The 57,671-nt window shown below is 41.0% G+C and carries 56 protein-coding genes and 1 other annotated feature (1 of these 57 running past the window's edge); of the genes, 16 read left to right on the plus strand and 40 right to left on the minus strand.

The window, feature by feature from the left end; all coding sequences use genetic code 11:
• Positions 1-242, plus strand: a 242-nt coding sequence (locus NCCP2331_RS12910; protein WP_251671189.1) for a hypothetical protein, incomplete at its 5' end; no start/stop codon positions are given.
• A 2-nt stretch (positions 243-244) separates the two neighbouring features.
• Here the strand turns inward: NCCP2331_RS12910 and NCCP2331_RS12915 are convergent.
• Both NCCP2331_RS12915 and NCCP2331_RS12920 read right to left on the minus strand, forming a co-directional pair.
• On the minus strand, positions 245-1,831 hold the full coding sequence (locus NCCP2331_RS12915; protein WP_251671191.1) for a 2-isopropylmalate synthase: 1,587 nt from the start codon (positions 1,829-1,831) through the stop codon (positions 245-247).
• 68 nt (positions 1,832-1,899) lie between these two features.
• Positions 1,900-2,136, minus strand: a binding site (T-box leader).
• Positions 2,137-2,221: 85 nt separating this feature from the next.
• Positions 2,222-3,121, minus strand: coding sequence for a stalk domain-containing protein (locus NCCP2331_RS12920; RefSeq protein ID WP_251671193.1), 900 nt, complete (start codon positions 3,119-3,121; stop codon positions 2,222-2,224).
• A 174-nt stretch (positions 3,122-3,295) separates the two neighbouring features.
• Between NCCP2331_RS12920 and NCCP2331_RS12925 the strand changes: the two genes are divergently transcribed.
• Positions 3,296-3,580, plus strand: a complete 285-nt coding sequence (locus NCCP2331_RS12925) for a YqhV family protein (RefSeq protein WP_228551142.1) — start codon at positions 3,296-3,298, stop codon at positions 3,578-3,580.
• Positions 3,581-3,885: 305 nt separating this feature from the next.
• Here the strand turns inward: NCCP2331_RS12925 and phnX are convergent, their stop codons facing one another.
• From phnX to NCCP2331_RS12955, 6 genes are all read right to left on the minus strand, one after another.
• On the minus strand, positions 3,886-4,701 hold the full coding sequence (gene phnX, locus NCCP2331_RS12930) for a phosphonoacetaldehyde hydrolase (protein WP_251671195.1): 816 nt from the start codon (positions 4,699-4,701) through the stop codon (positions 3,886-3,888).
• Positions 4,698-5,792 (minus strand): 2-aminoethylphosphonate--pyruvate transaminase, encoded by a 1,095-nt coding sequence (gene phnW / locus NCCP2331_RS12935; protein WP_251671197.1) that lies wholly within the window; start codon positions 5,790-5,792, stop codon positions 4,698-4,700. The genes phnX and phnW overlap by 4 nt, the downstream gene beginning before the upstream one ends.
• Before the next feature lie 17 nt (positions 5,793-5,809).
• Entirely contained in the window at positions 5,810-6,802 is a 993-nt protein-coding gene (locus NCCP2331_RS12940) for an extracellular solute-binding protein (protein ID WP_251671199.1), read from the minus strand.
• A gap of 16 nt (positions 6,803-6,818) precedes the next feature.
• The gene (locus NCCP2331_RS12945) at positions 6,819-8,438 is read right to left on the minus strand and encodes an ABC transporter permease subunit (protein WP_251671201.1); all 1,620 of its coding nucleotides are present in this window, start codon (positions 8,436-8,438) and stop codon (positions 6,819-6,821) included.
• A complete protein-coding gene (locus NCCP2331_RS12950; protein WP_251671203.1) occupies positions 8,431-9,183 on the minus strand; it encodes an ABC transporter ATP-binding protein in 753 nt (250 codons plus the stop codon). Before NCCP2331_RS12950 ends, NCCP2331_RS12945 begins: the two co-directional genes overlap by 8 nt.
• Before the next feature lie 1,022 nt (positions 9,184-10,205).
• Positions 10,206-11,636, minus strand: coding sequence for a DHA2 family efflux MFS transporter permease subunit (locus NCCP2331_RS12955; RefSeq protein ID WP_251671205.1), 1,431 nt, complete (start codon positions 11,634-11,636; stop codon positions 10,206-10,208).
• Between the two features lie 181 nt (positions 11,637-11,817).
• On the opposite strand from NCCP2331_RS12955, the gene tnpB reads away from it, so the two are divergent.
• Positions 11,818-12,951 carry an IS200/IS605 family element RNA-guided endonuclease TnpB gene (gene tnpB, locus NCCP2331_RS12960; protein WP_251671207.1) on the plus strand — a complete coding sequence of 378 codons (1,134 nt, stop codon included), beginning with the start codon at positions 11,818-11,820 and terminating at the stop codon, positions 12,949-12,951.
• Between the two features lie 155 nt (positions 12,952-13,106).
• Here tnpB and NCCP2331_RS12965 read toward each other — a convergent pair whose 3' ends face one another.
• From NCCP2331_RS12965 to NCCP2331_RS13000, 8 genes are all read right to left on the minus strand, one after another.
• On the minus strand, positions 13,107-13,676 hold the full coding sequence (locus NCCP2331_RS12965) for a TetR/AcrR family transcriptional regulator (RefSeq protein ID WP_251671209.1): 570 nt from the start codon (positions 13,674-13,676) through the stop codon (positions 13,107-13,109).
• Between the two features lie 334 nt (positions 13,677-14,010).
• A complete protein-coding gene (gene paiA / locus NCCP2331_RS12970) occupies positions 14,011-14,535 on the minus strand; it encodes a spermidine/spermine N(1)-acetyltransferase (RefSeq protein WP_251671211.1) in 525 nt (174 codons plus the stop codon).
• Positions 14,536-14,697: 162 nt separating this feature from the next.
• Positions 14,698-17,109, minus strand: coding sequence for a heavy metal translocating P-type ATPase (locus NCCP2331_RS12975; RefSeq protein WP_251671213.1), 2,412 nt, complete (start codon positions 17,107-17,109; stop codon positions 14,698-14,700).
• Positions 17,110-17,241: 132 nt separating this feature from the next.
• Positions 17,242-17,442, minus strand: coding sequence for a copper chaperone CopZ (copZ, locus tag NCCP2331_RS12980; protein WP_251671214.1), 201 nt, complete (start codon positions 17,440-17,442; stop codon positions 17,242-17,244).
• 76 nt (positions 17,443-17,518) lie between these two features.
• The gene (locus NCCP2331_RS12985; RefSeq protein ID WP_153723326.1) at positions 17,519-17,806 is read right to left on the minus strand and encodes a metal-sensitive transcriptional regulator; all 288 of its coding nucleotides are present in this window, start codon (positions 17,804-17,806) and stop codon (positions 17,519-17,521) included.
• A 785-nt stretch (positions 17,807-18,591) separates the two neighbouring features.
• On the minus strand, positions 18,592-20,133 hold the full coding sequence (locus NCCP2331_RS12990; protein WP_251671216.1) for a BCCT family transporter: 1,542 nt from the start codon (positions 20,131-20,133) through the stop codon (positions 18,592-18,594).
• A 535-nt stretch (positions 20,134-20,668) separates the two neighbouring features.
• The gene (locus NCCP2331_RS12995; RefSeq protein ID WP_251671217.1) at positions 20,669-21,043 is read right to left on the minus strand and encodes a hypothetical protein; all 375 of its coding nucleotides are present in this window, start codon (positions 21,041-21,043) and stop codon (positions 20,669-20,671) included.
• Positions 21,044-21,092: 49 nt separating this feature from the next.
• Positions 21,093-21,488, minus strand: a complete 396-nt coding sequence (locus NCCP2331_RS13000; RefSeq protein WP_251671219.1) for a hypothetical protein — start codon at positions 21,486-21,488, stop codon at positions 21,093-21,095.
• A 130-nt stretch (positions 21,489-21,618) separates the two neighbouring features.
• On the opposite strand from NCCP2331_RS13000, the gene NCCP2331_RS13005 reads away from it, so the two are divergent.
• Together NCCP2331_RS13005 and NCCP2331_RS13010 are read left to right on the plus strand one after the other, a co-directional pair.
• Positions 21,619-22,329 (plus strand): lantibiotic protection ABC transporter ATP-binding subunit, encoded by a 711-nt coding sequence (locus NCCP2331_RS13005; RefSeq protein ID WP_251671221.1) that lies wholly within the window; start codon positions 21,619-21,621, stop codon positions 22,327-22,329.
• Positions 22,322-23,050 (plus strand): lantibiotic immunity ABC transporter MutE/EpiE family permease subunit, encoded by a 729-nt coding sequence (locus NCCP2331_RS13010; RefSeq protein WP_251671223.1) that lies wholly within the window; start codon positions 22,322-22,324, stop codon positions 23,048-23,050. Before NCCP2331_RS13005 ends, NCCP2331_RS13010 begins: the two co-directional genes overlap by 8 nt.
• A 457-nt stretch (positions 23,051-23,507) precedes the next feature.
• Here the strand turns inward: NCCP2331_RS13010 and NCCP2331_RS13015 are convergent, their stop codons facing one another.
• The 5 genes from NCCP2331_RS13015 to NCCP2331_RS13035 all read right to left on the minus strand — a co-directional run bounded on the left by NCCP2331_RS13015 (position 23,508) and on the right by NCCP2331_RS13035 (position 30,448).
• Positions 23,508-24,698 (minus strand): spr1629 family repressor/antitoxin, encoded by a 1,191-nt coding sequence (locus NCCP2331_RS13015; RefSeq protein ID WP_251671225.1) that lies wholly within the window; start codon positions 24,696-24,698, stop codon positions 23,508-23,510.
• 25 nt (positions 24,699-24,723) lie between these two features.
• The gene (locus tag NCCP2331_RS13020) at positions 24,724-25,473 is read right to left on the minus strand and encodes a spr1630 family ClpXP-sensitive toxin (RefSeq protein WP_251671227.1); all 750 of its coding nucleotides are present in this window, start codon (positions 25,471-25,473) and stop codon (positions 24,724-24,726) included.
• Positions 25,474-25,847: 374 nt separating this feature from the next.
• Complete coding sequence (gene uvrA / locus NCCP2331_RS13025; RefSeq protein ID WP_251671229.1) at positions 25,848-28,337, minus strand: excinuclease ABC subunit UvrA; 2,490 nt, start codon at positions 28,335-28,337, stop codon at positions 25,848-25,850.
• 59 nt (positions 28,338-28,396) lie between these two features.
• On the minus strand, positions 28,397-28,834 hold the full coding sequence (locus NCCP2331_RS13030) for a flavodoxin domain-containing protein (protein ID WP_251671231.1): 438 nt from the start codon (positions 28,832-28,834) through the stop codon (positions 28,397-28,399).
• A 93-nt stretch (positions 28,835-28,927) separates the two neighbouring features.
• Complete coding sequence (locus NCCP2331_RS13035; RefSeq protein WP_251671233.1) at positions 28,928-30,448, minus strand: MDR family MFS transporter; 1,521 nt, start codon at positions 30,446-30,448, stop codon at positions 28,928-28,930.
• A gap of 134 nt (positions 30,449-30,582) precedes the next feature.
• On the opposite strand from NCCP2331_RS13035, the gene NCCP2331_RS13040 reads away from it, so the two are divergent.
• The 4 genes from NCCP2331_RS13040 to NCCP2331_RS13055 all read left to right on the plus strand — a co-directional run bounded on the left by NCCP2331_RS13040 (position 30,583) and on the right by NCCP2331_RS13055 (position 32,796).
• Positions 30,583-31,065, plus strand: coding sequence for a MarR family winged helix-turn-helix transcriptional regulator (locus NCCP2331_RS13040; RefSeq protein WP_251671235.1), 483 nt, complete (start codon positions 30,583-30,585; stop codon positions 31,063-31,065).
• A 480-nt stretch (positions 31,066-31,545) separates the two neighbouring features.
• Positions 31,546-32,094 (plus strand): TetR/AcrR family transcriptional regulator, encoded by a 549-nt coding sequence (locus NCCP2331_RS13045; protein ID WP_251671236.1) that lies wholly within the window; start codon positions 31,546-31,548, stop codon positions 32,092-32,094.
• A 1-nt stretch (position 32,095) separates the two neighbouring features.
• Positions 32,096-32,416, plus strand: a complete 321-nt coding sequence (locus tag NCCP2331_RS13050) for a DMT family transporter (protein ID WP_153723312.1) — start codon at positions 32,096-32,098, stop codon at positions 32,414-32,416.
• 32 nt (positions 32,417-32,448) lie between these two features.
• The gene (locus NCCP2331_RS13055; protein WP_153723311.1) at positions 32,449-32,796 is read left to right on the plus strand and encodes a DMT family transporter; all 348 of its coding nucleotides are present in this window, start codon (positions 32,449-32,451) and stop codon (positions 32,794-32,796) included.
• A 93-nt stretch (positions 32,797-32,889) separates the two neighbouring features.
• Here the strand turns inward: NCCP2331_RS13055 and NCCP2331_RS13060 are convergent, their stop codons facing one another.
• The 3 genes from NCCP2331_RS13060 to NCCP2331_RS13070 all read right to left on the minus strand — a co-directional run bounded on the left by NCCP2331_RS13060 (position 32,890) and on the right by NCCP2331_RS13070 (position 35,047).
• Positions 32,890-33,477, minus strand: a complete 588-nt coding sequence (locus NCCP2331_RS13060) for a lysophospholipid acyltransferase family protein (protein ID WP_251671237.1) — start codon at positions 33,475-33,477, stop codon at positions 32,890-32,892.
• Positions 33,478-33,566: 89 nt separating this feature from the next.
• Positions 33,567-34,013: a 3-hydroxyacyl-ACP dehydratase FabZ gene (fabZ, locus tag NCCP2331_RS13065; RefSeq protein ID WP_376776823.1), complete on the minus strand. Its 447-nt coding sequence runs from the start codon at positions 34,011-34,013 to the stop codon at positions 33,567-33,569.
• 26 nt (positions 34,014-34,039) lie between these two features.
• Positions 34,040-35,047, minus strand: coding sequence for a ketoacyl-ACP synthase III (locus NCCP2331_RS13070; protein ID WP_251671239.1), 1,008 nt, complete (start codon positions 35,045-35,047; stop codon positions 34,040-34,042).
• Between the two features lie 281 nt (positions 35,048-35,328).
• Here NCCP2331_RS13070 and NCCP2331_RS13075 point away from each other — a divergent pair, with 281 nt between their 5' ends.
• Together NCCP2331_RS13075 and NCCP2331_RS13080 are read left to right on the plus strand one after the other, a co-directional pair.
• On the plus strand, positions 35,329-35,649 hold the full coding sequence (locus NCCP2331_RS13075; protein ID WP_251671240.1) for a DUF1700 domain-containing protein: 321 nt from the start codon (positions 35,329-35,331) through the stop codon (positions 35,647-35,649).
• 253 nt (positions 35,650-35,902) lie between these two features.
• The gene (locus NCCP2331_RS13080; RefSeq protein ID WP_251671242.1) at positions 35,903-36,430 is read left to right on the plus strand and encodes a hypothetical protein; all 528 of its coding nucleotides are present in this window, start codon (positions 35,903-35,905) and stop codon (positions 36,428-36,430) included.
• 197 nt (positions 36,431-36,627) lie between these two features.
• Here the strand turns inward: NCCP2331_RS13080 and NCCP2331_RS13085 are convergent, their stop codons facing one another.
• The 6 genes from NCCP2331_RS13085 to NCCP2331_RS13110 form a co-directional block, all read right to left on the minus strand.
• A complete protein-coding gene (locus tag NCCP2331_RS13085) occupies positions 36,628-36,981 on the minus strand; it encodes a DUF4260 family protein (RefSeq protein ID WP_251671244.1) in 354 nt (117 codons plus the stop codon).
• Positions 36,968-37,408: a MerR family transcriptional regulator gene (locus tag NCCP2331_RS13090; protein ID WP_251671246.1), complete on the minus strand. Its 441-nt coding sequence runs from the start codon at positions 37,406-37,408 to the stop codon at positions 36,968-36,970. The genes NCCP2331_RS13085 and NCCP2331_RS13090 overlap by 14 nt, the downstream gene beginning before the upstream one ends.
• Before the next feature lie 206 nt (positions 37,409-37,614).
• Positions 37,615-38,235, minus strand: a complete 621-nt coding sequence (nadD, locus tag NCCP2331_RS13095; RefSeq protein ID WP_376776825.1) for a nicotinate (nicotinamide) nucleotide adenylyltransferase — start codon at positions 38,233-38,235, stop codon at positions 37,615-37,617.
• Positions 38,236-38,347: 112 nt separating this feature from the next.
• Complete coding sequence (locus NCCP2331_RS13100; protein ID WP_153723306.1) at positions 38,348-39,814, minus strand: nicotinate phosphoribosyltransferase; 1,467 nt, start codon at positions 39,812-39,814, stop codon at positions 38,348-38,350.
• 40 nt (positions 39,815-39,854) lie between these two features.
• Positions 39,855-40,763 carry a cysteine hydrolase family protein gene (locus tag NCCP2331_RS13105; protein ID WP_228551139.1) on the minus strand — a complete coding sequence of 303 codons (909 nt, stop codon included), beginning with the start codon at positions 40,761-40,763 and terminating at the stop codon, positions 39,855-39,857.
• Between the two features lie 123 nt (positions 40,764-40,886).
• Positions 40,887-41,693 (minus strand): NUDIX domain-containing protein, encoded by an 807-nt coding sequence (locus tag NCCP2331_RS13110; RefSeq protein WP_153723305.1) that lies wholly within the window; start codon positions 41,691-41,693, stop codon positions 40,887-40,889.
• A gap of 381 nt (positions 41,694-42,074) precedes the next feature.
• Here NCCP2331_RS13110 and NCCP2331_RS13115 point away from each other — a divergent pair, with 381 nt between their 5' ends.
• Positions 42,075-42,761: a FadR/GntR family transcriptional regulator gene (locus NCCP2331_RS13115; protein ID WP_251671248.1), complete on the plus strand. Its 687-nt coding sequence runs from the start codon at positions 42,075-42,077 to the stop codon at positions 42,759-42,761.
• A 68-nt stretch (positions 42,762-42,829) separates the two neighbouring features.
• Complete coding sequence (locus NCCP2331_RS13120) at positions 42,830-43,633, plus strand: ABC transporter ATP-binding protein (RefSeq protein ID WP_251671250.1); 804 nt, start codon at positions 42,830-42,832, stop codon at positions 43,631-43,633.
• A 119-nt stretch (positions 43,634-43,752) separates the two neighbouring features.
• Here NCCP2331_RS13120 and NCCP2331_RS13125 read toward each other — a convergent pair whose 3' ends face one another.
• The 7 genes from NCCP2331_RS13125 to NCCP2331_RS13155 all read right to left on the minus strand — a co-directional run bounded on the left by NCCP2331_RS13125 (position 43,753) and on the right by NCCP2331_RS13155 (position 48,459).
• Positions 43,753-44,157: a disulfide oxidoreductase gene (locus NCCP2331_RS13125; RefSeq protein ID WP_153723341.1), complete on the minus strand. Its 405-nt coding sequence runs from the start codon at positions 44,155-44,157 to the stop codon at positions 43,753-43,755.
• The gene (locus NCCP2331_RS13130; protein ID WP_153723302.1) at positions 44,150-44,794 is read right to left on the minus strand and encodes a DsbA family protein; all 645 of its coding nucleotides are present in this window, start codon (positions 44,792-44,794) and stop codon (positions 44,150-44,152) included. Before NCCP2331_RS13130 ends, NCCP2331_RS13125 begins: the two co-directional genes overlap by 8 nt.
• A gap of 53 nt (positions 44,795-44,847) precedes the next feature.
• Positions 44,848-45,687, minus strand: coding sequence for a M56 family metallopeptidase (locus tag NCCP2331_RS13135; protein WP_153723301.1), 840 nt, complete (start codon positions 45,685-45,687; stop codon positions 44,848-44,850).
• A gap of 3 nt (positions 45,688-45,690) precedes the next feature.
• Positions 45,691-46,104 carry a BlaI/MecI/CopY family transcriptional regulator gene (locus tag NCCP2331_RS13140; protein ID WP_153723300.1) on the minus strand — a complete coding sequence of 138 codons (414 nt, stop codon included), beginning with the start codon at positions 46,102-46,104 and terminating at the stop codon, positions 45,691-45,693.
• A gap of 167 nt (positions 46,105-46,271) precedes the next feature.
• The gene (locus tag NCCP2331_RS13145; RefSeq protein WP_251671252.1) at positions 46,272-46,838 is read right to left on the minus strand and encodes an NADPH-dependent FMN reductase; all 567 of its coding nucleotides are present in this window, start codon (positions 46,836-46,838) and stop codon (positions 46,272-46,274) included.
• Between the two features lie 58 nt (positions 46,839-46,896).
• The gene (locus NCCP2331_RS13150) at positions 46,897-47,964 is read right to left on the minus strand and encodes an LLM class flavin-dependent oxidoreductase (protein ID WP_251671254.1); all 1,068 of its coding nucleotides are present in this window, start codon (positions 47,962-47,964) and stop codon (positions 46,897-46,899) included.
• 51 nt (positions 47,965-48,015) lie between these two features.
• A complete protein-coding gene (locus NCCP2331_RS13155) occupies positions 48,016-48,459 on the minus strand; it encodes a MarR family winged helix-turn-helix transcriptional regulator (RefSeq protein WP_251671256.1) in 444 nt (147 codons plus the stop codon).
• 447 nt (positions 48,460-48,906) lie between these two features.
• On the opposite strand from NCCP2331_RS13155, the gene NCCP2331_RS13160 reads away from it, so the two are divergent.
• Entirely contained in the window at positions 48,907-50,187 is a 1,281-nt protein-coding gene (locus tag NCCP2331_RS13160; RefSeq protein WP_251671258.1) for a DUF5068 domain-containing protein, read from the plus strand.
• Between the two features lie 123 nt (positions 50,188-50,310).
• Here the strand turns inward: NCCP2331_RS13160 and NCCP2331_RS13165 are convergent, their stop codons facing one another.
• From NCCP2331_RS13165 to NCCP2331_RS13175, 3 genes are all read right to left on the minus strand, one after another.
• On the minus strand, positions 50,311-51,411 hold the full coding sequence (locus NCCP2331_RS13165) for a DUF4145 domain-containing protein (RefSeq protein WP_251671260.1): 1,101 nt from the start codon (positions 51,409-51,411) through the stop codon (positions 50,311-50,313).
• Positions 51,412-51,504: 93 nt separating this feature from the next.
• Positions 51,505-51,669 carry a transposase gene (locus NCCP2331_RS13170; protein WP_376776824.1) on the minus strand — a complete coding sequence of 55 codons (165 nt, stop codon included), beginning with the start codon at positions 51,667-51,669 and terminating at the stop codon, positions 51,505-51,507.
• A 27-nt stretch (positions 51,670-51,696) separates the two neighbouring features.
• The gene (locus NCCP2331_RS13175) at positions 51,697-54,789 is read right to left on the minus strand and encodes a hybrid sensor histidine kinase/response regulator (protein ID WP_251671262.1); all 3,093 of its coding nucleotides are present in this window, start codon (positions 54,787-54,789) and stop codon (positions 51,697-51,699) included.
• 332 nt (positions 54,790-55,121) lie between these two features.
• Between NCCP2331_RS13175 and NCCP2331_RS13180 the strand changes: the two genes are divergently transcribed.
• Both NCCP2331_RS13180 and NCCP2331_RS13185 read left to right on the plus strand, forming a co-directional pair.
• Positions 55,122-57,260: a type IA DNA topoisomerase gene (locus NCCP2331_RS13180; protein ID WP_251671264.1), complete on the plus strand. Its 2,139-nt coding sequence runs from the start codon at positions 55,122-55,124 to the stop codon at positions 57,258-57,260.
• A 193-nt stretch (positions 57,261-57,453) separates the two neighbouring features.
• Positions 57,454-57,671 carry the 5' portion of a response regulator gene (locus NCCP2331_RS13185; RefSeq protein WP_251671266.1) on the plus strand. 910 nt of this gene lie beyond the right edge of the window, so 218 of the gene's 1,128 nt are visible here — the first part of the coding sequence; it begins with the start codon at positions 57,454-57,456; its stop codon lies beyond the right edge, outside the window.

Raw genomic sequence — 57,671 nt, forward strand, 5'->3', positions numbered from 1 at the left:
TTTGCAGTGCGGGGGGCGCGCCAAAAAAGCTTCGTGCCGCACCAAACCACCGGGGAAGCGAACCAAAAATCTTAAATACCGAACATTTACCGGTCGGCAACGCGCCAAACCGCTATTTCAACGCTCCAAACCAGCTGATTGCCGCACCATTACCCCAGCAACTCCGGCAAAACAACCGCTGCCACATAAAAAAACAAGCTCTCCCCGTCATCTACATCCCCGGGAGAGCTTGTTTCCAATGAAATTAACTATTCGCAGCAACCGGCTGCACGGAACTTTCCTTCAAACCCGCCACAATCACACTATTGACCGCATTCATGTAGGCCAGTGCACTTGCTTTCAAAATATCGGTGTCCGCAGCTTTTGCAATATACTTTTCGCCTTCATGTGAAATGGTAATCTTTACTTTCCCCAGCGCATCTTTCCCGCGCGACACGCTGCTGATGTCATACTCCACCAGCTTGACGTTGATTTTCGTAATGTCGGCGATTGCGGAATACAAAGCGTCAATCGGACCTGAACCTACGGCGCTCGCCTTAAAGACTTCTCCGCCTTTACGGATCTTCACGCTGGCTGAAGGGAAACTAGAATTGCTGACGACTTGCAGATCATCGAATTCAAAGAAATGGTCGCTGTAATTTGTTGCATTCGCCATGTCGTTCTTCTCATAATAATTCTCCACGATGACATACAGATCATGATCATATACTTCCTTCTTCGCGTCCGCAAGCACCAGAAACCCTTCGAAAATCCCTTCAAAATCTTCCTTAGAAAGCTGGCTGAAGCCCAATTTCTCCAGCGCATTTTTCACTGCATGACGGCCGGAACGCGCGGTCAGAATTAATTCCATATCGTCCAGTCCCACGTCTTCCGGATGCACAATTTCATACGCATCCCGCGACTTCAGCAAGCCGTCTTGGTGAATACCGGATGAATGTGCAAAAGCATTATCTCCCGTAATCGCCTTGTTCACCTGCACATCCAGCCCCATGAAACTGGAAACGAGACGGGAAGTATTCATAATTTCTTTCGTATTGATTTGTGTAGTGACGTTATAAATCGAACTTCTCGTTTTCAGTGCCATGACGACTTCTTCGAGCGCTGCATTGCCCGCGCGCTCGCCGATGCCGTTAATCGTACATTCCACTTTATCCGCCCCGTTTTTGACCGCTGCCAATGTATTTGCCGTCGCCATGCCCAGATCATTATGGCAATGAACGCTCAATAACACGTCGGGATTCAAGTTTTTCATCCGGTCATTCAGCTTGTAGATCATGGCGCCGAATTCTTCCGGTTCCGCAAAGCCGACCGTGTCCGGCACATTGATCATCGTCGCGCCTGCTTTCATGACCGACTCGATCGTGTGCCATAAATATTCAAATTCCGAACGTGAAGCGTCTTCCGTGGAATACTGGACTTCAGGCAATAAAGTCTTGGCATATTTCACCGCGTCCACGCCGATTTGCAGAATTTGATCCTTCGATTTATTGAACTTTTTCTCCACGTGGATATCTGACGTGCCGAGCACCATATGAATCATCGGATTTTCTGCCTGCTTCACTGCGTGGTAAACGGAATCGATGTCTGCTTTCACCGCACGCGCAAGCGCCGTGATCATAATATCACTTGTGTTTCCTACTTTTTGAGCCACTGCCTGCACTGCATCAAAATCACCTTGAGAAGATGCAGGGAATCCTGCTTCGATGATATCGACACCCAGTTTCTTGAGCTGCTGCGCAATTTCCACCTTTTCATAGAGATTCAGTTTCGCACCCGGTACCTGTTCGCCATCACGCAACGTTGTATCAAACACCCAAATTTTTCTGCTCATTCCTCTGCACTCCTTTGTGATATGTGATATAAAAATGAAAAACAAAAAAATCCCGCCTCTATATTGAAAATAGAGACGAGATTATACTCGCGGTACCACTCTAATTGACCTGTCAACATCAACAGATCCACTTGAATCGACAGCAATCACTGTCTGTCCCGTTAACGGAGGAAACCGACATCCCTTACTTTTTTTCAGGGAGTGACTCGTGGATGAGTTCGAAATGCGCGCCTGCCGGTTTTCACCAACCACCGGCTCTCTATAAAGGCACTGCGATTTCTACTGGTTCCAGTCTTCGTCTGAACTGATATATTGTATGCAATATTACAATACATCACCCGAAGTGTCAACAGTTTTCTGAAAAATAAATCGGTTGGTTGTTTTCGCCGCTTATTCCATCAAATCATCGACGATTGAAGCCGGCACATAGGTTTTATTCGTTTCCAGAAGTGCAGGTGCTGCTTCGAACTGACGCAATGATTTATTATAGCCGTATTTCTTTTCATCGCGGGTAATCGTCAGCGACTTAGCGTCTTTTACTAAGATTGCACCTGTACCTGTCGATTTCACCTGGTAGCCAAGCTCTTCCGCCACTAAACGAAGAGGGACCATTTTCACACCGTCCACCATCTTGTGATCTGCTGCGATCAAGTCTTCAAGCGCAGAGTTCGTGTCTTCATCAGAATCTGCTGCAGTTCCATCCAGGACCACTACTTTTTCCGGTGTTGTCTGCGCAGGGATACTTCTAGTCGTTGCTGTATAGAAAACGAGCAGATCCTGATCTTTCAGGTCTTCCGCTTTCACTTCTTTACCTGACACACTGGAAATGTCCGTGTCTTCGCTTATATTCAGCTTCAATTTCAGACTTGCATCCAACAATTCCTCATCAAATGTGCCGACTGCCGTAAATCCAATCTGATCTGTCTCCACAATGACAGCGTCGGGGCTGTACTGCGGCGGATAAATCATGAGCATCGGCTTGTCTGCATCTGTGTACGCAGTGACCTGATCACCCTTCTTTAATTCAGCTTCTTTGCCTTTGTTATCAAAAACCAACGTATCTTTCATGACTGCCAGCACGTTAGTTTCTTCACCGTTCTTCAACGTATACAGCGTCACATCGCTGTTTTTCTCCACGCTGTCAATTGTGCCTTCCACTTTAATGAATGACATTTGCTCCTGCACCTCTTCCGCTTGCGCGTCGTCATTTGCAAATACTGCCGCTGGGACTGCCGCTCCGCTGATCAGCAATGCGGACATCGCAAACGGTACAAATTTGTTCTTTTTCATGAAAAACCATCTCCTTTTTAGTATTCATTAGAGTAGTCGTACGGCAAAGAAAAAGGTTACAACACTATTAACCCATTATTCTACTTCTACCCTTCCTGCCGCCCGAAAAACCAATTTCAAAGAAGATGACGATAATGAAAGCGAACATACTTACATAGAATGGATGGTAGCAAAATGAAAGGGGCATACTCATTCATGGAATCCGCTCTTCTACTGATCATTTTATTACGGATTTTTTCAGGCAGTATAGATATTTCAGCTGCGCTGCTAATGTACAAGTTCAATGATCTCGAAAAGGCGTTCTATATTAACACTATGCTGGCACTCGTTGGCCCTTGCGTATTGATCATCACGACAGGTATCGCATTATTTGGACTGGCCGAAAAGATTTCCATAACACGTATGGTGTGCTTGTTTGCCGGAATTACGCTAATTTTGATTAGCTTGAGGTCTGAATAATAACGAGGAAAATCCTGATTTTTCTATGTAAAGAAGAAAAATCAGGATTTTATATCTCAGCAGAGAATTCAATTTTGGCACACTGAAACCTTATATAAATTTCTATATAAGTTGAATTAATAAATAAGCATTCTATAAGTTACCTAGTACCGTTGATTTCCGTTCCAGGCGGACGCGTGTCTTGCGGGCCCGCGGTGAGTCAACTTGCACTCCAATCAACTGAGTAGATAGAACATAGCTTCCTTATGATGTAATAAGTTTAATTCAACTTATATAGCACTCACTAAGGTTATTCTATGACTTTTTCACAGACATCCTGGTCGCTTACCATCTGAAATCAAATGATTGATTTTCTCAATTAAAGCAGGCAATTCACCCATTGATTTAATAGTATAATCCGCTCCATTGCGCAAAAACGTTTCTTCAGTTTTAGAAATGATCTTTGTACGTTCTTCTTCGGTTAGTGCATGAAATTCAGCAGAACTCAGACCCATTTCCGAGCTTCCAATAATGACTCCTGCCGACCAAACACCGGCATGTATCGCTTCTTGGATATCTGATACAGTGTCTCCAACCTTTAATACTTTCCATGCCGCTGATAATTGCAAAGCCTCCATATTTTTATATATCATATACGGATACGGTCTCCCAAAGGAGTTTGTTCCATCCGGGGTAATATAAAAGTCCGGTCCATATCCTTTTTTTAAGGCATTTGGGACAACTACCTTCATCATCATTTCGTTATATCCTGTGGTCGAACCGATTTTCAGCCCTTGCCCCCTCAACACCTCTACAGTCTCTTTTACTTCCGGGATTAAATCCGTATATTCGACTAAGGACGACATAAGTGCAGATTCAAACTCACCATACAACTTCTCAACGTCTTGTTCATTAAATGGACTTTTATACTGTTCTTTCCACAATTCAGAAATTCGCGGCATAGACAGCATGGCGCGGATATGGTCAATTTTCAGCATACCCATTGGCGCTCTTGCTTCTTCCATCGTTACTCTAATTCCTGCATTTTTAAAAATATCAATAAATACATGTACCGGTGCAAAACATCCAAAGTCTACTGTTGTTCCAGCCCAGTCGAAAATAACACCTTCTACTCTGTTCATTTTGACACCACCCCTATATATTCTTCGATAATCGCGCATAATGCGATGATATCTGCTTCATAAATTTCGCCAATATTGCCGATTCGGAATGTATCCACATCTGTCAGCTTACCTGGATAGATGACAAAACCTTTTTCTTTCATATACGAATAAAAGTCTATAAAACTGAATTGTTCATCCGGGAATAAGAACGTAGTAATAATGGGTGATTGCTTTTCCGCATCAATATAAGCGCGTATACCTAATTGATCCATCCCAACTCTTAGAAGGTGATTATTATACTCATAGCGCCGCTGTCTAGCGCTAATTCCACCCTCTTCGATCAATTCATCAATCGCTTTAGAAAAGGCTGCGACAACATGCGTCGGTGATGTATAACGCCACTTCCCGTCCTTCTGCATTTCCTTCCATTGATCAAATAAATCCAAAGATAAACTATGTGAGTTCCCTTCACATGCCATTAATTTATCAAGTTTCGCAATGACAAATCCGAATCCTGGAACCCCTTGAATACATTTATTGGCACTGCTTATTAAATAGTCAATTCCGAGGGATGGCACATCGATTTCTATGCCGCCGAAACTGCTCATTGCATCGATGATTAAAGTTTTGTCAAACTCCTTTGATAGTTGCGAAACCATCTCAATCGGATTCAAAATTCCTGAGGTAGTTTCACAATGCACCATAACCACATGCGTAATACTTTGATCATTTTCCAAAACAGCACGAATTTCTTCTTCATTTGGACATTCATTAAACGGAAATTGATACTCCATAAAATCCAAACCTATATATTCGGCTATTTTAACAATTCGTTCTCCATAAGCGCCATTTGTGATGATTAAAGCTTTATCATCTTCTGACATCGATGTGTTCATGACCGATTCAACAGCGAATGTACCACTGCCCTGCATGAGAACCACGGTATATTCAGCCTCATCCGCAGATGCTAATTCAAGAAGCTGTGATCTGATTTTTTGTGTAATCGCTTTATACCCATCATCCCAAGTGCAGCGATCAAAGAGCATCTCCTCTTTTACTGCTCTTGATGTCGTTAACGGACCGGGTGTTAAAAGTTTATAATGTTGCATGTTAATTACCCCTATTCTTATTTCGCAGAATTGAAATAGTCTTGATGTTTCTTCAACAGCTCAACTGTTAGCGTTTCTTTAAATTTATTTGTATAAGAAGGCTGATGATCCTGACTAATCACTTCACCATCATAAAGAGCTACTGGATAGTCTTGAATCAACCCTTTTCTTGCGTCTTTAGTTATGACTTCTGCCATTTTCATTGAACGTTCCATTGTTCCATCCTCTTTATCCACTACTGCAACCGCTTCGGTAAGTGAGAAATTCCCTTCAGTCGGATCGACATAATCTATCGGCATGCCTTGCCCTTTCGCAATGACTGCTTGATGACGCAGTCCAAATCCAGCGGCAGTTTCCCCAGCTTGTACTTTCTTAATAGGACCTGATCCGGAACTCTCCAGATGGGGGCCAACGTTAGCGATCAGTTTTTGGAGAACCGTTTTTCCTTCTTCTTCTCCGTATTGAGAAACTATAGCTTGCACTAACAACCAGCCTGTAGAAGAATCCATTATATTCGGAATGGACACGAGTCCTTTAAATTCCGGCTCCGTCAAATCGGCAATAGAAGACGGCATGGATAGACCCTTTTTCTTCAGTACTTCGGTATTAACGAAAATAGAGCCGGTATTTGCCAAAACAGGCATATAATACGGTGGATATTTTTCTAAAGCATCCGTTGTAAATGTTAAGTCTGTAAACATATTATGATTTTCTTGAGCACTTTCAATGAAGTAAGAACTCATCGTCACGATATTCGCTTCAATTTGCTTGCCTTCAGCCATTAACTTTCCGCCCAGTTCTGACGTGCCCAGCGATTGAAATACATACTGCCCTTCGTATCCCGCACCTTTTAAAGCAGTTTCCATGGATGCTACTGCTTCTTCGTCACCATTCGTCAAAATGACTACTTTTTCCTTTTCATCCGTCGACGCGCCTTTAGCAGTACATCCTGCTATCAACCAGACCGTACTAAGTGTTAATAAAAATATGTAAAATCCCTTCTTAACCATATGTTTTCCTCCTCAATCAGCCTTTTTTTAGTTGCCTTCTTTGAAAATAATCGAAAAGTAACTTAACAAATAAGTTTGTAAAAAAGATGAGTATGGACAAAACAAACACTTCATTAAATTTAGCAAAATGCTGCAGCTCTTTAATTTTGCTTGCAACGACCGAAGTATTAACGGTCACCAAGAAAATGATTCCGCTAATCGTAACCATGGCATTAATGAAATAGTAACTGAACATTTCGAACAACGTCGATAACGAGTTCGGTATGATGACACGGCGGATCGTCTTAAACCAGCTGTCTCCCAATAATTCTCCAGTCATTTCCCACGATAGATTCATCTTGCTCAACGAATTTTTAGCCATTAGATAAGGGGTCGTAAAGTAGTGAACGATCGTACTCAAGACGATAATGGTTAATGTCCCTTTTAAACTGCTGTTATTGAAAAGCAATAAATAGGCTATCCCTAAAACCATGCCCGGCACTGTATTTGTAATCATTGAAATAATATCCAGTGCAACCTTTCCTTTAATGGATGTACGCACATTTAAGAGCGCTGCTCCAAAAGCAATGAGTGTGCCGAATAATGCAGTCAATAGCGCTACGGTAATTGAGTTTTTATACACATTCACCAAATCGCTTGATTGAAATACATCCGAAAAATGCTCGAAAGTAAAAGTTAGATCATAAGGATAACTAGTAACAAATGGTGCAACGAACATGACGGCAAAGATGGCAGCCATACTTAGTAAGACAGTCGTCGAAAGAAGCCCCAACACGATGTCCCTGCTCTTATTCCGAAGCAATTCAATTTCACTGAACTTATCGTAATTAAAATTAAATTTTTCGAGATACCGCAACAACAATACGGCAAACACTGCCGGAACTAACATGAAGACGGCAATTGCAGCACCGTGATTGAAATCCGGAATAGAGCCGAGCATCACTTGGTATAGACCTGTTGCAACCACAGAGTACGTTCCCCCAATAGAAGCTGGTATACCGAAATCTGTAAAACTCAATATGAAGGAAAGGACAAACGCGCCTCCTAATGTTCCCCATAACGGACGTATGATCGTATTCAATAAACTTCGCAGGGCCCCATCGCCCATCAACTTTGATACAATAATAAATTTTTTATCAATATACTTAAAAGAATTGTTAATTAGCAGAAATGCTGGCGGCAGAGTATACAAGCAATAGCCTATTAACAATCCATTAAATCCATAAATCTCAAAAAAGCTTTTCCCAAATAATTTGGTGAGCAATCCTTGATTTCCAAAGGAATACATAATAGCAAACCCATATGTAATCGTAGGCAGCAACATCGGTATTAATATTCCAATCTTTATCGCGCCTTTTAACGGTCGGAATATTCTCGTACAATTGACGGTATAAGCTAAGACAAAAGCTAAAATCGTTGTAATAACCGCTGTCACACTTGATATTTTTATACTGTTCCAGATAGACTCCATCAGTTCTTCATTCGCTAAAATAAAATGATAATTTGAAGTGCTTAATCCTCCACTTGTTTCCAAGGAACGAATAAGTAAAATGATCAAGGGCAAGACAAGAAAAACGGCGAATATGCATATGATGATTGTGTAAATAACACGTATTTCGGGCTTTACTTTAAGCATACTTTTCACTGAACAAGTTATATATATTCTGTCTTTTAATCTGTAATTGTTTCAAAATAAATTCCTCCACAAAATCATTACTCGGGTGATTAATAATTTCATGCGGCGTGCCAAACTGCGAAACATTGCCATTATTAATAATGAGAATTTTATCTGATAAGGTTAATGCTTCTTCGGGATCATGAGTGACAATAATCGTTGTCAAATCGAACTCTTTCGCAATGGATTGGATTCGTTCTTTTATGGATTCCTTAATCACCCCGTCTAACGCGCTCAATGGTTCATCCAGCAACAAAATTTTCGGCTTTGTTACTAACGTCCGAGCAAGTGCAACCCTTTGCTTCTGACCACCAGATAACTCACTGATTTTCTTATATAAGTGAGGTTTTAGTCCTAAGAAGTCAATATATTCCTGAAGTTCATTCTCGGTGACCGATTCTCTTTTATTCCTTAAACCATAGATAATATTATCACGCGCATTCAAATGCGGAAAAAGAGCATAGTCCTGAAATACAATATTAAAACCTCGCTTTTTCATCGGAACATTGCTCATATCCATCCCATTAAAAATAATTTTTCCTTGATCCATCTTGGTCAATCCTAAAATAATGTTCAATAATGTTGTTTTTCCACTGCCGCTTGGGCCAAGCAAAGAAACAATCTCACCGGCTTTAATCTCAAGATTGATATTTTCTAAAATAACTTTTTGATCGAATTGCTTACTTACATATTGCAATTCCAGCAAACTGATCACCTCCTGAAGTAATTTTATTGTAGCAATTGATTGTTAATGTTCATGCCGACTTTTGTAAAGACTCAGTAAAATCAAATCAGAATGTATAAATTTCATTGTAATAACGAAAAAAATCAAATTAAAACCGCATGAGACCAAGGATTATACACTTGGTTTCATGCGGCTTTTTCTCTTTTTTGAGTTTTGTCTACGAGTATTATGAAGGGTCAGCACCAAAATCTATTCTGTATAACTTGTCATGTATGTATTGCGAAAATCATGCTGCAGTTTAAATCCGCTTCGGCGCTGGGGAATGTGTGACATACTGCATTTTTACAGAGTGTGAGTTTAGTTAGTGTTGTTCTCGGTTTCTCGACCTTGCAAGAAGTTTGAATGGGGTATGTGTTTGCAGTTTAAAGACGCTGCGGCGCTGGGGGATTGCCTTACGCTATGAGCCATCTGGCGAAGAACACGCCAGTTGTCTCATAGCAACGGCCTACCCCGCAGTTGCGCCTTCGCTGATGTGGGGAAAGTATATCATGTTGCTTTTTTTGCAGAGTGTGGATTTAGTTGGTGGTGTACCCGTTTCTCGACTTTGCAAATGCATTCAAAACAAGAATCTAAGCCTTTGCAGAATGCTAAGTATTGCATGAAACGCCACACCGTACGTAATATACTCAAATAGCATGCTCATGACTGCCATTCATATAAAAATTCCTGAAAAACCAACCAGTGTACCGGAGTGAAAGCCGTCACGAAGAACGGCTTTTGCGAGTAAAAGCGCAGCGTTAGGAGCACTGTTTGCCTTAATTTCTGCAAAGAACACAGAAATACGGCAAAGCGGACCCTTCGCTGTCCGCTTGGCTCACCGCGGGCCCGCAAGACACGCGTCCGCCTGGAACGCAGGGAAACGTTATCCACCCATTTACCATCATATTCTGCGCAATCCCATCTCAAACTGCTCATTAAATTGATTATCAAGCACATGTTTTGGTGAAGAGCCATTATGAAATCAATTCTTTATATGATTACACTTATCTAACAGTCGATGATTTAATAAAGAATGACATAATCAGACCTATGACAGCAATCACCAGACCGAATATAAAGGCGTCTTGAACCCCTGCAGTTAATGACGCACCGATTACCGATGGGTCTAATGGGTCTTTTACGCTCTCCATATACGTACTCTGAGAAGCTGACATAATCGTAATAGCAACAGCAGTTCCAATGGCTCCGGATACTTGCTGCAGGGTGTTCATTAAAGCAGTTCCATCTGGATAAAGGTTTTTGGGCAGCTGATTCAACCCATTCGTCTGCGCTGGCATCATTACCATAGACACACCAACCATAAGTATGGTGTGCATCGTGATCACCATAATAATAGACGTTTCCGTTGTGACGTTTGATAAATTCCATAACATAATAATCATAAGAATAAACCCAGGAAGAACCAGCCCTCTTGGTCCGTATTTGTCAAATATTCTTCCCGTTATTGGAGACATAATTCCATTCAGTACACCGCCCGGTAAAAGTACCAGCCCTGCTGAGAATGCAGTTAATGCCAGACCTGTCTGTAAGTATAACGGTAAAAGAATCATAGAAGACAAAATAATCATAAATGTGATAAACACGGACAATAACCCTAAAGTAAACATGGGATATTTAAATACGCGCAGATCCAGCATCGGTGTACTCATTTTAAATTGCCGGATAGAGAATAGAACAAGCGCGGCAACACCTATGGCAATAGTAGAAATAACAATCATACTGCCCCACCCATTTTCGCCTGCACTACTGAAGCCATAGACTATTCCGCCAAAACCGATAGTCGATAAAATAATGGAAAGAACATCAATTTTAGGCTTAGTGATGGTAGAGACATTTTGCATATATTTCATACCAAACAGCAATGCAATGACAAAAAACGGTAAGGTGATCCAGAAAATCCAATGCCAGCTGAGATATTCAATAATTAAACCAGACATCGTGGGTCCAATCGCGGGTGCGAACATGATAACCAAGCCCATTAATCCCATAGTTGCTCCCCTTTTATGGACTGGGTAAATCACCAAGATGGTATTAAACATAAGAGGCAGCAATAAGCTGGTGCCGATTGCCTGAACCACACGTGCCAGCAGTAATATGCCAAAACTTGGCGCCAGTGCTGCAATTAGTGTTCCGACAATGGAGAACAGTAACGAGGCAATGAATAATTGACGAGTAGTAAACCACTGGATTAAGAGACCTGAAATAGGAACTAGTATCCCCAAAGTCAATAAATAACCCGTTGTCAGCCATTGCACTGTAGAAGAGCCAACTTGAAATACTTCTATTAAATCTTTAAGCGCCATATTTAAGGCTGTCTCACTAAATAATCCTATGAACCCTGCTATTAAAAATGAAATCAAAATCAGGTTCGTTTTGATTATTTGTTTTTCTGGTTGTGCTCCAACTGTTGTCATGAAAAGTCCTCCGATTACTAACTTAAATTTATCATTTCCCGGCAGAAGACTCCCTCTTCAGTCGTGTGAAGGGCAAAGCCCAACGATAAGAGAGAGATGAATGCCGGTTGGCGATAGCCAAAGTGATTCTAACTGTGATATAATGGGAACATATATTCCTGTATGAAGTGAGGTGAAAACAATGCTCGTCAACAAAGCCTATAAGTTTCGTATCTATCCAACCAAAGAACAGGCAATCCTCATCGCTAAAACCATTGGATGTAGTCGTTTCATATTCAATCACTTTTTAGGGCATTGGAACGATATCTACCAGAAGACAGGCAAAGGCTTCACCTATCATTCTTGTTCTGCTGAATTAACAAAATTGAAAAAGGAATTACTATGGCTAAAAGAGGTTGACAGTATTGCCCTCCAATCCTCACTAAAAAATCTTGCGGATTCCTATACACGATTCTTCAAGAAACAAAACAAAGCACCACGCTTCAAGTCTAAAAAGAACCCTGTTCAATCTTATACGACCAAGCAGACCAATGGAAATATTGCCATCGTAGGCGGCAAAGTGAAGTTACCTAAATTAGGGCTTGTTCGTTTTGCCAACAGTCGGGAAGTACAGGGTCGTATCCTGAATGCGACCGTCAGACGAAATCCAAGTGGCAAATACTTTGTATCTATTCTAGTAGAAACAGAAGTACAGCAGTTGGAGAAAACAGCATCATCTATCGGTATAGACCTCGGCATCGTTGATTTCGCCATTCTTTCTGATGGCCGTAAGATTGACAACAATAAGTTCACATCTAAAATGGAGAAGAAACTAAAAAGGGAACAACGGAAACTTTCAAAACGTGCCTTGTTAGCCAAAAATAAAGGTATCCATCTATTGGAAGCAAGAAACTACCAAAAACAAAAAGGTAAGGTTGCTAGATTACATGAAAAAGTAATGAACCAGCGTGATGACTTCCTTAATAAGATAACTACAGAAATTATCAAAAACCACGATATGATCTGTATCGAAGACTTGAATGTCAAAGGAATGTTACGCAATCATAAACTAGCTAAAAGTATCTCTGATGTGTCCTGGTCCAGCTTTGTGACGAAATTAAAATATAAAGCAGATTGGTATGGAAAATTACTAGTTGAAATAGACACATGGTTTCCATCTAGTCAGCTATGCTCTACTTGCAGTCACAATGATGGCAAAAAGTCACTAGACATTAGGAAATGGGTTTGCTCTACTTGCCAAACACCTCACGATCGAGATATCAACGCCAGTCTGAATATCCTAAGCGAAGGGCTTCGATTACAATCCTTAGCCTAACTACACAATACAACCGTAGGAACTACGGGGATAGCTTAGTAAATAAAAGAAACCTCTGCGAGTAAAGAAATACGCTTGCAAGTATGCTTTGTTCCCAAGAATCTCCCGTCTTCAATCAGACTGCAAGGTCGATAAGTGGGAGTAGTTCAAATGACTTACTTTTTTCTTAATACTGCCGGGATCTGTTCCGCAATAACCTGAAGAGGATTTCTATTTTTCATTGTTTCAGATAAAATAATACCGCCTTCCAGTAAAGCGTTAATCACTATACTCAAATCTGTTGACTGTTTCTCACTGTAACCAGCCTCAAGTAATTTATCTTTATAAATTAATTGGAAATGTTCAAAAGCTAATTGACAAGTCATTCTAATAGGCTCGCTTGTCGAATGTTTTTCGCCCGCAATCGTTCCAATTGGCAGACCTATATAATGATCATCCTGTAAAATTTCTTCAGATAATTGATAAATATGAGCCTGGAATGCTTTTACAGGATCTTCATGTTTTTCAAATACCTCTTGAATCTCGGTGATTACAATTTTTTTTGTATGATGAATCGCCTCAATGGCTAAATCTTCTTTTCCTTTTGGAAAGTAATGATAAAGCGAACCTTTCGGAATCCCACTCTCCTTAATAATGTCATTTATCCCTACACCATCATATCCGCGTATTCGAAAAAGCCGGGAAGCTGCTTCTATTAGGATATTCTTAGAATTATTTGCTGTCACATAAGTCACTCCTCAGAATTATAACAACCGGTCTATTATATTCTTGCAGTGAAGACTTGTCAATAACGGGAAAACTGAAAGAGAGCTTTCGAGGCAAACAGGTATAGAACTATAAAATACAAATGAACTAGCGGCAAATGCCAGATTCCTCAATATGCATAAATAGATACTTCAATCGTTTTTCAAGCAAGCATAGAAAATTATAAAAAGCATGTATCAAATCTCCGAAAGTCAGGAGACCGATACATGCAATAGAAACCTGTAACAATATTAACAATTAATGCTGGATGCTATTCACTTGTGCGGCTATATTGAGAACAGACCTAGTACATGGTCATACTCCAGGAACTTCATATTCCATTATATGATCAATTTGTTCTTCATCACCCATAAAAAAGGAATGAGATGTAGTTTGAATAAAACCTAAACTCTTATAAAAGGCAATTGCATTCTCGTTCTTCTCCCAGACTCCCAGCCAAATAAGCTTTTTCTTTTGTCCTTTAGCTATTTCGATCGCTTTATTTAATAAATACTTTCCGAATCCCTTTCTTTGAAATTTATTTCTTATATAAATCCTTTCAATTTCAAGTGACTCATCACCCCTCTTCTCGGATTGGGCATCGTTACTATTTATCTTTAAATATCCAGCGACTTCATCATCTGAATAGAGAAAATAGAATTCAGAAGAACTATTGGACATTTCCTCTTCCAGCTGTTTGAGATGAAATGCTCTTTCTAAATAAGCATTCATGTTGCCAACTGAATTCTGACTTGCAAATGTATCGTTGAATGTTTCAATGCTTATTTCTTGAAGTGCCGCTAAGTCATCAAAGTTACACCTACTGATTTTTATAGTCATTTTTCATTGCTCCTTTACAGTATGTATCTGTACGAAAACTAACGTAACATAATCCTGAATATTTTTCACACAAGTTCTAGTGATTTCAATTATAAGGAAAACCCCTCTCCAATTAAAAGGAAAGGGGCTGGAACTAGTAACTCTCTTCATTCAGTTATCTATTCAAAGTTTAACCCGCTGCAGTCTCAGCGCATTCAAAACGACAGACACTGAACTGAATGCCATTGCTGCCCCGGCTACCCAAGGGGCTAACAAGCCAAGAGCTGCAATTGGAATTCCGATTGTATTGTAGAAAAAAGCAAAAAATAGGTTTTGTTTGATATTGCGCATAGTTTTCCGGCTCATAATAATGGCATCTGCCACACTGTTTAAATCGCCGCGCATGAGCGTTATATCTGCTGCTTCTATTGCGATATCTGTTCCTGTACCGATCGCCATGCCGATATCCGCAAGGGCTAGTGCCGGGGCATCATTAATGCCGTCACCGACCATCGCCACTTTTTTGCCTTGTGCTTGCAACTTCTTAATTTCCTCGCTCTTTTGTTCAGGAAGAACCTCCGCAATGACATGACTCAAACCAACTTGCCGGCCAATTGCTTCAGCAGTATGCTGGTTGTCTCCCGTCAACATAATGACATCCAATCCAAGGGCTGCCATTCTTTCAATTGCTTTTTTAGATGTTTCTTTTACCGTGTCTGCTACTGCCACGACACCCGCAAGCTTCCCGTCAATTGCGACGAGCATCGCTGTTTTCCCTTCATTCTCCATACTCTCCATTGTGGATTCAATGTTTTGAAGAGCGATGTCCCTGCTTCGCATGAGTTTTCTTGTTCCAGCAAGTACATGCTTTCCGGCAACTTCCGCTTCAATTCCGTAGCCGGGGAGCGCGTTAAATGTTGTCGGTTCTATCAAATCAATTCCTTTTTCTCTAACGCCCGTTACAATCGCCTGTGCTAATGGATGCTCGGATTGATTTTCAGCGGAGGCGACCCATTCTAAGACATTCCGTTCCACAAATCCTTCAGCCACGATAACGTCTGTCAATGCAGGCTCGCCTTTCGTCACTGTACCTGTTTTGTCCAATACAACGGTGTCAATTGAACGGGTATTTTCCAGGTGTTCGCCGCCTTTGAAAAGCATACCCATTTCTGCTGCTCTCCCTGATCCTGCCATAATGGAAGTAGGGGTTGCCAGACCGAGTGCACATGGACATGCAATGACGAGAATCGAAATGGTCGGGATGAGAGATGATCTGAAATCTCCCGGTGTTACGACAAAATACCAAGTGAAGAATGTCACTATCGCGATGCCGACTACAATCGGAACAAAGACACCAGAGATCCTATCTGCCAAACGCTGAATATCCGCTTTTGAACCTTGCGCTTCTTCAACGACTTTGACAATTTGTGATAACGCACTGTCTCTTCCAACTTTTGTCGCTTTAATCTGCAACGATCCATTTTTATTGATTGTCGCGCCAATTACAGGGTTTCCAACTACTTTATCTACAGGGATACTTTCCCCGGTAATCATCGATTCATCGATTGCTGATTGGCCTGCAACGATTTCACCGTCGACAGGAATCTTTTCACCCGGTTTTACTAAGATGATATCCCCTGCCACTACCTCTTCAATCGGAACTTCCTGTTCAATCCCGTCTTTCAATACACGCGCGGTTTTTGCTTGTAAACCAAGCAACTTTTGAATCGCCTGGCTCGTTTTTCCTTTTGCTCGAACTTCGAATAATTTACCAAGCAAAATGAGTGTAATGATGACTGCAGATGCTTCAAAATAAAGTTCCGGCTCGCCAACGCTGCCGGCATTCGCCCATTCAACTGATAAAAAGAGACTGTAGAAATAAGCAGCACTAGTTCCAAGCGCTACTAATACATCCATATTAGCGCTTTTACTTCGCAAAGCATTATAAGCCGCTTTATAAAACTGCGCACCGACTATGAATTGAACAGGTGTAGCCAAAGCAAGCTGTACCCAGGGATTCATAAGGAATTCTGGTAAATAAATAAAAGACGTGAACTCGAAATGTGCAACCATTGTCCACAGCAGCGGCAAAGTCAGAATTGCGGAGAAAATGAATTTCCGTGTCTGCTTTTTGATTTCCTGCTCTTTATGATCCATCTTATCTTTGCCATCTGTTTTGGGAATCAATTCATATCCCATCTTCTTCACATTGACAATCATTTCATTTGGGCTAGTCTGGCTGCTATCATAATTAGCTGTCAAAGTCTCTAGCGCAAAATTAACTGAAGCGCTTGAAACGCCATCCATTTTATTAATTCGCTTTTCGATTTTTGTCGCACATGCCGCACACGTCATACCAGAAATATCGAATTCAACTTTATCTTGAATCACTGCGTATCCTAACTTTTCGATACGCGCCTTAAAATCTTCGACATTTGTTTGTTCAGGGTCGTATATGATGGTTGAATTCTCCAAAGCAAAATTGACATTCGCCTTTTCAACACCTTCAATTTTAGATAACCCTTTTTCAATACGGTTTGCACACGCTGCACATGTCATTCCATTGATCTTCAATGTTTTTTCTGCAGTTGCCATTTGTAACCCTCCAATACTCGGTGGGGGTATAAATTTTTGAAAAAAGAAGAATTATACGGTAGATGTATAATCACTTCTCAGCCGCTTTATACCCCCACACGGTGTAAGCGGAAGACGCTCTGTCATTGTTATTTAAGCAACTTCATAGCCTTGGTCTTCAATTGTTTCCTTAATTTGATTTAACGTTTCTTCGTTAACGAACTCCACTGTTACTTCATTGCCTGCAAGGTCGACTTTAACTGAAGAAACACCTTTTAGTTCACCAACGCTCGACTCGATTGAATTCACGCAATGACCGCAAGACATACCTTCTACTTTTAATACTTCTTTCATAATGAAAAACCTCCTGTTTTGTTGTTAGTTACAATATATTATACCCCATACCAGTATGTCAAGTAGAGTGCAGTACTTATTTTGTCATTGTTCTCATGACGCTCATAAGTTCCTCTATGGCTGCCTCTCCATCTTGCCCTTTTATGGCATTGACGACACAGTGATGTGTATGGTCTTCCAATAACGCTAAAGAAACCTTATTCATTGCAGATTGAATGGCGCTGATCTGATGTAGGACGTCTACACAATAACGATCATTTTCAATCATTTGATGGACACCCCTCACTTGTCCTTCAATTTTTTTTAATCGATTTAACAATTGCTGCTTATTCGGCTGGACAGTTTTCTTTGTCGATTCAGACATATGATCACTCCTTAGAGTTTATTTGTACCCCATACCCCTATAATAGCATCTGTAATTAGGAAGAGCAATGATCTTGTCTCGACAGTGTAACATGCTACATAGCCAGCAATTTCTTCTTTTCTTTCGAAGCCAATCAATACTTTTGGTTTGCTTCTCAATCCTAGAAATGATTTTTCCTTGAATACTGGCAGCATGTACCTGTGCAAAAAACTAATATGAAGGTTCGAACATTAATGTTTATTAAAATAGTTGAAAATTTTTTCACACATCATTCACTGACAGGGAGAATAATCTGGATCTGGGATGTTTTAGAGCTTGAGCATTGCAAACGGAACCTTGTCATTGTATGCTATATATAAGATTTGCATATAATAAAAAGACCGCCGTTTTACGAGATCGGTCGGTCAATGCAATAGGTAGATCCCTTAGGGGGGTCGGCTGTTAATGGAGAGATAACCCATCGGAGCGCTAACTCAAAGATGGGTTATTTGTTTTTATTATTAAATGACAGAATTATCACGATTCACGTTACAAAAGCAATGCAAATACCCCATCTTTGAGGCTCTAACTCAAAGATGGGGTGTTTGTGTTCCGAGCATGATATTTTCCAGCCATTCGAATTAGATTTCACCAAGGGAGAGAGGTGACGGAAAACTCTCTGGCCGCTCTGTAAGCGGCCAAACACAAATAAACGCCGCTCATCAACTTGCATGATGAGTGACGTTTATAATTCTGAGATAAAATGACCTGCTGCTTATGAATATTCTTCACTGTCAAGGCATCTCTTATTTCTTTTTAACAATCCCCTGCTCTATCGCCAATACTTTGGCAACTTTTGGAGCATACCAGATCACCGGCAGCAGCAGAATCGATACCGGCACAGCCGCAATGACGACAAACGACTGCAAGGCGCCGATTCCGCCTCCGCCTATTTTAATCAGGATAGCAGCGACAGCAGACATCATGAGTGTCCAAAACAAGCGGATTGTTTTGGGCGGGTTATCGTCCCCTGTGACTGCCATCGAAATAGAATACGACATCGAATCGACTGTCGTCACCACAAATAAAGTGGTCAGAATTAAGAATATGGAAGGCATAATAGCACCAAGCGGCATTTGTTCCGCGATCGCGATAATCGCGCTAGGCAGTCCGCCCTCGGCCAATGGCCCGCTCACAGAACCTTCATTATTCAATTCATAGAAAATCCCTGAACCCCCGAGTATCGTAAACCAGAGATTCGCTGCAACTGGCGCCAAAATCGCGACGACAACAAAGATTTCCCGGATTTTCCGTCCGTTTGAAATTCTGGCTACAAACAAAGCGACCAACGGACCGAATCCGATAAACCAGCCGAAGAAAAATAATAGCCAGGCGCCGAGCCAGGCGTTATCTCCACGATACGTGCTGATATTGATGAATTCACTAATATACGTCCCGTAAGATGTGAGGAACGATTTGACGATAAATACGCCGGGACCCAGCAGCAGTAAAAATACCGCGATGACCGCTACCATATTCACATTCAGTTTACTTAGAAATTGAATCCCTTTTTCTATTCCCGTTAATGTCGAGACAAGCACTACCCCTGTAAGAATAAGGATAATGATAAGCTGAGTTGAAAATGTATCCGAAATTCCGAAAATCGAATTAACTCCATAACTCACTTGCAGGCCAAGGAAACCAATTGGACCGATCGTTCCTGCCGCAGCACCGATGATGCAAAATATATCAGCAGCCGTTCCCCATTTGCTCGTTAAAATTCGCTCTTTCAAAATCGGATACAAAAGAGTTCTCGGCTTCAGCGGCATACCTTTGTGATTATGTGCGTAAATCAGGATAATAGCGCTGACTGCCCCGTACACTGACCATGCTGTAAAACCCCAAGACATATAACTTTGGGCCAGCGCCGGCCCAATTGCCGCTTCCGTTCCACCTGCAATCCCTTTATGCATGGGCGGGACGTCAAGAAAATAATACATCGGCTCGGCCGCCGCCCAAAAGACACCGCCCGCTCCGAGACCTGTTGTCAAAATGACAGCGACCCATTTGAAATAGCTCATTTCAGGTTTCAACGCATCGCCTAAACGAACCCTGCCATATTTCGACACAGCCAAAACTGCTCCCACCGCAAACGTAGCCAGCATCAGAAACTGCCAATACGCACCGAAGTAGCGGATGGATAGATCAAATCCCTTGTTCACAAAATTACTGACCGCTTCCACTTTAATGAATGAAAACAGTACAAATGCCACCAGCACCCCACCGCTGCCTATAAATACAGGCCAATCAACCTTTTCCCTAATAAAATGCCAATAATTTTTCGTCATTATTTCCTCCTAAGTTTTCCGTTACCGCAGCTACAGCTAAAAATTGTATCAACTAAACTTACCCCTAAAATAAAAAAAGTAACCATCCTGCCGTTTCAACCACTCTCGCAGGATGACTACTTTTAAATTAACGATTTTATACAGCAACCGTCTGAACTTCCATATATAAACCCGCTGCATGGACTGGGTGTTGGAGATAGACGTACAGTCTACCATACTTCATCCAGGAATACTCGCAAAGTGCCTGGTAGTTTTTTGGAACTGACTATTTGGAATTAATAGATTGGGATGTGAGGGGATACGTTGTTTGGTGCGAGCGCATGGCAGTTTGGCGCGGCGGGGCATAGTCATGGCGCGACACTGCAACGCAATAGAGATTGAATCGGCGGCGGATGCTCTTTTAACATACAGACTGTACTTTCTGCTTCTATTGTAATAACCGTCCTAAAATATCAAGCACCTTTGTATGACTTTGAAATCCTGCTAAGTTGCCGAACTTAAAATCCTTCGCTGCCCTTGCACCAAATTCTGAGATTCAATCTCTTTGTCCATTACTGGCAGCAACCGTTTCATACATAGTAAAATCAATCGGGACATATCCCGGTGCCTGACGTTTCAGATTATTAGCAGCTCTGTCGTAGTCAAATGTTAACACGGCATGTTCTTTTAACGAGATCTCTCCTGCCTCATATAAAGCATTGGATAATTCAATAATTTCTCCGAATGTAGCTTGTCTAACATCGTATTTACCTGCAAGCTCTCTATAAAGAGCAGCAGAATCCTCTGGTTCAGCATATTCTCCTGTATCTCCGACAAGAAATGCAGATCCCTCTGCTTCTTCCGGCTGCAGGCCAGTATGCTTCGTATAATGAGAGGTTAATTGAGGAGCAATTGAATTCAGTTTCATCATCCACCACTTTCCGCCAAATCATCTGACATTTTATTGATCGACTGTAACTTCAGATTCCTGTTTTATACTTGGATAGACTAGTTTCTGTTTCCCAAGTGGACATATTGGGTTTTTTCCCTTTTGAATGATCCGAAAACACTTCAAGTTGTTTCATTAGCAGATCATGAGCTAGATCAACCGGATCTCCCGACTCGTTTTCCACCGTGCCATCGGGATTTTCCTTTTGTTTTGTCTCCATAACAAGTATTTTATCCCCATTTGCTTTTACCACGTACTTACGTATATAGCCGCCTTCATTTCTCACTTCGAATCTCGGTTTCCCACTCGTCTTTTTCTCCTCTTCATCCAAAAAGAGATGGGAGATACCTTCATTTTGTTCTTTGTCATGTTTCCTACCCACATACCCCAGATTATTTGAACCAAGACTGGATTGAATCCTCATCATTTCCCCTCCTGCCATTTTTATCATTACATCTAGTATCGGCTGCTATGAAGAAGATTTGAGAATATTCGACAATCCTTATAAAATCCTTATAATTGACTTATATACTCCTCTAATAAAGGAGGAGATCGAAATGAATGATTGGCAGATTGAAACGATAAATTTAACAAAAGTATATAAAGGTCACAAAGTTATCGATAAAGTTTCCATGCAGGTTGAAGTTGGTTCCATCTATGGACTATTAGGACCGAATGGGGCCGGAAAATCAACAATAATGAAAATGTTGGCAGGCTTGGTTCGCCTGACTTCAGGGGAAGTTCTTTATCAAGGAAGACCGTGGAATAGAGAGGATATCACCAATATTGGAGCGCTAATTGAAAGTCCCGCCATCTATCCCAATTTAACAGCCCATGAAAATCTAGAGGTGTATCGCTTAATGTATAACATTTCGGATCCTCAATGTATCCCGAACGTACTGGAAACCGTTCGATTGACCGATACAGGAAACAAAGTAGCGAAGAAGTTTTCATTGGGGATGAAGCAGCGACTTGGTTTGGCAATTGCCTTACTGAAAAATCCTAAACTTCTTATACTTGACGAGCCTACCAATGGTTTAGACCCTGTAGGAATGGAGGAGTTTAGAGAAATGATTCGAACATTCCCACAGAAAGGGATCACCGTCATCCTCTCTTCCCATATCCTTTCAGAAGTCCAGCAAGTTGCTACCCACATCGCTATCCTTCATCATGGGCAATTGCAATATGAAGCTCCGATTGTACGGGGAGAAGATTTGGAACGCAAGTTTAGGGAAATTATCCTCTCAGGAGGGCCGCAACATGTATAATACACTTAAATTGGAAGCGGTAAAAACCAAGCGAACATCTGTTAGTAAACTATGGATTGCTATCGTGCTATTCGCCGTCATTGTTTCAGCTGTTCTGGCACCTGGTTTTCTTGTTCAAAACTCGCTCAATTGGTGGTACACCTTGTTATATCCGTTGGTAACAGCCCTGATTTGCTCAACAATATTTGGAAAACTGGATAAAGACCAAAACTTTCAAACACTATTCCTTAGTAGGACGTACGTCGGCAAATTTTTTACGGCAAAGTGCATGATTACAGCAGGATATCTCCTTCTTGCCTCTGTATTCTACTGTTTATTATTACTCGTGTTGACATGGTTTTTTCCTTCAGAGTTTGACTGGCTGTCTATAATTTCAGCAGTCTTTGTAACTTGGCTAGGCTATTTATTTTTAATTCCATTATGCGGAATGCTCATGCTTTATTTTCCATCGCTTTTAGTTACTGTATGTATTGTTGTGGCTACGGAAGCGATGCAGATTTTTTATGACCAATTTACATTATGGCAAATAAACCCGTTCATAACTCCTGCAATGCTTATGACAACGATTATTAATACGTTGCCAAATGGTCTTCTGAATAATGGGGTTTTAATTCCTATTCCCATACAGCCAATGGTAGTATCATTGGTGATTTCTATTGTTTATTTGTTTGTCATGATAGGAATGGGAAGAAGTTTATTGCAAAGGAAGGCCGAACGATGAAGCGGGCGTTGCAAATCTGGAAAGCCGAACAGGTAAAATGCAGGCGGACGGCCGCCACATGGGTACATATCTTGGTACCGATAATCATTTCCCTTCTCTTCCTTTGGTATTATCATTCCTCTCCAACTGGTTTGGAGGCAAAATGGGAAACTTTTATACAAGTACTGGCGATTGGATTTCCATTCATGATATCTATAATTAAAGGTCTATTTCCCATCAAACCTTTCAATTATGCGTGGACAGCCATTTTTAATAAACGATTAGCGTATGCTTTCATATTTTCCATCTCCAAATATATCTGCAATCATGCGAGGAAATCTTTAGTCAAATTAAGAGTTGCTTGATAAAGTGCCGTACTTGTATTGATTACACTTTGTACCAATAGATAAGTAGCCACCCTCCCACTACCGACCAAGTAGGCAAGGTGATTACTTATATAGGATTAATACTATTCCTGTCAGCTAGACCGTGAACTGTCATCTCTTCGCTCATTAATATAACGAACGCCAAAGAAAGTGGGTTCCTTCAAGTAATTCGTAAAGAACTCTTCCGGTAACCCCAATATTTTCGCAATTAACTTTTCATTGTAATTTGTAGTATTAATAAGATCTTCTAAAGATATGATTTCCTTTTCGAATAAAAACTGCAAAGAACTTCTGACTTTACCGGGTCTAATGATTTTTATCTTTTCATCCAATGGTTCTAACTGCGTATAGTTTTGACGATGTAACGAAGCATAGAAATATCTGTATTGTTCATATGTCAGATACCCTAACTTACGTGCATAATAGACCATGGCCACGATAGATACCATCCATTTTTCTTTGAGATCGATATAAGCGTCTGGATTAGATACCTTTTGAATTTGTTTAATATCCTCGCTAAATTCTTTTTTAGGCAGTAAGAAATAAGAGGCAAAATCATGTGCTTCTGCTTCGACTAATTTATATTCAGACTTTGTTAACTCACTAAAATCCATTTTATAGTGCAGTAACAGATGACCCAATTCGTGGGCAAGATCAAAGTTTCTTCTCACTGATGATTTCATCGCAGTTCCCAAAATGAGAATTGGTTTATCCTTTTTACTCCATGCGCTATAAGCATCAATATCTTTACCTAAACACTTCTCAAGAATAAATACGCCATTTTTCTCTAGAGCAAACATAAGCCTTTGATTGTCATTACCAAGTTGCAATTCTTTCCTGGCATATTCAGCTATATGCTGAATAATTTCCGTTCTATCCAATTGTTCGTTCATCTCTGCCATGAATCGGATACAATAATTCCGAATCTTGACCAGTTTATTTTTAGGATATGCGATATACCCTTCCAATAGATTAATGAACCCTTCAACGAATTCCAAATGTGTGGTCTCATATCTCGTTTTAATAACACTGTTTATCTCCTTGGATCGATAGGCTAATACACTTGAAGAAAAATCAGTTGTATAAGAGTTTTCTTCAAAAAAATACTTCGTTTTCACATTGAATACTTCTTTAAATTTATTCACAACTTCCAGACTAGGCCCATTATAATTATTCTCATATTGCCATATCGATTGTTCGCTAACATTAGCAAGTTTTGCTAGTTCATTTCGAGAATATCCGTGAAGTAATCGAATGTCGGTTAACTTTTTCCCAACAAACATAATATATCCTCTTTTCTACTGAAATTTATGCATCTTCTTCTTTTTCATCTTCAATCGTAGTAAAATCAAATTCAGTTGTGGTACCTGAGTATTCTTCGTCGGGGATATGTACAAGTTCCCGAATAGCATCTAGATTTACATGATCACCCGTCTCATTTAGGCATTCTGTTAATGTGTCAATTTTAACCATTTCTACTTTACTATCCTTCTTAAATTCAGGCATCCACAAGTCTATATCCATCAGCATTCTACTAACTGGATCAATCGTATATGTTAGAATATAAAAACGTTTATACTGTTTTTTCAACTCTTCAATATCTTCAGACTCTGCCATTACCGGCTGCATTTCCAATTCTAGAAATTGAAGAATTCCTTGCGTCGATCCTCTGACTTCATCAAAATCAATTTCCGCATTGATTTTGGACCTTTCTATCAAATAATTTTCCGAATTAGATATATCTAATTCGGGACGTGTAGATTTCCCTCTTATAATATTGGCATTTTTAATAATAATTAAGTGCTTTTTCTTTGATTCTGTGAAACTCAAGTATTCCCATGTGTAGCCAGCTTTCTCCTTTTTGAAATTCATCCCTATTTCTTTAAGTTCTCTTGCAACTCGATCTTCAATATGATTACCCTTCACCCAAGCATAAGCGCCACTAACTAGTAATTCATTTCGCTTTTGTCTTCTTACTTCAGCATAGTCACTATAGCCATGTTCGATTCCTTTTACTAACCGGAAATTAAGCTCTTTATCAAATTTATAATCACTCATGCCAATACCCCATTCCCCCAATTTTATTAGCAACCTTCCCTCTATCATAGACTTTTATCAAAGAAAGTCCACAATTTAAAGAGATTTTTTAAAGTGTTTTGCAAGATAGTGTATTTTTTTGTATTAATCCCGATTCTCGCAAACAATAATATGATAAACGTTGATCGAACTTCTTGAAAGTGCATTCAAACAGACAAATAACAAACTAAAAAAGCTAATCCACAGTCAACGTGGACAATGATGCTCCGGTTTGCCAAGTTATATCAGGGCTTATTTGCCGATTTCACTGTGTGAAAGTGGAATTAGTAATAAACAACCTACAACGAATCAACCGCTAATCCAACGATATACGTTTGATTGTCCGGTTGAAAAACTTAGACCAAAACCTGTTTCAAAAACTTCCCCGTATAAGATTCTGGAACTTCGGCTACCTGCTCTGGTGTTCCTTCAGCTACAAGCTCACCACCTGACGTGCCGCCTTCTGGTCCAATATCAATCACCCAGTCGGATTCCACCATTAGTTCGAGGCTGTGTTCGACAACAATCACAGTATTGCCCGTATCGACTAGCTTATTTAGTAAGATTTGTAGCCGTTTCATGTCGGATGGATGGAGACCTGCTGTTGGTTCATCTAACAGATAAAGCGTATGGTTTTTCGAAGGCTTACTTAGCTCTTTGGCTAGTCTAATTCGTTGTCCTTCGCCTCCAGAGACAGTTTTAAGTGATTGGCCCCATTGAAGGTAACCGAGCCCCACCTCACAGAGCATCTCAATAATGCCGGCAATTTTTTTCTCTTCCTTAAGTATCGGTAAACTTTCCTCCACCGATAAATTCAGCAAATCGGAGATAGAAAAGCCTTTATACTGCACCTGTAAGACTTCGTCCGTAAATCTTTTCCCTTTGCACTCATGACATTTCACTTCTAAATCAGGAAGGAAGTCCATATCTACGGACAGCACGCCTAAACCTTGACACGTCTCACAACGTCCACCTTTTGTGTTAAATGAGAAATGTTTCGCGGTCAATTTTCTTTCCTTCGCTTCCGGTAAATCTGCAAATAGTTTGCGAAGATGCGTAAATACTTCTGTATAAGTTGCGACGTTAGAACGCTGTGCTCTTCCCATTGGTGATTGATCAAATATAACGATATCGTCAATTTGCTCCAAACCCTTGATTTCCTTGCAACCTGTGTATTCATGCCCCTGCGGACTTCCTTGCGCAAGAATTTCAAATACGAGAGTAGATTTCCCTGAGCCAGAAACACCCGTTACGGACACGAGACAGCCAAGTGGAAAGGAAACAAAAGGGATATTGATATTGCGGATTCGTGCCTCTTGGATTTCAATATACTGCCCAATCCCTTTTCTACGAATTCGTGCGGGAGCGGGAAGGCTCTGTTCCCTCAAATAAGCGCCAGTTACCGAAAGCTCGCTGGACATCAGTTCTTCCAGGTTGCCTTCCCCCACAACAGTACCGCCATGCACCCCGGCACCCGGGCCGATATCGATAATATGATCGGCAGCACGCATCATCTCCACATCGTGTTCAATCACAAGCACTGTATTCCCTAAATCGCGCAGCTCTTGAAGCACTCGAATGAGACCGCCTGTATCTCGCGGATGAAGCCCCTTTGTTGGTTCATCCAAAATATAGAGAACGCCGGTTAAACCTGATCCAAGCAATGTTGCAAGGCGCAGTCGCTGCGCTTCTCCACCTGATAATGTCACCATCTGGCGATTGATCGAAAGATAACCAAGACCCACATCAATAATCCGTTTTAGCCGCGTCGGCATATCGTGAAGAATTGGTTCCAGCAGATGATGACCTTCAGACGGTAATGCCGCCTGGAGCCCTTTCGTCCATTCATACACAGCATCAAGCGACCATTCAGAAATATCGGTAATTGTTGCACCAGCCACCCGAACCAGACGAACCTCTTTCTTCAAGCGGGCACCCAAACAATCTGGGCAAAGCTCTTCATGAAAAAATTCACCGCCTTTTTCTTTAGAACTGCCTTCATTCTCCTTGTAACGCCGCCACAAACTAGGAATAACCCCTTCAAACTGTGTACCTTTGACCGGCTTCGTCTTTGGATAATGACGCTGGAACGCCTCACTTTCAACGCCGTAATATAATAAATCCCTTTGGACCTCACCGTAATCCCTCAAAGGCTGCCCCGGATCGAAATCAAAGCCATAATGCTTGGCCGTTGCCGTTAAAATACGCGTTTGAATATCGCGATGGACCCCTTTCAAAGAAGCAACACCACCGTCCTGTAAACTAAGTTCCGGATTGAATACCATTGCTTCATTTATACTCGCCACATTACCAAGCCCATTGCATGTTGCGCAGGCCCCCTCCGGCTTATTGAAAGAAAAGTGAACCATATCCAGTTTCTCAACCTGTTCCCCGCAATGCGGGCAGTCTATCGCCTGATAATCTAAAGCCTCATCTTCCTCTAGTAATCCATCTGCTTGTGCAAAAGAAGGCGGGATACTACCGCTGCAAGAAGGACAGGTCTGTTCTCCCAGCCTGGCAAATATAAAACGAACAAATGTATATATATCCGTCACCGTTCCAAGCGTTGAGCGTGGGTTACGATTGGTAATATGCTGTCCCACACTGATTGACGGCGATAGCCCCTCAATGAAATCGACTTTCGGCTTGTCGATCGCATCTGTTATCATCCCCATAGAGTCCATATACTGTCTCTGGCATTCTCGCTGCAATGTCTCCATAGCCAACGTCGATTTACCGGATCCCGACGGACCTGTTAAGACAACCAATTTGTATTTTGGAATTGTCAGTGAGATATTTTTCAAGTTATTTTCCCGTGCACCTTTGATAACAATAGTTTCTTTCACTAAAATGCCCCCTATAAATTAAGCCGTGATAATCGTGTGATGCTACAGTTTCCTCTCAGTTACGCTTCTTTGAACTTTTGCGCAAATGTCTTTATCCTATCCGCATGAATGCCTTTTAGTTGGTCCATATCTTCTTTAGGCGCAGCATAAGCCTTATAACCGCCAAATGATTCAATACATACAGCTGATTTCTGTAATTCGTCCGAAAAATTTTCGGCGATGATTTCTTCCGTTTTCTTTGGCTTTTCGTTACAAATAAAGTAACCCATTTTCTTTTTTAGCAATTCATCGTTATTCTTTTTAATAAAGTCGCGGATTGGTTTGTATATTTTTCCATCCCTTACGCCAGCGCCTAGAATAACGCAATCAAATTTCTCTATGTCGGGTTTTTCCGTTTCAATATCACAAATAACACAATGAGAAAGTTCTTTAGATAATAAGCTTGCACATTGAAATGTAGCTCCAGTTTTTGTAGCGTATAGCACTAATATATCCATTGTTATCCACCCTCTTTAATTAGAATTGACCTTTGTGATTACCTAGTTCACTTATATTACCCATTAAATAAACAAAGAAGAATTAAAAATTTTTTATTCTGTTTCCTCTAGATCCTCACCTGTTTCTCTTGCATTGCCCATCAGGTAAACAAAGAAGGCCGCAAGCCCAATTGGAATCAGAGCAAGGAGATAAATAAATGAAACTGAATGAGACATCGCAATCACAATCGTATTTAACACTTCAGTCGGGATTATCGCACGCACAGCTGGTTCAAAGATTTGTCTTATATCATCCGTCGCCGGGAAAGCTGCAAGCGCATCTGCTCCCAAACCTTTGAATCCTTCCGCCAGTTTGTCAGTCAATAGATTACTTTGTAGTGATCCAAAAACCGCAATCCCAATCGTCATCCCCAAAGTCCGCATGAATGAGTTTGTCGAGTTTGCCGTACCGCGGTATTGGTATTCTAACTTATGCAGAGAGGCCGTCGGTAACAATGTGAATGAGAAGCCCATTCCAAAACCAACAAGCACCATATAGACTGAAAGCATCGTCCGCGTTGTATCCGGATCAATCAGACCCAGCAGGAGCATGCCAGAAAAATACGAAATAATAGAAATCGTCATCAAGGTTCTAAAAGTTGTTTTTGTTAAGAAAACCCCGCCTGAAGCACTCCCCGCAACCGTTCCAAGCATCAGCGGCAACAGGACAAGCCCAGCGCCCAGCGCCGATACCCCATATACGGCCTGAATGAAAATAGGTAAGTAGACAATTAAAATGATGTAAGTTGCTCCATATAAAAATGCTAATATTTGTGCTGAAGCAAACAAACGGCGTTTAAACAAGAAAAAAGGTACAATCGGTTCTTCTGCTTTTATTTCTACAAAAACAAATGCAGTAAAGAAGACAGCAAAACTTACAATTAAAGAAATTATCATCGTGGAGTCCCAAGCATACTGCTTTCCGCCCAGTTCAAGCACAAACATCATGCTAACAACCGCAATGACTAACGTGATGGCTCCTGCCCAGTCAATCTTCTGCTTCATACGTGATAAAGATTCCTTGTAGTTTTTCAAAATGAGCGCAAGCACGACAATTCCAATAGGAACGTTAATGTAAAATACCCATTCCCAGCCTAGATAGTCTGTAATGAACGCACCAAGAAGGGGGCCGAAAACCCCGGCTATACCAAATACTGCGCCAAGAAGACCCAGCATTTTCCCACGCTTATCCGCCGGGAAAATATCATAGACAATCGTAAATGCGATAGGCATTAACGCACCTCCGCCAATTCCCTGAATGGCCCGGAATATGCTGAGCTGCTCAATGGAGCCTGCCAGACCGCACAGCATGGAACCACCCAAGAACATCGCCACGCCAAAGATAAATAGTTTTTTTCGGCCGTACATATCAGACATTTTACCAAAGAGCGGCATCCCTGCCATTGTGGCAACGATATAAGCGGATGTCACCCATGCAAACTTATCCAATCCACCAAGATCGGAAACAATCGTTCCCATAGCTGTCGCTACGATGGTGTTGTCAATCGCCGCCATGAACATCGCGAGCAATAACCCTATTAAGACCAGCTTTTCGTTACTTTTTGAAACTTCCATCCGTAAATCATCCTTTACAAATTATTATGGTCTTTGATACTATGAACTTGAATGATTAATAAGATCATCAAGTATCTTTCATAGAAAGTATCTTGATAATCAAGATAATACCATCATAAAAGGAGGGCTTTGTTTTGTCAACCCAACAAAGAAATCAGCTGGAGCATTTCACTTCAATTATGCGCGGACTCGGAACCCGAACAATTTTACATGAGCAAAACGTAGCTGCCTCTCTCGGGTTATACAATAATGATTTTATATCCCTAGATATCCTTCGCGAGGCTGGCCCTATCACTGCAGGGGAGCTAGCAAAAAAAACTGGCCTTACTACAGGCAGCATTACCGCGTTAGTCGATCGTCTTGAGAAATTCGGTTATGTTTATAGAGAAAATGATCCAACTGACCGTCGCAGGGTAATTATTGTTCCAGATTATGAATCGAAAGAAGAAGTCAGTAATTCATACCGTCCACTTCACAAGGCGATGCTTGAACTTGCTTCCTCTTACACGGAAGATGAACTTACGCTCATTACACAATTTATAGGTGAAGCAAGTACAATATTGGAAGAGCAAATTCAGCATCTGAGTAGTACTAGACGCAATAAATCATCTTCCTAAGTCTTACGTATATTTAAATTAAAATGGCCGGTATCTCCTTATGCGGACCTTTCCTTAAAGAGCTTTGTAAAAAGTCAGGCTACCTAACTCCTTGAGCATTCGGAGTAACGGTAGCCTGACTTTTTCTTTACCATGATTGAACGAATACTTTTGAATCGAATCCATTCAACTGTAAATTTCTTTTTCTTTAATTTCATGTATTTGGTATGATATATAAGCTTGTGGGAATTAGATACCTGTTCCTCACACAACTAAGCTCTTTTGATAAGTATGTACTTAAAGGCGCCATAGTATCAAAAAGTAGACTAGCCGTTAAATTTTAAAACCGAGAAACTACAAAGAAATATCTGTTTGTTGAAAGGTAGACTGATCAGTAGCCAAATCTTTCCCCTTTCTTCTACTTTATAAAAAGTCCCACTTGAAAAAAGTCCGTCCAGACGGTATTATTAAAAATACTAAATATATGGGGGAAATGAGACTATGGAATCCAAAGCAGAAAAAACAAAAAAGCTAATCGTAAATAGCGCCATTCAGTTCCTGCTTGAGCATGGTTTCGAAAAACTAACATTGGAAGCTGTGGCAAAAGAAGCCGGCGTCAGCAAAGGCGGCCTATTGTATCACTTTCCTAATAAAGACGCGTTATTACAAGAAATCGCGGAGGTTATTTTTAACGAGCTCCAGGAAAACTTTTATCAATTGGTGAAGGCAGATCCAAATGAAGAAGGAAAATGGACTCGGGCGTTTATTGAATCCTCACGGTTGGACTTAGTAAATTTAGCCGAACAAAACATAGGAAAGCTGGCACTGTCCTTGTTGAATAGAGAAGCCGGCAAAAATATTTCTGAAGTATATCGTTCCGTCCTCGTTAAATTAGAAGATGACGAAATCGATCCGATCACATCCACCATTATCCGGTTGGCGCTGGATGGACTCTATTATACGGAACTGCTGAATGTTGCCCCTGTAGGCAAAGAAATACAAGACAAAGTGTTTCAACGACTATTCCAAATGACAGAAACGGAGAAATAATATGAGTCTACTACTCCTGGGCACAGCCATCATAAGCGAAGTATTTGCATCTTCCATGCTGAAAGCTACAGACGGCTTTAAAAAAATCATCCCTACGCTTGGCGTAATAATTGGTTACATCATTGCTTTTTATACTCTTTCCGTGCTGCTGAAAACAATGCCGATCGGTGTCGCATACGCCATCTGGGCCGGAGTCGGGACTGCGCTTACCGCATTGGTCGGTATGTTCATCTATAAAGAGAAACTAAATAAGCCGAAGTTGGCAGGATTAGTTCTAATTATAGGCGGTGTCTTTTTAATCAACTTTACGTCAGCCATATAATTACACACATTTCGAATTGAGGAGTACGTTCAATGAAAGCCTATTTCATATTAACTCTGTCTATTTTGTTTGAAGTTTTTGCCACCACGATGCTAAAAGTATCCGAAGGGTTTACGGTGATTCTCCCTTCCATCGGATCGATTGTCGGGTACGCATTATCGTTTTATTTAATTGCCATTGCGCTCAAAACGCTTCCTTTAAGTTTTGCTTATGCGATATGGGCCGCGGCAGGTACTGCCATGACTGCAATAATCGGTATATTGATATGGGGCGAGTTATTTAGCGCAGCGAAGGTGGCTGGGCTATTATTGATCATTGGCGGCGTGGTCCTGCTCAATATTTCTGATCCTGCAGAGCCCGAGGAGCAGCCATCCATTTAGTTCTGTATAATTACGAAACGAGATCAGACGCACACTGAACATAAAATGCAAAAAATCATCCTCTTCACTCAGCCGAAGTGTGAAGAGGATGATTTAATTTTCGACTGGAATTTCCTGCGAAAGAGCATCCATTCTTTCTTCCAGCAGATTAGTAAATTCAGCTCGCTGTCCTTTTACATCAGAAAATTGTATAGGCTCGCCAAAAATAAGATAGGCATCCCGCTTACCGAACAATTCTTTCAAGCTATTCGGACCAACATATACTGCAGGTATAATGGGCACCTTTGAACGCATCGCAATAGTGATGGCTCCTTGTTTAAGGGCCGTTTGTTCCTCTATTCTGGTTCCACTTGGAAAGATCCCTACAATTTCACCTTGTGCCAGCAATCGAGAAGGAATCTTTAAAACACTTGGGCCTGGATTTGACCGGTCCACAGGAAATGCATTCAGTTTGCGTAAAAACCAGCCTACTAATTTATTCGCAAATAATTGTTTCTTTGCCATGAAATGAACTTTGTTTGGCAATAAAGTGATACCTAAATATAGCACATCCACCCAACCTGTATGTGTACAAGTGATAACATAAGCTCCATCTTTAGGAACATTCTGTTGACCATATACATGAATTTTCCCAAATATACGCAAGATACCTTTCAAAAAATATGCCACTATTTTATACAATTCGTCTTCCTCCGCAACATAACCGATACGATCATTATTCGATATGCCTGCTTCATTAGCTTTAAACAAGCTAGGGATTGATCTATATGTTAATCGCCAAATGCGAAAATTAATTCCAGCTCACATGCTAATTCTCCATCTACGGAGGCTACCCCTGTTCCTTTTCCAATCGACCCTTTTACTCGAGTAATTTCGACCTCCAAATGAAGTTGATCGCCTGGCTGAATTTGTTTTTTAAATCGACATTTATCTATTCCTGCTAACAGACCTAATCTCCCTTGATTTCCCTCTTTCGTAAGCATCACAATTGCACTTACCTGAGCTAATGCTTCCACAATCAACACACCCGGCATAACTGGGTAGCCCGGAAAGTGTCCAGTAAAAAAGTGTTCATTTGCTGTAACGTTTTTTATACCTACAGCTCTTTCACCTTCTTCTAGCTCCAAAATTCGATCTACTAAAAGGAATGGATAACGATGTCTACTAACCTCTTTAATAGCAGAAGAATCTATCAATAGTAAAACCTTCAGAACCATAATTTTTCGATGTAAGAATCAACATCTCACAAAGGGGTCGGTGGATTAATTTGCTCGTCAAGATTCATTTCTAACAGTTGTCCAGCATGAACCAATCCTGATCCGTAGCCATACATAAGAACTCGATCTCCATTTTTCACGTGCCCTTCCCGTACTCCCAAATCCAGAGCTAATGGGATAGAGGCAGCAGAAGTATTACCAAAGCGGACTAAACTATAAAGAGTCTTTTCAATGGGATATCCTAATTTTTCGCAAATGGGTTCTATCATTCGCAAATTGGCACTATGAGGAATAAACCAATCCACTTGATGCAGATCCGTCTGCGTTTTTTCTAAAATTTGTCGTATACTTTCTGGAATGTTCCGAACAACCCATCGGAAAACCTCTCTGCCATTCTGCACAAGACATTGCGTATCGATCAGCTCGATTCCGTTCACTTTATTCGACAATCCCGAACGATAGATATGCTGTGCCTTGCTGCCGTCACTACCCTGATGAAATCCAAGGAAACTATTTGATTGTTCATCTTTTTCCACTAACACTGCACCTGCTCCATCGCCAAATAAAACGCATGTATTTCGATCCGTGTAATCGGTGACTTTAGAAATGGTGTCTGCGCCGAGAACCAGGACCTTTTTATGCAGGCCCGAAGAAATAAAACTGTTTGCGGTATGTAAGGCATAAACAAACCCTGCACATGCAGCATTTAAATCTATAGCACCTGTTTGAGTAATATTTAATCGTTCTTGAATCATACTGGAAACGGATGGGAATGGAACATCAGGCGTGCACGTCGCCACAATAATCATATCTACATCTTCCACACTTTTATTATATCTATGCATTAAATCCTTCACAGCAGATATGCATAAATCACTGGTAAATTCATCAGGACGACTAATTCTACGTTCTTGAATACCTGTTCTTTGAACAATCCACTCATTATCGGCTTCTACCATTTCATTCAGTTCAGAATTCATCAATACTTTTTCAGGCACATAAGTCCCTATCGCTGTTATTCTGGCTCCGGACATTCTCATTCCACTCCAATTTGACTTAATGGTTAGTATTAGTACCTGGTGTCAATTATAACAACTAGTATTGTGTAAAATCAATTTATTTAAAAAACTGATCTTCTGAGAATTCAGCAGAAGGCCATGCATTCACTGGAGAACATCTTGCTACGGCTCTTCAAACTGCTAAATCCCATCTGAAAAATTCTAATGAACAGGAAATCAGTCTGAGGGCCGATTCGGAGAAAACTTCTTCGGCTATAATGGAAAGAAGCAGAACTACTTGGGAGGAGGTGATCACATTGGGGAAAGTAAACTTTTTTGGATTACTGGGCGTATTGTTTTTTAATCTGATCATCGTTTCAGGAATTGCAATTGCCGTTGCTGGATTGTTATTTTCATTTTGGACGGTTATTATTTCGTTTGTTCTATCACCTATTCTCTTGGCAGTTGTCAACCTGTTGAAACTGCAGGACTTTAATCTGATGCAAACCATTCTGAGTGTTGTTCTATTGATCGTTGGAATTGCGCTAGTCCCGCTGGCTATAAAGACTACACGTCTTGTAACTGAATGGTGCCTAAAATATATGGAGTTGAACAAAAGAGCCATTTACGCGAGATAAAACCAACATTTTTTGATAACCTAAAATCAAACCACACGTCAGTCCTATTTAACACAGCCCGGACATTCGATTATTTTATCGGATGCCGCGGCTGTGTTTAACTCTTTTCACATATACTAGAAAAACTAATGTTATAGTAAATGATAGTGAACACTCCCTGATCAATTAAAAGAAAATATAAGTATTATCACTATAAAGACACAGATTAGGATGATTGGAAACCGCCTTACTATAAAGAAAAGAGGTATCGCATATGCCCCCCAAAATAGTTAATAAAGCCAAGTCTATTTTACAAGGGATCGAATCTGATTTTGATCTAGGTTTTAATTGGAAAGACGAGTATTTCGATAACTATTATCGATGTTTTGACGACCCAGATGCCGAAGTAAGAAAATGGTCTCTTCTGATTTTTGCGGGAGGATTAGGAAGTTGGTCCTTGCAATCAGCTACTATCTTTTCGCCGGATGGAGAAGGGTGGAACGAAGACAAAGAATACATTTTTGAAGACTACGTTCAAGCGTTTCTTACTCATCGAGAAGCCATCAAAAAAGAGTTCCCGCTTTTGTATAATTATTTAGTATGGGTTTTACTTTACTTAGATAAAAGAAAACCTTTTGACTCGATTTTCACATCCTATATATCTTATCCGTCTTATATATCTCCTAACATAAAACTATTTCGTGAACTTAGACAAGTACTTAATTCATCGGGTATTGATGTCAATATACTTCCAAATAATCATCAAGCTATCATGAGAGAAGTAGGGCTGATACCTCTCTAAAAGTTAAGCATATAAAGAATTACACACTACAAAAAAAGGCTGTCCTCTTTAAATGAAACACTGATTGCATCAGCGACTGAAGTAATCTTATATCGATTAAACAAGTTTCTCCATGTATTGCGTAATAAAGGACAGGCAGCCGGTAAACAAAAAAAGCATGGAGAACCACCTTCCTCTTTTCATGCTCCCCCTGCTCTCTATTCAATCCTCTGCAAATGAGTATCCTTGAAACTCCGTTCGTATTTCAATCCGAATCCTAATGAACGGTCTAAGCAAATATGGGCGAGCCAAATGACGCCGGCCATCAATACATTGGGAAATTCATTGAGGACAGCCAGCAGGATCAGGAGTATGGGCAATGTGATGCTATGTCCCAGATTGTATATAGTAGAGCCCGTTTTTTTACTGAAAAGGTAGCCAATCATGAATATGTCTGGCACTAACAATAAAAAGACAAATAGAAGGATCGAATAATCCAGGTAGATGTAAAATGACAGACAGACTAAAAATCCGACAGCATATTCAAAGTGAATCCATTTACGAAGTGACATCCCGCTCATTCCCTTCGTCGATTTTCTGATACATTCCCTCCACCAAAGACTCGATCTTATGCTTATTTTCAGCGTACTTTCCTTGTTCCATTAAATTACGGGCTATTTGCAGTGCCTGAATCGCAGCGGAGAAAAACTCCACTCTTTTTTCCAAGTCAGAAATTTTATTTGTAAACATAGCAGTAGACATTTCATTGCAGTCATTAGAAATCGGGCTATTTTCCAATGACAGCAGCAATTTAATCTCCTGCAATGAAAATCCAAGCTGCTTGAGGACGATAATAAATTCCATGGCTCTTTCGCACATGCTGCCATATAATCGGTAACCATTCTCTTGCCGAATAGGATTCAACAGCCCCTCCTTCTCGTAATACCTGACTGTGTCATTCGTTAATTTGTATTTGGCAGCAAATTCTTTGATCAGCATATATATCCACCCCCTAAGAAAACTTTATCATTAGAGTGTACTCTAAGGTCAAGGGCCTATTTTGGATCATTGATTGCTGTTCCCTTCCCCAAAGATAGGTTAAAATAGTCAAGGCGAGGGAACTATGATTATCTAATGTAATATACAAAACGCGGCACCTGACTGGATGCCGCGTTTCATTCGTATCAGTGATTAGTTGTACCTCTTCAGCGAATGACTTCTTGATAAAGCCCGTTGCGCTTAATGTATTCATAACAGGAATCTGGCAATAAATACTGCGGTTCCCCTCCCATGGAAAATTCTTCACGAATGTAGGTTGAACTGATTTCCATCGCCAATCCTTTATCCAGCAGTTGAAATCTGCCGTCATCATGATTACGCAAAATCGGTGCATTTGAAATCGTACTTAAAATATCAATTCCGTTTCTGGCCATGACGATAAATTTATTTCGGCTAATTAATTCTTCGGCAAACCGCCATTCTCCCTTGCCTATATCCACCAGCAAATCCGCTCCCATAATGAAATAAAAGTCTACGTCGGGAAAAGTTTTTTTGAAATATTCCATTGTGTAATACGTGTAGTGATTGCCTGGCAAAACATTCAGCTCGTAGTCGTCCAGTATGAATTTATGATTATTGCCAATTGCCAGCTTAAGCATTTCTACGCGATGCTCATTTTGCGTCTGCACTTGCTTATCTGACCGCTTGTTTGAAGAAGGCAGAAAAATAACATAATCTAACTTTTTTCGATGAGCCACCGTAGAGGCAGTCCATAGATGAACATTGGTTACTGGGTCGAAAGAAGAACCGTAAATCCCTATTTTCATGCCTGCTCCAAATGCTTTCCCGATATCTTTCCCGGGATTCAGCTCTTGCAAATGTGCTTTAATTTTTTCTGCCATCTCCATCATAAAAACCGCCTCCTTAAAAATTCCTGCATCAGCTATTCAGCTTCTGAATTTTTTCTTTTTCCTCATAAATATTTCTCATCTTATTGTCCCAGCATTTCTGACTTAAATCTACGGGATACTGTTCGGGATTCATGATACGCTTATATTCATCCCACAGAAGCGTTAAATTATTTTGAGCGTATGCTTGGATATCCTGCAGGGAAGGAGTGGCATACACAAGATTCCCTTCCGTGAAAATGTCTTGATGCAAATTGACAGCTTCAAAATTCGTCACAAACTTCGAGATAAATGTATGCGTTGGATGAAACATCTTTAATTTTTCTTCTGCTTCCGGATCTTCATCTTTCATCGCAATATAATCACCTTCTGCACGGTTGTTCACCATATTTACAATACGATACAAGTTCTTCAGCCCTGGAGTCGTTACTTTCTCCGGATTGCCAGATATTTTAATCGTATCAACCATTTTACCGCTTTCATCCTCAATTGCCGTTAATTTATAAACAGCACCGAGGGCAGGCTGGTCAAATGCAGTGATCACTTTCGTCCCGATACCCCATGCATCAATCTTTGCGCCCTGCGCCTTTAGATTCGTAATCGTTTTTTCGTCTAAATCGTTTGAAGCGATAATCTTGGTTTCCCTAAATCCGGCTTGGTCTAACATTTTTCGAGCTTCTTTAGACAAGTATGCTAAGTCGCCGCTATCTAAACGGATCGCATGAAAATGAATACGGTCTCCGAGTTCTTTCGCTACTCGAATCGCTGCCGGCACACCTGACTGTAACGTATCGTAAGTATCTACTAAAAACGTACAGTCTTTATGACGCCGGGCGTATTTGTGAAATGCTTTATATTCATCTTTATACGCTTGAACCATAGAATGAGCATGCGTTCCAGCGACCGGAATGCCAAACCGCTTACCCGCTCTCACATTACTCGTTGCGGAAAAACCGGCAATATAAGCTGCTCTAGTTCCCCATATCGCCGCATCAAATTCATGGGCACGTCTCGTTCCAAATTCCATAACCGCCTGTTCTCCTGCTGCTTGTTTTATCCGCGCTGCTTTTGTGGCAATGAGTGTTTGGTAGTTTACAATATTCAAGAGAGCTGTCTCTATTAGCTGGGCTTCTGCCAGACTGGCTTCCACCTGCAGTATCGGTTCATTTGCAAAAACCAGTTCCCCTTCTATCATTGACCGGATCGTTCCCGTAAAACGCAGCGTTTGCAAATAGGCCAGGAAATCTTCTTCATAACCCAGTTCTTCACGCAAATAAGCAATATCACTTTCTGTAAAACGATACGCTTTAATAAATTCAATGATTCGTTCCAAACCCGCAAAAATTCCGTAACCAGCACCAAAAGGCAACTCGCGGAAATAAAGCTCAAACACCGCCCGTCTATCATGCATGTGATCTTCCCAGTACGTTTCCGCCATATTGATTTGATACAAATCTGTGTGCAGCGCAAGTCCGTCATCTTGATAGTTCTTAGCCATTTACTTTTCCTCCTTTTTATCTGGTAATGTAATACTTCTTTTACAGCATGATTTCGGTTGATTTCACTAGATGGATGCCATAATTTTTCTGAAGTTCTTTACATGCGCGTTCTGTTGATTCTTCAAATCCTGGAATGGAGCTCATGCAGTCCTCCAGCAAATAAATCTTTGACAGCAATTCAGGTCGCCTCTCGTTATACTCAACAATCTGCAAGACTGATTCTAAGACACAGTGAGATTTTGCTTCCCCGGCAATGATGATTTTGTCGTAAGCGTGCAGTGAGTCTAGAAACGCATAATTCGTCTGCTCTTCCCCCGCATACTCTGGTTTAATGATCCCGTACATTTCGCTCAATGGATCTTGCCCTTTTACGATCTTTTGAATAACCGACTTTCTTGTCATAGAATGAAAGTGAACTATATTCGAAAACTGGCCTTCCAAGGCAGCGCCGTATGTCCCTTCAATACAGTGGTAAGGCCATATTAATAATTGTTTTTTTCCGCGGTGTTCCAAATGAATAATATAATCCAAACTTTCTTTCTGCTTTTCTAAAGCCTTCCATCTTCCGCTTTCTACGTCTTCTCTTGTGATGACCGTAAAAGGAATAGGATGATTTCCCTCTGCATCACTCCACCAACTCGTATGGAATATTTGCTGCAATCCATGTGTATCTAAAGATAAAGCAATTGTTGTAATCTTATCTAAATTTTGATAAAGGAATTTAGTTACACGTTCTATATCCTGATGAGAATTCGGAACACCCAGCTCTCCGTTTTCCATAAAGTCATTTTGAAAATCAATCCCTATGAACAGCACTTTTTCAACGTCCTCATTAAAAGGCGCCAATTTCTCCGCAGCTGCTAATTCTGCCAATTCATTTATCCTTTTCGCACTCACAGTTCCTATTTTAGAGACATCCACTATTTCCTCAAATTTCGTTTTCATCATTTTCTACACACTCCTTTTACTTTATTAACAATTATATATTCGTTAATTGTTTTTCGTGAAAATAAAAGTTATCCTTTTTTATTCGGCATTTCAGACACAGTGGCCAATTTGCAGACATTCCCCTCAGCGCCAAATGGAAGGGGTAATATCTGCCTCAACAAATCGGTATAATTTTGTCGGCCGCTTCGTAGTACTTGTCGGTTCGGCTGTCTTAGGAACTTGATTGCTGTCCAGCGCCTCCGCGATAAAAGGCAGACTGGGTGCTTTTCTGAAAAAACCTGGTTTACTTCTCACAACAGGATCATCAATAATCGCGAGCAGCACTTGGCGCAATTCCTCCAACTTGAATTCATTTGGCAGAAAGTTTTTAACTACTGTCGTTTGAAATACATCTTTCCGTACGGCTTCGAGAGCATCTTGGATGACGTATTGATGGTCAAATGCCAGATCTAATGTAAATACTTCATCTATCGTAAATAATTGAACATCATCGGCATCATCAGCAGCTTTCCTGCTGTCGACTTTTTCATTCGGTACAATTGCGTAATGGGCATTTGATATAATCCACCCGCGTTTATCCCTGCCTAATTTGTCATACACACCATAATGTTCGATATGAATGCCGCTTACACCTGTTTCCTCTTCCAGTTCTCTCTTGGCCGCTTCGTATGCGGTTTCCTCAGGATGAATAAATCCTCCCGGCAAAGCCCATTTGCCGCCTTCGATATTAATTTCACCGTCCGCATCAACACTTGCCCGCTTTATTAACATGAGTGCCAGCGAGTGCACAGAGACTATTTTCTCCTCTCCAGCCAAGTCGTTTGGAACTAACGTGAATATCGCAATATCACTTGTATACCCATCCGGCGTTTTATACTGACTTGAATCATAATTTTTCAGTACTTCTTCTTCTGAAGTAAATTTGGACATTCATTTCATCTCTTTTCTTTTCATTTTAATTAACGATTATCAAACTGTTAATTGAATAATAACGTATATCATGGATGATTGCAAGAGAAACATCGCTATATTTTAAAATATCCCTTAATCGGATAAAAAGGAATTTAGGTCCCATGTAAACTTTTTAAATTAACTATTGATATTACATTATTTTTTGAAAAGGAACACGGAAAGATACCAAGCAACTTCTTGGTTTTGAAATAATATGTACACTTGTGAATATGGTCTGTTGCGATATAGACTTTCACGATTGTTTGTTACATAGCTATTTGCCTCATCAGTCAAATACATCCTTGTTTTTTTTGAATAGACGTGTTAGTCTGACAATTAAATAAAACAGGAGATGAGCAGATGAATAAGGAATGGTCGTTTCAGCCTTTACGATCCCATAGATTAGTGGATGATGTTGTCAATCAATTACAATATAAAATATCCAAAGGCGAGATTCAGCTAGGAGAAAAGCTTCCCCCAGAGCCTAAATTAATGGAACTCTTTGGAGTTGGCCGTTCCACGATCCGGGAAGCGATAAGAGTTCTGGTCCACGCCGGATTGCTGGAAAAAAGGCAAGGTTTCGGAACGTTTTTGAAAACAAACCCAACTATACAAGAACCTCTTACCCATCGGCTCCACCGCGCGGAATTGATGGAGGTATACGAAGCAAGAAAAATGGTGGAGTTGGAGATGGTGCGATTGGCTGCTATTCGTCGCGATGAAGCTGATTTACAGAATATGCGCGAGCATTTGGACATCCGTCATTCTGCACTGCAACATGATGATCGAGAGCTATATACAAAATCAGATATAGAATTTCATATGTCTATAGCCATAGCTTGTAAAAATGGAGTCATAATTGATTTATTTCGTTCATTTTCACAGGAAATGACCCATGCTATGCACATGTTAAATAAAGAGTATCGTTCCCATAATCCGCAATCAGAATATCATGAGAAGCTATATGAAGCGATAAAAGACAAGGATTCAGACCTGGCTGCTACCTACACTAAACTTATTATTGAAGGAACCATTGCTGAATTATAATTTTTTATATACAAACGTCAGATGATATGCTGTTTAAGCTAATGTTTAGGAAATGGAGTGAATATAGTATGGATAAAGTTATCACTTTTGAAGATGTATCATGGAGAAGAAAGGATCAGGACATTTTAAGCGAAATTAATTGGGAAGTGAAGAAGAACGAACATTGGTGTATTTTGGGATTAAATGGTTCGGGAAAGACATCATTATTGAATATCGTCACAGGATATAATTATCCCACTACAGGAAACGTCTCGGTTTTAGGTTTGGAATTCGGGAGGACAAACTTACCTGAGTTAAGGAAAAGAATAGGATATGTCAGTAGTTCGTTTGATAAATTTGCAACTATTTTAGAACGTGAAACGGTGAAGGAAGTCATCGTAAGTGGTAAATTCGCTTCTTTTGGATTGTATGAAAAGGTTGCCGATACCGACTGGGAAAAGGCAGATGTTTTACTCTCTACGCTTCGATTATCCTATTTAAAAGGAAGAATGTTTAATACATTATCTCAAGGAGAAAAAAGAAGAGTGTTAATTGCCCGGGCGCTGATGAGTGATCCTGAAATACTTATATTTGATGAACCATGTACAGGTTTAGATGTGTACTCACGAGAAGAAGTGCTAGACTTGATGAACAAAATCAATGAAAAAAACTGCCATTTACTTTATGTAACCCATCATATCGAGGAGATTACTGATATTATTTCACATGTATTATTAATTCGTGATGGAAAAATAGTTGCTTCGGGCCCCAAAAAAGAAGTCCTGACGGATGAATTATTATCCGAAGCATATAAGATGCCCGTGGCCATTCATTGGGAAGAAAATCGCCCTTGGTTAACGATTAAAAAGTTTACAGCCGGTAAAGTCGAATAATATTTTTTGGTACACAATAGGTAGTAAAAATGAAATACACTATAACCATTTGGAATGAACTGCGTGAAGCCAACATAATTGAGCTTCACACAGTTTGCTATTGTTAGAAATAGTGAAAATTATTTTTTACGCTTCCACATCACTAGCATTGCCGTCGTAATTATCGTAAAAGCCATTAGAGACAGGAAAGGAATCGTGATAAAGTGGAGCCAGTTGATATATTGGCCTGAACACGGCACCCCACTTGTACAAGTGCTGAACTCATGCAGTGAAGGAACTTTTTGCAAGGCATAATGGTAAGCAGAAACCATCATGCCGATTATCGATAGCGGCAGAACATATTGATAAACGTCCCGATCACTCCGATAACAGGCGATTCCTAAAATAATTGTCAGTGGATACATGAGTACACGTTGAAACCAACAAAGGGTACAAGGTATGAAACCCATCTGTTCACTGAAGAATAAACTTCCCCCCATTGCGGTTATGGACGTAATCCATGCAAGTAGAAGGAGCTTATTCACCACTTGAGCCTGCCTTTTCTACCGCTTTAATGAAATCACTCATGCTTGCCCCCTCAAACTGTTTACCATCAATATAGATTGTGGGAGTGGATGTCACGCCGAGTCTATTGGCAGTGGACACGTCTTTCTTAAAAGCTGCTTCCCATTTTCCTTCACTGTAAGCAAGCATGGCTTGTTCCGTTTCCTCAGGACTGGCAACCTCTGCCAAAATATCTTTCATTAATTCATCCGTGAAAAGATTGGTTTGTCCCGTTTTTGTTGTTTGATTATCAAATAATAGTTGATGGAATTCCCAAAATATATCATTGCCAAGTTCTTGATAGACCGTTTCAGCAAATTGAGCCGAGCTCGTTGAATCGGGACCGATGACCGGATAGTTCATAAAATAGAATTTCGCTTTGCCGGTCTTTACCAGTTCCTCATGAATGATGGGAACCATATTGTCATTGAAATCTTGGCAGTGCGGGCATTTATAATCTCCAAATTCCACAATACTGACAGGGGCCGATTCATCCCCCATAAAAGGCTGACCCTCATAATCAATGACAGCCGACTCCTGTTGCACATCATTCAAGACAATAATTCCAATAACCGCTACGGCAATGATGCCAATGAACAAAACTATTTTTTTAGACAAAATCAACACTCCTTAACTATCACTACACAGGGTAGTGTATTATGGTAAAAAATTTACGCAAGCGCGTAAATAAAGAGTCCGCAAATTAGACTGAAAATAATCAATGACGTACATAACACCCTTAATGGAACGCCTAACGGAATATTCCTTGTCGGATTCAAAAGGTACTCAATTCGATAGTTTACAGATGTATCTGCAAAGGAAACGTATGTAAAAGGCATCTTTTTCTGTTTGCCTACTTTCAACATTTTTAATAGGGCACTTCCCAAGTTCACAGTTGTTTCTTGTTGTTTAATGGCATACTCGTCAGCCAAAACCTCTTGAATTATCCTGTATTTTTTATGAAACCACTTTTGAATCGGGATATACCATAAAATCGATGAGCTCAGTGACAGTAAAAATATTTTAAACGGATCCCGACTTTCTTTATGATACTCTTCATGCGAGATCACCGCTTTCAGTTCATCATCCGTCAAAAGATTTAGCAATCCTGTTGTCACAATCACTTTAGGACAGATCAATCCCATCGTAATCGCCATGGGAGAGGGATGCGAGAGAACCATTATGTTCTTCCCATAAGTCCGGTTCACTTCCAATGAAAGCTTCTCCGCCTTGTATAAATGAAATCGTTTTTTCATTTTAGCAGTTTGGACTGCCTGCGAGCCAATTTTCCAAAGTAAACATAGCAGCGTATACAAAACAAGTCCATCAAGCAAGTATTCAAGAGAGGACAGCCCAAAAGCTTTTAACCAGCCATGACAGATCTCAACCAAATTGAATCGGGCATTCCAACCTGCAAACATGGAAATAGCGTATATGGCCATTTGCAGTAAAATAACACCCGATATGATCAGCGAGCCGATAAATATAAAAGATGATTGACGTCTGGACATAAATTACCTACCCTTTTTCAATTCTTCTACTTTTTTTTCAAGTTTCGCAACCAGTTCATCGTCCGCTTCTTCAAGAGCATTTAGCATATGACTGATGACCACATCGCCAAATTCGTCGATGAGCTCGTGGGTCATATCTTTTGATTGGGTATTCAAAAACTCGGCTCTTGTCTGTACCGGCTTATATACGGAAGACCTGCCCTCAGCTCTTTTTTGCAGAATTCCTTTGTCGACCAGCCGATTCATCACCGTCATCACCGTGTTAAAATTGGTGATCTTTTCTCGTTCAAGAGCTTGTTGAACGTCTTTAATGGTCTTCTCCTCACCTTCCCATAGAACATCTATAATCTTTGCTTCCAGAGGACCAAAAAAGCGATTCAATCCATTCTCGTTTATCTTAAACTTTCTAATTTTCATTCGCCATCACCTCACATTACTCATTGTAGTGTAAGATTTTTATCACGTCAATAATGGAGTTTCCGCTGAATAAAAAATGCACATAATCAGCTGGGAAGACCAATCATGTGCATCTGCATTATTTTTATTTGCCTTACTGATTTCCTTGCAATACACCGCTATACCTCTTAAAAGTCGTATTCCTCATCTTTCTTCATACGAATAACCTTCATTGCCTCAACGGTTACTACCGTATCTTCCACTAGTCGTTCCAATCGGAAAAGAACATCATCGTTGACAATTTCTTTGCGCAGGAAGTCTTTTTCTTCAATGAATACATACGTTGGAACGATATGTGCCTTCATATAAGATAAAATAGGTTTTAATTGCTGCTCCACCATCAGATAATGCTTCGGGGTGCCTGCTGTGACGACACTGCTGACGACTTTGTCCCGAAAAGCATTGACCGGCAATAAATCGAAAATGTTTTTAAGTGTTGCAGGAATAGATGCTTGGAATGTCGGTGTTCCGATAATAATCGCATCCGCCGCCATAATCGTCTCTGTAACGTATTTTGTATCTCCTTCATATTCAAAGTAATTTCTCCCGTCACTAAACTGCACGGTGTATTCTGCCAAGTCCAGAAGTGTGACCTCATGCTCAGGATACTTTTCTGATAAAATTTCCACTGTTTTCAGCATCGCGGTTTTCGTCTTTGAACCGACGATAGACCCTGCCAGTGCGACAATCTTCATATGATTCTCTCCTTCCGTTGACTGCCTTCTTTTTACATACCGACCTGAAAAATCGTCTTTATTCTTCTGACTTCACAGCAGTATGTTTTTTAATAGCTGGAATGATGTCATTTCCGATGATTTCGATGTTTTTCATGATTTTTTCAAAAGGTACGCCGCCAAAATCAATTTGTGCCATAAAGCGCTGCATGCCGTACAGTTCATGCTGGTAGAGCAGCTTTTCAATAATCTGATCTTTGCTGCCGACCATCAGGGCATCCCGTGTATCAGGCGCCTGAGCGAATTGCTGTTTTGGGTAACCGCTGCCCCGGATGGCCTGGAATCCTCCGTTAATATGCGGATACATCCCTTGCAGCGCTTCCTTTGTCGTATCTGCAACATAGAACAGGCTGGTTGTGGCAATCGGTAATTCATTCGGATTAAAACCGCTCCGCTCTGCTGCTTCCCGGTAGGCATCGACGGAAGGCTTAAAATTGACGGCCGGCCCGCCTAATGTGGTCAGCATCATGGGAATTCCCATGTATCCTGCTTTAATCGCACTTGCAGGAGGGCCACCGACAGCACGCCAAATAGGCAGAGAGCCATTTTTAGGTTGCGGCAAAATTTGGGCGTTTTGCAGCGGCGCACGGAATTCGCCTTGCCACGTCACATATTCTTCTTCATTGATTTGTTTAAGAAGTTCCAGTTTCTCCTCGAAAATCTCTTCGTAATCTTGCAGGTCAACGCCAAGCAATTGATAGGCACCTACACGGGAACCGCGTCCCGCAACAATTTCTGCACGTCCATCTGAAATTAAGTCGACCGTAGCGAAGTCCTCATACACACGAACAGGATCTGATACGCTCAGTACCGTTGCCGAACTCGTGATTTTTATTTTACTTGTCGCTTGTGCGATGGCACCCAAGACGACGGTATGGGCTTGGGTAGTGAAATAGGTTTGGTGACTTTCCCCAACGCCAAAGACATCAATGCCCGCTTGCTCCGCCAGTTGGCTCACTTCAATCAATTCATTAATCCTGGCTTGCGCGGAAATACGTTCACCTGTCAGCGGATTGGGCATATGATCGCCTAATGAATAGAGTCCAAACTCCATACCTTTTGATAAATCGATACGATATTTTTCCATACTTATTTCTCCTCGCTTTAATTTGATTAGTCAAGTGATAGGGTAAAAAAATTATCTATTCGACAATCTTTTTCTTTCACTGTTTTTTTGTACACGTGACATGAGCGAATACAGGGTTTTTTGTTCATCTTCTGATAAACAATCATCAAAGAACGACGATTGGAATCTCAGCTGTGCATCAAATGCATGATCCAATTTTAGACGTCCTTTTTCTGTCAGCGATATCGTTTTCGTTTTCCAATCCTGCTTGCGTTCAATCAGTCCCTCTTTCTCCAAGCGGGCGAGCATGCGGGAAATCCCCCCCTGCGTCACTGTCGCTTTCTCAGCGAGTTCACTTTGTGTTAACGGCTGATACGTTGATATTTGCATTAACACATCAAATTGCGCGGCCGTTAAATCAAATGGTTTTAAAAAGTCATTGGATAATAAGTTACTTTGATGGGTGAATCTTGAAAGCCTCAGCCAAATTAATGATCCAAGTGTATTTTGTTTCACGGGTCCTTCACTTCCTTTAATTTCTATAATCACTTTACTACTCAATTGATAAAGATGCAAGTTTGCCGCCTGCGACTCTTTTTAAATTGATCTTTACAGAGGAAATGCTTGGAACATTATTCACTACAGCATTCATGCAATTCTTTGCAAATGAGTGTGCTTGAAATTCTATATCAATTGATGACTTCAATCAGCATAAATGAATGATTAAACTTTCGTAATCCCTTCAACGCTATTCCTACACTATGTCTATTACCCTCCCTGCCCGATTCAATACTCACAAAAATTTTCATTTAACTCCACACTTTTTTCACTTCAACAGGTCTTACTTCACAGACTGGCAAGCAAATAAATCACTTAAGAACCGTTTGCAAAGATAGTCCGCTAGCTAATTGGTATAACTGGTATAGTTATCATGTGAAAATATTATAAAGAGGAGAGTTGATAATGGACCTGAAAAAAGTATTGATTGGCAGCGGATTGGCAGCCATCCTTCTATTGGGTGCTTGTGGTAAAACGCAGGATTCCAGTGAGAAAGCAGCTGCTGCGAAACTTGCAGAAACTGAAGTGGCGGAGCAAAAACAAGATGATGCAAACGAAATATCAGGAGCTGAAGAGAAAGCAGAATCTGATGATAAAGAGACAGAAACGACCGACACTCCGGATAGCGGACCTGCGGAAAATATCAATCCTTACATAGAGGAAGAGACAGGCGGCGATGTTGAAGTTGTCTTTACAAATAGCAATCCAAACCTGACGCATGCCTATTCGGATGAAGTCACTCTCTCAATAGATGAGTATCAAATCGTCCATGTCACGAATATGAATGAATCAGCTAAACATAACTTCGATGATGAGGACGAGGGATATGTCATCACTTATAAACTTGGATTTGAAAATCAGTTAGATGAGGACGTCTTCTACAATGCGAGTACGATGATGCTGTCCGATGACGGCACTGAAAATCTGTACATGCGCAGAAGCCTCGTTGACCGGGATGACTGGCTAAAAGGTGATCAGGACAATGCTGGCCGTCAGTATTCTAAAGGCAAGTACACAGGGATGCAGGCGTACACGATGACCAAGCCTCAGTTTGAACGGCTGAAAGCGCCAACATACACTATTGACAGACCGATGCTTGAGGACGACTTTAATAAGAGCCTCGGGAATGAAGCCATCTTCAAGATTCCATTCAACGAAGACGGTGCCGAGAAAGCTTCGAAAAGCTCTGCTCTGTATGCCGATAAAATGGTGACAGATACGATTGCCGATAAGGAACTTTTCTTCTCAAAAGAGGATATCAACGAAACTCAGAAAATCGATGAAGTTTCGGTTACTTTGGAAGGTGTGCAATACGCTGACGTGACACCAACGACTGCCCATGCAGAACGTTTCCGCAATTTCGGTGACGGCCCACTCGTCGCATTGACGGCAAAGTTCCAAGTAGTGAATGACAGCAGCGAGGCTTTTACAAAGTCTCTCGTAGAAGCTCGTTTAATTCTGGATCAAAACCGGGGCACGATGTTATCCGAAGGAATGCTGGAGCCGACACTTTACGGAGATTTACAGCCGGGTGAGTCAGAAGAGTTTCTCACCGTCTTCCTCTTCCGCAAAGATGAGTTCGATTTGTTGAAGGAACTGAAACTCCAATTCGGCCCGCTGGCTGACGAAAATGCAAAAAAATTATTCAAGGAAAAATCGGTGACTTTTGAATTGCCGATGAACTAAGCGCAGCGCGGTGCCTGACAGGGTGCCGCGTTTTATTGTCATCACCCTTCACTTGCAGTACTTAGTGTACCTGTTTTAAGGCTGGTGGTAAGAGAAATGCCTTTACCAGCGCCTCCATATAGTTTATTTCTCCTTTAATTGCGCGAACAGTTCTTTTACTGTTTCGAAACCAACATTGTCGTATTTAGTTAAAGTAGCCAGTTCTTTCGGAAGTTGACCCACCCTTTCAATCTGATCTTCCTGCAGTTGTGCAAAGAGGTTCGGGCTGCTGCCGAATTCCTCTTCAGTCAGCGGAATATTCGCCAGTTGATCGGTAACGAGCACATAGTCTGTCTTATAGAAAAGAACAAGCTTGCCCGGATGCGTCAGTTCCACCTCGCGTCTGGCAGTCTCTTCTTGAATAAAATGCTTCAGCTCTTTGAATAATATCTCATCATTTTCACCACTGAATCCCTTTATATCATGATGCAATCCCTCCAGGTTATTGGGCAGTTCGCTCATAACCCGTACTTCTTGTTCAGCCCCGAGCGTTGTAAGAAAATTCTCCGACTCCTCGAATCTTTGCGGCAGCAGGAAGGCATCCCGAAGAAAGTGCGGTACTTCCAGACTTCGATCTTTATATACGATCGTGCGAACCGATGCAAGACCAGGAAGTGCGCCTTCCAAGGGACCTGAAACTGCTGCTGTCTCGAATTCCTCATTGAGCCCTTTTTGCTGTTGAATATTTGAACGGATCAAGATTTCCATATTCTGCAGTCTCTCTTCCAGTTCGGATACTTCGGTTTCATCGCCCTTCGTTGGTTCGGGATCCTGATAAGCTGGCACTTTCACATCCTGAGGGCAGTATTTCTTCACATACCATCGGACGATCATGTAGATCGCCTCCCAGGAAAGGAGAGCCTCCGAATACCGGAAGTCCCTGGATTCGTGAGCCGCGGAGTTTCCGTTCATTCGAACCTGATGAAATGCATCGAGGACTTCTTTTTCCAGGAGATCCTTCCTCTCCAGCAAATCAATCCGGTCTTTAAGTGCAAGATTATCCTCCACTGACAGCTGTTCGGCAACCATGACCCGCTGCAGAATCGCTTCGACAAATGTCCGTGAGTGCATCAGCATCGTCTGCGGGCTGGCATAAATACTTTTCTCAAGCCCGCTGGCCATTTGCGCCAGTTGTTCAGATATCGGTTCTAAAAAATGATAAAAATACGATGGGTTATTTTCCATGATCTATGATCTCCTCATGCTTGCATGTATTAAATGCTGCAATTGTTTTATTGGAAAGGCTTTGCTATGTATTTTCCCCATTGAACAACCTTCTTAAACAACCTTCTTAAACAACCTTGAAGATCTCCCTTTCAAATATTGCAACACTTCGTTTGGTGCCATACACGGAAGACAAGACCATAACAGGGGAATATGATCCTTGCTCACGCTTCCCCGCAAAATCGTAATTCCTCTTGCTTCACAACCTTGTCTCATCATCGCTAGAAATCCTTCATGATGACCATATTATCCCATTTTACGAGGAACAATAAACGATACCTTCGTCCCCGCATCTTTAACACTTTCAATTTTTAGCCCTTGACCAAATTGACGTTTTAAACGGAGATCTGTGTTCAACAAACCAATGCCCGTATTACGGCCAGCTGTTTTCTTCAATATCCCCGCTGCCTCCGATTTCTCCATACCTATTCCATCATCTTCCACGGAAATTTCAATATGCGTATCAACTTGTGAAATTCGTATCGTTAACTGACCACCTTCAGGACGCTTCATAATGCCATGATGAATAGCGTTTTCGACAAGTGGCTGAATCGTTAGTGAAGGAATAATGACTGATAAATCTTCATCTATCTCCCATATAACACACAAGCGATCTACGAATCTCTCCTTTTCAATCAGTAAATAAGCCTGGATAAGTTCCAATTCATCCTCAAGTGGCACAAGTTCATTCAAATTAGTAAACTTGAATTTCCCGCGTAGTAACTGACTAAATGCTTCTAAAACCTTTTGCATTCTTTCCAAATCAATCTCACTCAATGCCATAATTGTATTCAACGCGTTAAACAGGAAATGCGGCCGAATTTGTGCTTGAAGCCAAGCCGCTTCGATTTGTAGTTTTTCTTGCATTGATTGTTTAACGCTCGTCAACGCCCGGACTCTCGACTTGAATTCCAATGCATCTACGGGTTTCTGGACATAATCATTTGCGCCTGCTAAAAATCCATTTTCAATATCTTTTGGCTGGCTTCTTGCCGTTAATAACAAAATTGGAAGTTCCGTTATTGAAAAACGCTCTCGGATTTTCTTCGTTAAATCATACCCCGACATGTGGGGCATCATCACATCTGAGATAACTAAATCCCATTCTTTTTTGTCTACTAAGACAAGCGCTTCGATACCATTTAAAACTGTTTTCACATTATACTTTTCACCCACAAGCATCGTCTCAATGACTTGCAAATTAATCGGATCATCATCAACAACAAGTATGCGCGGCCGCTCTAAATCAACTGCTACATGCGCTTCAATGGTTGATTCTCCGATATGCGTTTTCTTCTTGTCACTTTCATCACTAAATTCCATTGAAGATTGTATTTGCGAATGCACCTTACTAATCGCTTCAGCATGAGCTAAAGGAATTTGGAAACTAAACGTTGACCCTTCATCTAAAACAGATTGAACTTCTAATGTACTTCCATGGAGTGCAACCAGCTTTTGGCTAATATTTAAGCCTAAGCCGAATCCGCCATCTTCTCTGTTATGTCCCTGTACATAGGGTTCAAAAATATTTTTAAGAACCTCTTTTTCCATCCCGATACCCGTATCAGAAATTGATATTTGCGCTTGTCCTTCTTGAATAAATGCTTGAATCGTAATGTCGCCATGGTTTGTAAATTTAATGGCATTATGGAGCAAGTTAAAAACAATCTGAATGAGCCGTTTTTCATCGGCGATAATTAATGGAAAGTCATTTGGAATTTTATTCACCATTTGAACTGGTTTTCCCTCCACCATATACTCCAGCATATCCACGACACCTAGAGTAACTGCTTGAAGTGAACAAGGCCCAGGCTCCAGTTGTGGATTTCCTTCCTTTAAATGGGTCATATCCAGCAATTCATTAACCATCACTGACATTCGGCGGCTGACCGATATAACTGCTTCTAAATCTTTAACACTCCTTCCTTGTAATGTGGACTGTTCTCTTTCAAGAATTGCTTCGGACATATTTAAAATACTATGTAAGGGATTCCTTAATTCATGGGACGTATTTGCCAAAAATTCGTCTTTTACTTTATCCGCCCGTTGAAGTTCTTTTGCAAACTGATTCGTCTCAAGATGCAGTTGATGGTATTGCTTAAACCAAACACCCGCGAAACAAATCACTGCAATAATTAGATCGAATGGGTAATAAACTACTTTTAAGCCTGTATTCAACGAATATGCCCACCAACCGATATGACTCGCTAAAGCCACACTTGACAGCGCTAACCAAATCCCGCCGCTATATTCTTTCTTTGAAATAAGTAGAGCCAATGCGGTAATAGCCGCCGATAAAATCACGTACGATAAACTAAACGTCGAAGCAAAATCCAGTGATTCTAGCGGTAAAATCATAACAACTACAATAACGCCTATACTAACGGCCGTGTAGATCGGTAAAAATGGTTTGAATAATGATTGAATTTGTGGCTTCACACAATGGACCATCGCCAAACCGAAAATAATTAACATAGAAAATGACAGTTTAAATGAACCTGTGTAATCCATCTCGATATAGTGAAATAGTATTTTTTCATCGCCGCCCATAATATTGGAGATCGAACTTGCAATTAACGCTAATGCGAAGTAAAGAAGGCGACGATCTCGAATGCCTATTACAAATAATATACAAGCAAATAATGCATGAACGACAAAAATAACTGCGGTAATCACTTGAAGCAGAGTCGATAGTTTTACATCTGCCAAAATATTCTTCTCGTAACCAAATTTTATCGAACGAACGAGCCCGCTTGAACGTGGATCCTCAAAGTTTGTTGCTTGTAAAACAATCTCGATAACTCCCTCTTCATCTGCCCGGATAGAAGACGATGAGTAGGGAACATTTAATGCATGAGCATCTTCTTTGTTGTCCGCAACTTCTCCCGATTCCCCCGAAAATAACCCATTAATATATAGAGCAGAGGAGCTACGGACACTTGGAACCTGTATCCCGTAAGTTTGATCTTGATCGGGCGCAACTAAAATTCGTAGGTGATAAGAGCCGTATCCATATGGACTTTGATTTTCTGGATTCAATACTTCCGACCAATCTCCCGGTGTATTTATATAACGCTCTGCCACGTCATTGCTTGCCAATGATGCAGTTGTAATATGTTCATAGGGGAAAAACTCCCACTCACCATTCAATGATATTACTTTTCTATCCGAAAAATCCCACTCACGTAAATCAAGCTCCCCACGCTCAATAATTGGCTGTTCTCCCGTTTCGTTAAATGTTTTAATCCACTGTAATCGAAAACCTGTTAGTAATAACGCAAATAAAAGGACAACAATAATCATTAATCCTATGCGCCGTTTTTTTGTGAGTGTCGCCAATTGAATTCACCTCTTTTAATAAAAATAGTCGTCTGCTAATCTATATAGAATCTTAACTTCTATGATTAACGGGTGAATTTCATAATTAACGGTTGTAGAATTGTAGCTATTCGCTCCACCACACGATGGATTAATGAATAGATCATGGCACCATAATCTGATTCTCTCGGGTCACCTTTCCGGTCTGTTATGTTTGTATCGTAACTTACATTATACAGGATTTCGGGAGGCACTCTATTTTTTATGTCACTAATTGAATTCGTAAATATCCCCTATTTATGCGATAATAGTAGAACTAGCGTTTCTATCATTGAAATAAAAGAGGTGTCCTCATGAAACCCGTCATCCTAGCCGAAAAACCATCCCAGGCCAAAGCCTACGCCGACGCATTCACTTCCCGAAAACACGACGGCTATATCGAAATCAGTCCTTGCCCGACGTTCCCTGAAGGGGCTTTTTTGACATGGGGCATCGGACACCTCGTCGAATTAAAAGAGCCGCACACCTATAATCCTTCCTGGAAACGCTGGACGCTCGGCAGCTTGCCTATTTTGCCGGAGCGCTATGAGTTTCAAGTGGCGAAGGATAAGTATAAGCAGTTTCAGATTGTGAAGAAGTTGATTCGTGGGGCTTCGACCGTGATTAATGGCTGCGATGTTGACCGCGAAGGCTCGAATATTTTTTATTCCATTTACTATATGACCGGCGCGCGCAATCAGATGATCAAGCGTCTTTGGATTAATTCACTTGAGGCGGATGAGGTGCGGAAAGGGTTTGAGAATCTTCGGGATAATGAGAAGGATCTGCAGCTGTATGAGGAAGCGAAAGCACGGCAGATCAGTGACTGGCTCGTCGGGATGAACGGTTCACGGCTTTATACGCTGTTATTAAAAGCAAAAGGCATCCAGCAGGTATTTCCGATTGGACGTGTGCAGTCGCCGACGGTTTATTTGATTTATCAGCGCGAGCGTGAGATTGAGACATTTGTTTCGGAACCGTTTTTTGAAGCGGAAGCGATCTTTACCGCAGCAAATGGGACGTATAAAGGAAAAGCAAAACTGAAAGAACCGAAACGTGAATTGATTGCGGACGCGCTCAACAGCCGCGGTATTACGAAGCGCACGCCCGGCATCATCACGGAGCTGACGAATACGGATAAGCGCATGCCGCCACCGCAACTGCACTCTTTGTCGACATTGCAGGCAACTGCGAACCGCAGATGGAAAGCGAGCCCTGCCACTGTACTGAAAACGATGCAGACGCTTTATGAGAAGAAACTCGTGTCTTATCCGCGGACCGACACGCGTCATATCACGCCGAGCGAATTCAACTATCTCGCAGCTTCTGTGGAAAAGTATCAGGAGCTGATCGGCCAGTCTTTTGAAATTGCCTCACGCATACCCAAAAAGCGCTATGTAGACAGTTCAAAAGTGCAGGAACACTATGCCATCATTCCGACGAAAAAACTGCCGACAGCTGCTGCGATTGCTAAACTGTCTCCGCTTGAACGGAATTTATACGAAGAAGTGGTTCGGACGGCGCTTGCAATGTTCCACCGCGACTATGCGTATACTGAAACGAAAGTGACAACAGACGTCAGGGGCCTGCCGTTCTTCACGACAGGAAAAACCGAGCGTGATAAGGGTTGGAAAGAGCTTTTTGCTGTGCCGAAAAAGGCCAAAGACACAGAAGAACCCGTCCTGCCGCCTCTCGAGCAAAATGAAACGGTGCAAAGTGAGATTGGTATTAAAGAAGGCGCAACCCAGCCGCCCAAACCTTACACAGAAGGTCAGTTAATTGCGATGATGAAAACTTGCGGAAAGCTCGTCGAAGATCAGGGCGAAACCGATATACTAAAAGAAATTGAAGGTCTCGGCACGGAAGCCACGCGAAGCGGAATCATCGAGACGATTAAAAAGCATGGCTATATTTCGGTGACGAAAAACATCGTATCCATCACGGACAAAGGCCGCGTTTTATGTCAGGCCATTGAAGGAAGTCTGCTTGCAAGCCCTTCGATGACAGCAAAATGGGAAACTTATTTGAAAAAAATCGGCAATGGCGAAGGAACGGGACAGCATTTTCTGGGCAGTGTGGCTAAATTCATAGAAAAGCTGCTCGAAGACGTCCCGGCACAGCTGGAACAGCAGAAAATTGATATTGTTCTGCCGCCTTCTCCTTCCACCCGCAAAGGTTCCTATACACCGACAGAAGTGGCTCCCTGTCCTAAGTGCGGAAACGGAACTATTGTCGCGCGAAAATCTTTCTACGGCTGCAGCAACTATAAATCTGGCTGCAAGCAGACCTTCCCGGGCATCTTCTTAAAGAAGAAACTAACCGTGCCGCAAGTAAAACTGCTGTGTACAAAAGGAAAGACGAATGTAATTAAAGGATTCACTTCGGCTGACGGCAAGAAGTTTGATGCTTCATTGGAATTGAAGGAAGGGAAATTAGAGTTGGTGTTTGTATAATGTGAAAGGAACTGTTCAGAAAGTCAGAAATGATTTTCTGAACAGTTTTTTTGTAGTTATAGATTCGATACCCTAAACCAATGCAGAAACTACTCACTTACTATTTTGACATTTCTTCTCTAGCACTGTAAGTTTAACTGGAAATAGAATACAATGGATATATTGGAATACGTTTTGAAAGAAGGGAATCTAGTTGATTCGTGCAATCCTGGTAGATGATGAGCCATTAGCGTTACAGTTGCTCTCACGTAAACTTCAAGTTTTTGAGGATGTGGAGGTAGTGCATACCTTCTCTAACCCGCTTTTTTTACTGGAAAAAGTGCAAGACCTTTCATTTAATATCGCATTTTTGGACATCGAAATGCCGGGGATCAATGGGATTGATTTAGCTGAGCAAATTTTAACCTATCA

This window comes from Sporosarcina sp. NCCP-2331 (assembly GCF_023707945.1).
In the GTDB taxonomy this organism is placed as follows: domain Bacteria; phylum Bacillota; class Bacilli; order Bacillales_A; family Planococcaceae; genus Sporosarcina; species Sporosarcina cascadiensis.

What these genes read in the sequence shown, in the direction of transcription:
- NCCP2331_RS12915 (WP_251671191.1), bottom strand. Translation starts at nt 1,831, where the DNA reads ATGAGCAGAAAAATTTGGGTGTTTGATACAACGTTGCGTGATGGCGAA.
- NCCP2331_RS12920 (WP_251671193.1), bottom strand. Translation starts at nt 3,121, where the DNA reads ATGAAAAAGAACAAATTTGTACCGTTTGCGATGTCCGCATTGCTGATC.
- NCCP2331_RS12925 (WP_228551142.1), top strand. Translation starts at nt 3,296, where the DNA reads ATGAAAGGGGCATACTCATTCATGGAATCCGCTCTTCTACTGATCATT.
- phnX (WP_251671195.1), bottom strand. Translation starts at nt 4,701, where the DNA reads ATGAACAGAGTAGAAGGTGTTATTTTCGACTGGGCTGGAACAACAGTA.
- phnW (WP_251671197.1), bottom strand. Translation starts at nt 5,792, where the DNA reads ATGCAACATTATAAACTTTTAACACCCGGTCCGTTAACGACATCAAGA.
- NCCP2331_RS12940 (WP_251671199.1), bottom strand. Translation starts at nt 6,802, where the DNA reads ATGGTTAAGAAGGGATTTTACATATTTTTATTAACACTTAGTACGGTC.
- NCCP2331_RS12945 (WP_251671201.1), bottom strand. Translation starts at nt 8,438, where the DNA reads ATGCTTAAAGTAAAGCCCGAAATACGTGTTATTTACACAATCATCATA.
- NCCP2331_RS12955 (WP_251671205.1), bottom strand. Translation starts at nt 11,636, where the DNA reads ATGACAACAGTTGGAGCACAACCAGAAAAACAAATAATCAAAACGAAC.
- tnpB (WP_251671207.1), top strand. Translation starts at nt 11,818, where the DNA reads ATGCTCGTCAACAAAGCCTATAAGTTTCGTATCTATCCAACCAAAGAA.
- paiA (WP_251671211.1), bottom strand. Translation starts at nt 14,535, where the DNA reads ATGACTATAAAAATCAGTAGGTGTAACTTTGATGACTTAGCGGCACTT.
- NCCP2331_RS12975 (WP_251671213.1), bottom strand. Translation starts at nt 17,109, where the DNA reads ATGGCAACTGCAGAAAAAACATTGAAGATCAATGGAATGACATGTGCA.
- copZ (WP_251671214.1), bottom strand. Translation starts at nt 17,442, where the DNA reads ATGAAAGAAGTATTAAAAGTAGAAGGTATGTCTTGCGGTCATTGCGTG.
- NCCP2331_RS12985 (WP_153723326.1), bottom strand. Translation starts at nt 17,806, where the DNA reads ATGTCTGAATCGACAAAGAAAACTGTCCAGCCGAATAAGCAGCAATTG.
- NCCP2331_RS12990 (WP_251671216.1), bottom strand. Translation starts at nt 20,133, where the DNA reads ATGACGAAAAATTATTGGCATTTTATTAGGGAAAAGGTTGATTGGCCT.
- NCCP2331_RS12995 (WP_251671217.1), bottom strand. Translation starts at nt 21,043, where the DNA reads ATGATGAAACTGAATTCAATTGCTCCTCAATTAACCTCTCATTATACG.
- NCCP2331_RS13000 (WP_251671219.1), bottom strand. Translation starts at nt 21,488, where the DNA reads ATGATGAGGATTCAATCCAGTCTTGGTTCAAATAATCTGGGGTATGTG.
- NCCP2331_RS13005 (WP_251671221.1), top strand. Translation starts at nt 21,619, where the DNA reads ATGAATGATTGGCAGATTGAAACGATAAATTTAACAAAAGTATATAAA.
- NCCP2331_RS13010 (WP_251671223.1), top strand. Translation starts at nt 22,322, where the DNA reads ATGTATAATACACTTAAATTGGAAGCGGTAAAAACCAAGCGAACATCT.
- NCCP2331_RS13015 (WP_251671225.1), bottom strand. Translation starts at nt 24,698, where the DNA reads ATGTTTGTTGGGAAAAAGTTAACCGACATTCGATTACTTCACGGATAT.
- NCCP2331_RS13020 (WP_251671227.1), bottom strand. Translation starts at nt 25,473, where the DNA reads ATGAGTGATTATAAATTTGATAAAGAGCTTAATTTCCGGTTAGTAAAA.
- NCCP2331_RS13030 (WP_251671231.1), bottom strand. Translation starts at nt 28,834, where the DNA reads ATGGATATATTAGTGCTATACGCTACAAAAACTGGAGCTACATTTCAA.
- NCCP2331_RS13035 (WP_251671233.1), bottom strand. Translation starts at nt 30,448, where the DNA reads ATGGAAGTTTCAAAAAGTAACGAAAAGCTGGTCTTAATAGGGTTATTG.
- NCCP2331_RS13045 (WP_251671236.1), top strand. Translation starts at nt 31,546, where the DNA reads ATGGAATCCAAAGCAGAAAAAACAAAAAAGCTAATCGTAAATAGCGCC.
- NCCP2331_RS13050 (WP_153723312.1), top strand. Translation starts at nt 32,096, where the DNA reads ATGAGTCTACTACTCCTGGGCACAGCCATCATAAGCGAAGTATTTGCA.
- NCCP2331_RS13055 (WP_153723311.1), top strand. Translation starts at nt 32,449, where the DNA reads ATGAAAGCCTATTTCATATTAACTCTGTCTATTTTGTTTGAAGTTTTT.
- fabZ (WP_376776823.1), bottom strand. Translation starts at nt 34,013, where the DNA reads ATGGTTCTGAAGGTTTTACTATTGATAGATTCTTCTGCTATTAAAGAG.
- NCCP2331_RS13070 (WP_251671239.1), bottom strand. Translation starts at nt 35,047, where the DNA reads ATGTCCGGAGCCAGAATAACAGCGATAGGGACTTATGTGCCTGAAAAA.
- NCCP2331_RS13080 (WP_251671242.1), top strand. Translation starts at nt 35,903, where the DNA reads ATGCCCCCCAAAATAGTTAATAAAGCCAAGTCTATTTTACAAGGGATC.
- NCCP2331_RS13085 (WP_251671244.1), bottom strand. Translation starts at nt 36,981, where the DNA reads ATGTCACTTCGTAAATGGATTCACTTTGAATATGCTGTCGGATTTTTA.
- NCCP2331_RS13090 (WP_251671246.1), bottom strand. Translation starts at nt 37,408, where the DNA reads ATGCTGATCAAAGAATTTGCTGCCAAATACAAATTAACGAATGACACA.
- nadD (WP_376776825.1), bottom strand. Translation starts at nt 38,235, where the DNA reads ATGAAAATAGGGATTTACGGTTCTTCTTTCGACCCAGTAACCAATGTT.
- NCCP2331_RS13100 (WP_153723306.1), bottom strand. Translation starts at nt 39,814, where the DNA reads ATGGCTAAGAACTATCAAGATGACGGACTTGCGCTGCACACAGATTTG.
- NCCP2331_RS13105 (WP_228551139.1), bottom strand. Translation starts at nt 40,763, where the DNA reads ATGATGAAAACGAAATTTGAGGAAATAGTGGATGTCTCTAAAATAGGA.
- NCCP2331_RS13110 (WP_153723305.1), bottom strand. Translation starts at nt 41,693, where the DNA reads ATGTCCAAATTTACTTCAGAAGAAGAAGTACTGAAAAATTATGATTCA.
- NCCP2331_RS13115 (WP_251671248.1), top strand. Translation starts at nt 42,075, where the DNA reads ATGAATAAGGAATGGTCGTTTCAGCCTTTACGATCCCATAGATTAGTG.
- NCCP2331_RS13120 (WP_251671250.1), top strand. Translation starts at nt 42,830, where the DNA reads ATGGATAAAGTTATCACTTTTGAAGATGTATCATGGAGAAGAAAGGAT.
- NCCP2331_RS13135 (WP_153723301.1), bottom strand. Translation starts at nt 45,687, where the DNA reads ATGTCCAGACGTCAATCATCTTTTATATTTATCGGCTCGCTGATCATA.
- NCCP2331_RS13140 (WP_153723300.1), bottom strand. Translation starts at nt 46,104, where the DNA reads ATGAAAATTAGAAAGTTTAAGATAAACGAGAATGGATTGAATCGCTTT.
- NCCP2331_RS13145 (WP_251671252.1), bottom strand. Translation starts at nt 46,838, where the DNA reads ATGAAGATTGTCGCACTGGCAGGGTCTATCGTCGGTTCAAAGACGAAA.
- NCCP2331_RS13150 (WP_251671254.1), bottom strand. Translation starts at nt 47,964, where the DNA reads ATGGAAAAATATCGTATCGATTTATCAAAAGGTATGGAGTTTGGACTC.
- NCCP2331_RS13160 (WP_251671258.1), top strand. Translation starts at nt 48,907, where the DNA reads ATGGACCTGAAAAAAGTATTGATTGGCAGCGGATTGGCAGCCATCCTT.
- NCCP2331_RS13165 (WP_251671260.1), bottom strand. Translation starts at nt 51,411, where the DNA reads ATGGAAAATAACCCATCGTATTTTTATCATTTTTTAGAACCGATATCT.
- NCCP2331_RS13170 (WP_376776824.1), bottom strand. Translation starts at nt 51,669, where the DNA reads ATGATGAGACAAGGTTGTGAAGCAAGAGGAATTACGATTTTGCGGGGA.
- NCCP2331_RS13180 (WP_251671264.1), top strand. Translation starts at nt 55,122, where the DNA reads ATGAAACCCGTCATCCTAGCCGAAAAACCATCCCAGGCCAAAGCCTAC.